Genomic DNA, 57,671 nt, shown 5'->3' on the forward strand with positions numbered 1-57,671 from the left:
GTTGACCGGCGCCATGGCGAAACCGGCCGTCCAGATGCCGTCCAGTTCCGCCGCGATGTCCCCGCCGCGCCGCCAGGACAGATCTGGCTCGGCGCCCAATCGGGGTTCGGCGGGTCGATCCGAGCTGAGGGTGTAGGGGTCGCGAAGCTGCCGCTGAGCCTGGGGGTCGCCGGCGGCGGTTCCCAGGAACTCGACCATCGAGGCGAGTGTGCCCCCGGACGCCCCACCGGAGGCTCCCCGCACCACCAGGTCGGTGTCGAGCAACTCACCGGTGTTGTCCTCCTGCGCAGCCCGATACAGGGCATACACGCTGATGTCTGAGGGTATGGAGTCGAAGCCGCAGCCATGCACGATCCGACTCCGGTTGGCGGCGGCCTGCTCGTGGTAGCGGTCGATACTCTCCCGCACGAACAGCGTCTCCCCGGTGAGGTCGACGTAATCGGTGCCCGCCGCGGCGCAGGCCGCGACCAAGGGCATTCCATAGCGGGTGTAGGGGCCGACAGTGCTGATAACGACCCGAGCGCGGGCCGCCATCGCATTCAGGGTGGCCGGCTGGCCGGCCTCGGCGACCATGATCGGCCAGTCTTGGGCAACGGCGCCGAGTTGAGCGCGGACCTCGCCCAGCCGCTCCGCGGAGCGGCCCGCCAATCCGATGCGGGCGCCGCCACCGGCGCGAGCCAGGTAATCAGCGGTCAGTTTCCCCGCAAATCCAGTGGCGCCATAAAGGATGACGTCGAGTTCACGTGAGGTGTCAGACACCCGCCCGACGCTACTCGGCGGCCCAGCCACGCTTCGATGACGACGGCGCCGGGTTGCTCGCCCGGCGCCGTCCTCCTAGAGCTGGGGTGATTGGTCAGCCGCGGCGGCCGCACACCGGCCAGGCACCGATGCCCTGGCTGCGCAGAACGTTCTCGGCAACCCGGATCTGCTCGGCACGGCTGGCGTTGTGCGGCATGCCGCTGCCACCGTTTGCCCGCCAGGTACCCGCGTTGAACTGCAGCCCGCCGTAGTAGCCGTTACCGGTGTTGATCGACCAGTTGCCGCCCGACTCGCAGGCGGCGATGGCGTCCCAGTTGACGCTGTCAGCCTTGGCGGTGGCGTCGGACAGCGCGATCGCGCCGGTGACGAGGGCGCCGGCGACCGCGGCCAAGGTGAGGGGCTTGCGGACGTTCTTCAACATCGTTCCTTTCGCAGCGCGCGCGCCGAATGCGCCCACAGCGGTGGGTCGGCATGCCTGGATTCCAGGCGGGGAATGGTCTTCGAGGCGTGCCGTCTAGGTCAGGCACGACAGCGGGGGCAGGTGTGCCCGCCGGGGATGACACCCGGCACCGCGGTGGCGTTCGAGGGGCCGCCCGCGGCCCCGCTCACACGCGGTTCCGTCGATTTACTTTGTTTGCCCGTTTTTAGGGCGAATGGAACTTACGAAACATTCATACGGCGAGTCCAACCGCATGACGCCAATATCTCGACTAGATCACGAAAACATCACGCCGCAGACGACTTTTATTTCCGCAGGTCAGCAGAGGATTTTCCGGGCCGAGCGGCGCAGAATCGGCCGCGCGCAATCGTGAGTCAGATCACCAGGTTTTTGTGGCCCAGGCCACGGTAAAGGAGCGGTCAAGAAGCCTCTTGCGCGCCGATTCCGCCGCAAATCCGTGTCTACAGGCGCCTCAGCAGCAACTTTTGCCACAGTATTCGCAGATCAGCGCGCTGAGCGCGGCGAACCCGCCCCGGAAGGGGCGGGATCTGCGGGACAACGGTCCAGCACGAGATTGGACATGAACAAACAGGGCCATAGCCGGGACCGGCTTCGGCGGCCGGGCAGAATCGAGCTCGGTATCAATCCCGTTGCACTACAAGCATTTCGAGCACCCAGCGATGGCTATCGCGTCGTGCACATTACTCGCCCCGCCAATATTCTCTGCATCTCAGGCAGATAATACGGCGATTTATTTCGGGTGGTGATACTGCCGATGAAGGCTTTACCAGAAGCCGCGAACGGTATTTGCTGCCGGGCGAATCACAGCAGGCCGTTGATATCGTCAGCCGTGTTGAGGTTGGCCAGTGGGGATGCATCGGTCAGAACGATGCGCCGGACGTCGGCGCTCTCGACCAGGGCACCCACCCGGCGTTCCCCCGCCGCCACGAGGGCATCGACAGTCGCGGCCAGCGCGGTCCGGTACACCCCCGCCAGATAGTGGTCACGTCCCGCGGCAGGCAACACGACGTCGGCCCCGGACTGGCTCGACTCCTCGCCCAACTGATCGATCAGTTCCGTTGTCAGAAAAGGCATATCGACCGCGCACACGAACGCGCGGAGGGCACCGTGGCGCGCTGCGGCGCGCAACCCCAGCCCGATGGCCGGCAAGGGGCCCAGCCCGGGGACCTCGTCACGCAGGACCTGCGCAGCAAGTGCGGGCAGCACCTGTCCCTGGGCGGCCACCACAAAGACCGGACCACAGTTCCGCGCCACCACCGCGACCAGATGTTCCACCAGGGTCAGGCCATTGAAGCGGCCCGGCACCGTCAGCGTGGCCTTATCGCGGCCCATCCGGCGCGATGCGCCGCCGGCCAGCACGACACCGGCCAGCCGACCGGTTGTCATGTCGTCAGTCGACGGTCCAAGTGTCGCGACCACGCAACAGCGACTGCAGCGCGGCGGTGTCGCTCGCGGTCGACTGCCGGGCCTCGGCGACCTGCGCGCGGGCCAGGTCGTCGTAGGTGGGCTTGGTGACCTTGCGGAAAATGCCCATCGGGAAGTGCGACAGGTCCTGCTCGGAGAGCCGCGACAGCGCGAAGGCATACGAGGAGTCGGCCTGGGTGGCGTCGTGCACCACGATCTGCTCGGGTGACACATCGGCGGTCTTGGCGACCTCGAGCCCGAAACCGGACCTGATGACGCAGTGCTCTCCCTCGGCACCGAACACGATGCGCTCCCCGTGCCGGACGTTGATGATGCGGCTGTCCGCACCGTCCTTGCGCAACAGGTCGAAGGAGCCGTCGTTGAACACCGGGCAGTCCTGCAGGATCTCCACCAGCGCCGAACCGCGGTGCTCCATCGCGCCTTGCAGGACCTCGGTGAGGCCCTTGCGGTCGGAGTCCAGGGCGCGACCGACGAACGTCGCCTCGGCGCCCAGGGCCAGCGAGATCGGGTTGAACGGGTTGTCCAGCGAACCGAAGGGCGTCGACTTGGTGATCTTGCCGGTCTCCGACGTGGGCGAGTACTGCCCCTTGGTCAGACCGTAGATCCGGTTGTTGAACAGCAGGATGGTGATGTTGACGTTGCGCCGCAGCGTGTGGATCAGGTGGTTGCCGCCGATCGAGAGGGCGTCGCCGTCACCGGTGATCAGGAACACCTTGAGGTCTTCGCGGGCGGTGGCCAGCCCCGTGGCGAACGTCGGACCGCGGCCGTGGATCGAGTGCACGCCGTAGGTGTTCATGTAGTACGGGAAACGGCTCGAGCAGCCGATACCGCTGACGAACACCACGTTCTCCCGGCGCAGGCCCAGCTCGGGAAGGAAGCCACGGATCGTGTTGAGGATGACGTAGTCACCGCACCCCGGGCACCACCGCACCTCCTGGTCGGAGGTGTAGTCCTTGGCCTTCTGCGGCTCGTCGGTGGTGGGCACCCCGGTCAACGAGGTCAGCCCCAGGTCGAGACCCACGAGCGTGTCGGCTGATTCGGTGGTGGTCATGAGTTCGCTCCCGCTGTGCCCGCAATGGTGACCGCCGCGGCCTTGGCCAGCGACGCCTTCTCGTTCTCCCGATCGGCCAGCGTGCCAGCCAGCGCGTCGTCGATGATCCCCTCGATCTCATCGGCCAGGAACGCCTGGCCGGTCACCTTCGTGACCGACTGGATGTCGACCAGGTAGCGACCCCGCAGCAGCAGCGCCAGCTGGCCCAGGTTCATCTCCGGCAGCACCACCTTGGCGTAGCGTCGCAGCACCTCGCCCAGGTTGGCCGGCAGCGGGTTGAGGTTCCGCAGGTGGGCCTGGGCGACCTTGATACCGCTGCGCCGGACCCGCCGGCAGGCCTCGGCGATCGGACCGTAGGAGCTGCCCCAGCCCAGCATCAGCAGCTCGGCGTCCCCGGACGGGTCGTCGACCACCAGGTCGGGCACCTTGATGCCGTCGACCTTGGCCTGCCGCAGCCGCACCATCAGGTCGTGGTTGGCCGGCTCGTAGGAGATCGCCCCGGAGCCGTTGGCCTTCTCCAGCCCACCGATCCGGTGCTCCAGGCCCGGGGTGCCGGGGATGGCGAACTGGCGGGCCAGCGTCTCCGGGTCGCGCGCGTAGGGCGCGAAGTCCTCGCCGGCCTTGGCCAGGTTCTGCTCGATCGGCTCCATCGAGGCCACGTCCGGGATGCGCCACGGTTCGGAACCGTTGGCGATCGCGCCGTCGGAGAGCAGCACCACCGGGGTGCGGTAGGTCACTGCGATCCGAACGGCTTCGACGGCCGCGTCGAAGCAATCCGACGGCGTGCACGGGGCCAGCACGGCAACCGGCGACTCACCATTGCGCCCGTAGAGGGCCTGCATCAGATCGGCCTGCTCGGTCTTGGTGGGCAGGCCGGTGGACGGGCCGCCGCGCTGGACATTGATCAGCAGCAGCGGCAGCTCGGTCATCACGGCCAGGCCCAGCGCCTCGGCCTTGAGAGCCAAACCGGGACCGGAGGTGCTGGTGACACCGAGCGCACCGCCGTAGGAGGCGCCGATCGCCGCACCGATACCGGCGATCTCATCTTCGGCCTGGAAGGTGAGCACGTTGAAGTTCTTGTACTTGGACAGCTCGTGCAGGATGTCCGAGGCCGGGGTGATCGGGTAAGTCCCCAGCACTACCTGGGTGTTTGCCAGCTGGCCGGCGACGATCACGCCGTAGGCCATCGCGGTGTTGCCCGAGATCTGGCGGTACTCGCCCGCTGGCAACTTGGCCGGGGCGATCTCATAGGTGGTCCCGAACGCCTCGGTGGTCTCGCCGTAGTTCCAGCCCGCCTTGAGCGCCAGCACGTTGGCGTCGGCCACGTCGGGCTTCTTGGCGAACTTCTCCTTGATGAAGCGCTCACTGCTCTCGAGCTCACGGCCGTACATCCACGACAGCAGGCCGAGGGCGAACATGTTCTTGGCCCGCGCCCCGTCCTTCTTGGTCGCGCCGATAGCCTCGACCGCACCCAGCGTCAGGGACGTCATGGCGACCGGGACCACGACGTAGTCGGAGAGTTCCTCGGTCTCGAGCGGGTTGGTGTCGTAGCCGATCTTGGCCAGGTTGCGCTTGGTGAACTCGTCGGAGTTGACGATCACCATGCCACCGCGCGGCAGGTCCCCGATGTTGGCTTTGAGCGCCGCAGGGTTCATCGCCACCAATACGTCGGGGCGGTCGCCGGCGGTGAGGATGTCGAAGTCGGCGATCTGGATCTGGAAGGACGAGACGCCCGGCAGGGTCCCCTGAGGTGCGCGGATCTCGGCAGGGTAGTTCGGCTGGGTGGCCAAGTCATTGCCGAAAAGTGCCGCTTCAGAGGTGAAGCGATCGCCGGTGAGCTGCATGCCGTCGCCGGAGTCACCAGCGAACCGGATCACGACCTTCTCGAGTTTTTGGCGCCCGGGTGCCGACCCGACTCCGTTACCACTCGGCCCCACGGCCCCGCCTTCCCTCACTGTCCGACTCGGGCCCGCACAGCACCGCTGGCGCACCCCAAAAATTTTTCTGTCACTGGCAGTACCGATTATTGCACCGCTCTTATAGACCATACGACGCCACACCGGGTCAGAAATGGGCTTACTCAGTGTTAAATGTCGATGTCACACCGGGGTTCACGGGCAAGTTGACGCCGAAATGTGGTTTTCATCACGCTTGCCCGCCGACCAAGTCTAAGAAAGCAAAGTACTGGCGAGTAACTTTGCTCGGCGCGCCGAGCGCCGTCCCGATCAGGCGCTCTTGTCGCGCCGCTCGCCCCGTGACGCCTTACGCGGCACGATGGTCGGCAGCACGTTGTCCTGCACGGTCTCCTTGGTCACCACGACCTTGGCGACGTCGTTGCGGCTGGGGATGTCATACATCACCGGCAGCAGGACTTCTTCCATGATCGCCCGCAGCCCTCGTGCACCGGTGCCGCGGTGGATGGCCTGATCTGCGATGGCCTCCAAGGCGTCCTGGCTGAACTCCAGCTCCACCCCGTCCATCTCGAACAACCGGGTGTACTGCTTGACCAGTGCGTTCTTGGGCTCAGAGAGGATCTTGACCAGCGACTCCATGTCCAGGTTGGTCACTGAGGCCACGACCGGCAGCCGCCCGATGAACTCGGGGATCAGACCGAACTTGATCAGGTCCTCGGGCATGACCTCGGCGAAGTGATCGGTGGTGTCGATCTCGGCCTTGGACCGGACCTCGGCGCCGAAGCCGAGGCCCCGCTTGCCCACCCGGTCCGAGACGATCTTCTCCAGGCCGGCGAATGCCCCAGCCACGATGAACAGCACGTTGGTGGTGTCGATCTGAATGAATTCCTGGTGGGGGTGCTTGCGGCCGCCCTGCGGGGGAACCGAGGCCTGGGTGCCCTCCAGGATCTTCAGCAGTGCCTGCTGCACACCCTCGCCGGAGACGTCGCGGGTGATGGACGGGTTTTCGCTCTTGCGGGCGATCTTGTCGACCTCGTCGATGTAGACGATGCCGGTCTCGGCGCGCTTGACGTCGTAGTCGGCCGCCTGAATCAGCTTGAGCAGAATGTTCTCGACGTCTTCGCCGACATAACCCGCTTCGGTCAGCGCGGTGGCGTCGGCGATCGCAAACGGGACGTTGAGCATTTTGGCCAGGGTCTGGGCCAGGTAGGTCTTGCCGCAGCCGGTGGGCCCGAGCATCAAGATGTTGGACTTGGTCAGCTCGACGGGCTCACCCGAGCGGGAGTCCCGGCTCTTCTCGCCGGCCTGGATGCGCTTGTAGTGGTTGTAGACCGCCACCGCCAGCGTGCGCTTGGCCGTGTCCTGGCCGATCACGTAGCCCTCAAGAAACTCCCGGATCTCGGCGGGCTTGGGCAGTTCATCGAGCTTGACGTCGTCGGCGTCAGCGAGTTCTTCTTCGATGATCTCGTTGCACAGGTCGATGCACTCGTCGCAGATGTAGACGCCCGGACCTGCGATGAGCTTCTTGACCTGCTTCTGGCTCTTGCCGCAGAACGAACATTTCAGCAAGTCCCCGCCGTCTCCAATGCGCGCCATAGTGCGTTAGGACCTACTTCCTGTTCGCCGTCTGTCGTCGGGGTGCCGGTGTTCTGCTCCGACGCTACCCGTTCATTCCGGTGCGAGGCGACCGATAAGGCCGAATCGCGTCGTTGGTATTCATCACTGGCCCTGCCTGCCTGCTCCAAGAACATATCGCCCGATGCGCCACACCCGGGGTGTGACGCGCTGGCGTGGCGTGAGCGTTTCGGGGCGTTACCCGGATGTGAGAGACACCCGAGGTCGTCCCGCCCTACAGTGGCGGCCGTGGCGTTCGCCGTGCCCGACGATACCGTGCTGGTCGCCGATGGGGGGCTGGCAACGGAGCTGGAAGCCCGTGGGGCCGATCTGTCCGACCCGCTGTGGTCGGCTCGGCTACTCATCGAGGCCCCCGAAGAGATCGAGGCTGTTCACCGCGCGTACTTCGCCGCGGGCGCGCAGATCGCCACCACCGCCAGCTATCAGGCCAGCTTCGAGGGTTTCGCGGCTCGCGGCGTCGACGCCGCCACCGCCGAGGGGCTGTTGGCCCGCAGTGTGCAGCTGGCCCGCGCCGCCACCGATGACCGCCCGCGGCGCTGGGTTGCGGCATCGATCGGACCGTACGGCGCGTCCCGCGCAGACGGCTCGGAATACCTTGGCCGATATGGGCTTTCGGTCGCGCAGTTGTCGGCGTGGCACCGGCCCAGACTGGAGGTGCTGGGCAGCGCCGGGGCCGATCTGCTCGCACTGGAGACGGTGCCCGACGTCGATGAGGCCGAAGCGCTGGTCGGTCTGGTGCGCGCCACGGGCCTACCGGCCTGGCTCAGCTACACGATCGCCGGCACCGCGACCCGCGCCGGCCAGTCACTCGATCAGGCCTTTGCGGTGGCCACCGGGGTTCCACAGATCGTCGCCGTCGGAGTGAACTGCTGCGACCCAGACGATGTCTTGCCGGCGATCGAGATCGCCCGCGCCGTCACGGGAAAGCCGGTGATCGTCTACCCCAACAGCGGTGAGCGCTGGACTTCTGGGGGTTGGAGCGGGCCCGCCCGGTTCTCCCCCGCACTGGTGCCGGCCTGGATCGCCGCCGGGGCACGCATCGTCGGTGGTTGCTGCCGGGTCGGCCCGGCCGATATCACCGCGGTGGCCGCATTACGCCGAACGTGCACTGAGCGCGAAAATCCTTGCGGAAATTCGCGCTGAGTGCACGCTCGGTGTTGCAGAGAAAGCTACGCGGTCTGCGCAGACAGCTTCCGGTACTCCAGGACGGTGTCGATGATCCCGTACTCCTTGGCCTCGGCCGCGGTGAGGATCTTGTCCCGATCGGTGTCCCGGCGGACCACCTCGGCGTCCTTGCCGGTGTGGCGGGCCAGGGTGGACTCCATCAGGGTCCGCATCCGCTCGATCTCGGCCGCCTGGATCTCCAGGTCAGAGAACTGGCCCTGGATGACTCCCGACAACGACGGCTGGTGGATCAGCACCCGGGCGTTGGGCAGCGCCATCCGCTTGCCCGGCGTTCCCGCCGCCAGCAGCACCGCCGCAGCCGACGCCGCCTGCCCCAGGCACACGGTCTGGATGTCGGCACGGACGTACTGCATGGTGTCGTAGATCGCCATCAACGAGGTGAACGAGCCACCCGGGGAGTTGATGTACATGGTGATGTCGCGGTCCGGGTCCAACGACTCCAGCACCAGCAACTGGGCCATGATGTCGTTGGCCGAAGCGTCGTCGACCTGGACACCCAGGAAGATGATCCGCTCTTCGAACAGCTTGTTGTACGGGTTGGACTCTTTGACACCCCAGCTGGAGTGCTCCACGAACGACGGCAGGATGTAACGGGCCTGCGGTGCGATGGCACGCAAGGTTTCGGGGTTCATGATGCATCTCCGTTGACGTGGGCGCGGGTGATGATGTGGTCGACGAAGCCGTACTCAAGCGCTTCGGCAGCGGTGAACCAGCGGTCGCGGTCGGAGTCGGCCTCGATCCGCTCGATGGTCTGACCGGTGAACTCGGCGTTGAGCCGGAACATCTCCTTCTTGATGACCGCGAACTGCTCGGCCTGGATGGCGATGTCGGCGGCGCTGCCGGTCACTCCGCCCAGCGGCTGGTGCATCAGGATCCGGGCGTGCGGCAGGGCGTAACGCTTGCCCTTGGTGCCCGCGGCGAGCAGGAATTCGCCCATCGAGGCCGCCATCCCCATCGCGTAGGTGGCGACGTCGCACGGCGCCAGCACCATGGTGTCGTAAATCGCCATCCCGGCGCTGATCGAGCCACCCGGAGAGTTGATGTACAGCGAGATGTCCTTGGTCGGGTCCTCGGCGGCCAAGAGCAGGATCTGAGCGCACAGCCGGTTGGCGATGTCGTCGTCCACCTGCGACCCCAGGAAGATGATGCGTTCTCGCAGTAGGCGCTCGTATACGGAGTCGACGAGATTCAGACCGGGCTGGCTCACAGTGGGGTACCTGCTTTCTCGAGATTCATATGCACCGACCCTAACCAACCGGTGCGGCTGAGGGCGGTCCGAACCGGCTTCGTTCGCTTACAGCGTCACTCGTCAGAAGATGCCTCGGCCTCAGCGGCCTCAGCGGCCTCAGCGGCTTCTTCTGCGGCGGCCAGGGCCTCGGCGGCCTCGTCTGCCTCATCGGTGTCGTCGGAGTCGGCACCGAAGAACTCAGCGGTGTCGATCTCCTTGCCCGTGGTGTCGGTGACCTCGGCAGCGCGCACCGCCGCGGCCAGCGACATGCCGCGGCGCACGTCGGCGAGGACCGCGGGCAGCTGCTTGTTCTCCTGCAGGAACTGAATCAGCTGCTGCGGCGGGACGCCGTACTGACGCGCCATCAGCACCAGGTGCTGGGTGAGGTCGTTCTGCCCCACCTTGATCTCCAGCTCGTCGGCGAGCGCGTCGAGCAGCAGCTGGGTCTTGACCGACTTCTCGGCCTCGCTGCGGGTTTCGGCGTCGAACTCGGCCCGCGACGATCCCTTCTCGGCCAGCGACTCGGCGAACTTGTTCTCGTCGTGGTCCAGGCCGTGCAGCGCGTTGTGCAGAGCGTTGTCGATGTGGGCCTGCACCACAGCCTCGGGCAGCGGCATCTCGACCAGCTCGACGAGCGTTTCCAGGGTCACCTCGCGGACCTTCTCGGCCTGCTGAATGCGCTTGGTGCGGCTCACCTGCTCGACGAGGTTCTCACGCAGCTCACCGATGGTGTCGTACTCGCTGGCCAGCTGGGCGAATTCGTCATCGGCCTCGGGCAGTTCACGCTCCTTGACCGACTGCACCACCACGGTGACCTCAGCGTCCTTGCCGGCCTGCGGGCCGGCCGCCAGCTTGGTGGTGAAGGTCTTGCTCTCGCCCGCCGACAGTCCGACGATCGCGTCATCCAGTCCTTCGATGAGCTGACCCGATCCGACCTCGTGCGAGAGGCCCTCGGTTGCCGCCCCCTCGACCGTCTCGCCGTCGATGGTGGCGTCCAGGTCGATCGAGACGAAGTCACCCTTCGCGGCCGGGCGGTCGACACCGGTCAAGGTGCCGAAGCGGGCGCGCAGCGAGTCGAGCTCGGCGTCGACCTCGGCATCGTCGACCTCGATGGGGTCCACGGTGATCTTGAGCTGCGCCAGGTCCGGCAGCGTGATCTCCGGCCGCACGTCGACCTCGGCGGTGAAGGCGATGTTCTCACCGTCTTCGAGCTTGGTGACCTCGATGTCGGGCTGACCGAGCGGCTTGAGGTCCGAGCTTGTCACCGCCTCGGTGTAGCGGCTCGGCAGCGCCTCATTGACCACCTGCTGCAACACGGCGGCACGACCGAAGCGGGCCTCGATGAGCTTGGCCGGAGCCTTGCCCGGCCGGAAGCCCGGCACCCGCACCTGCTTCGCCAACTCCTTGTAGGTCCGCTCGAAGTCCGGCTTAAGCTCGGTGAACGGCACCTCAACGTTGATGCGAACCCGGGTCGGGGTCAGCTGCTCGACGGTGCTCTTCACGGGTGTACTCCTCGATATCGTTGACGTGGTCGGTCGTGCCGGTGCGGCGCGCGCTGCTGGTCGGGGTGACAGGATTTGAACCTGCGGCCTTCCGCTCCCAAAGCGGATGCGCTACCAAGCTGCGCTACACCCCGCACTGACCAGGCGATCCTACGGCCCGGCAGATGTGCGATCACAAATGACCTACTGTCAACGCCCCACGAAGCCAAAGCGGCGGGGCAATTGGATTTCGAGTCCGCCACGCCGGTACAGTCTCGCTCTAGCTGTTCATGCGGGCGTAGCTCAATGGTAGAGCCCTAGTCTTCCAAACTAGCTACGCGGGTTCGATTCCCGTCGCCCGCTCCATCAGGACCTTCCTGGTGTCCGTCGACATGCTGTTCGGCGGACACCAGTGGAGTGTCCTAGCGTGATCAACGCCAGGTCAACCGGCGTATGCAAGCCGGGGCCTGCTGTACTCCCCCGGCACCGCGGACTTATCCTTCCAAGCAGCTACGCGGGTCCGATCGCCCCGTCGCCCCCGCGGAGGGGATTCTCCCGAGCAGGAAGGCACGCCATGGGCGGCACGCGGCACGTCCAGATCCATGGGACGTGCTCTCCACGCTTCGCGAAGGTGCGCGAGGAGTTCGAACGCAACTTCACCGAGCGCGAGGAACTCGGCGCGGCAGTCGCCGCCTATGTCGACGGCGAGCTCGTGGTCAACCTGTGGGCCGGCACCGCCGACGTCGAGGGTCAGCGCCCCTGGCAGGAGGACACGCTGAGCACCGTGCTGTCCGGCAGCAAGGGCCTGACCAGCACCTGCGTCCATCGACTGGCCGAGGCCGGGGAGCTGGATCTGCGGATTCCCGTGGCCCACTACTGGCCGGAGTTCGGCCAGGCCGGCAAGGGCGACATCTCCCTGGCGATGGTGCTGGCGCACCGCTCCGGGGCCATCGGGCCCCGCGAGCCGATGCACTGGCGCGACGTCACCGACTGGGACCTGGTCTGCGAACGCCTCGCCGCCGCCGAACCCTGGTGGCGTCCGGGCTCCGCGCAGGGCTATCACATGACGACCTACGGCTTCATCATCGGCGAGGTCGTCAAGCGGGTCACCGGCGGGACGGTGGGCGACTATCTGCGCAACGAGGTGGCCGGGCCGCTGGGCGCCGAAGTACACATCGGCGTGCCGGCAGACCAGCAGCCCTACCGCTGCGCCGATCCGGTCGGTAAGCCGACGATCCGGGAGATGCTGGCCTCTGCGGGCGCCCCGAAGCGCCCGACGTCCCTGGACGACCACTCCAAGGCCGGGCTGGCGGTGGCGATGGGTTTCGCCCCCGACGATGAGATCGCCACCAACGACCTGTCGCTCTGGCGGCAGCTGGAGTTCCCCGGCACCAACGCGCAGGTCTCCGCCCTGGGTATGGCCACGTTCTACAACGCACTGGTGCAGGAGAAGCTGCTGAGCAGGGCGGCCATGGACCGTCTGCGGGTGTTGCAGGGCGGTACCGAGACCGACCTGGTGCTGGGGCCCCGGGTCGCCGAGCACGGCTGGGGCATGGGTTACATGCTCAACGCCCAAGGCGTCAACGGGCCCAATCGGCGCATCTTCGGCCACGGCGGACTCGGCGGATCGTTCGCCTTCGCCGATCTGGAGCAGCGCATCGGTTACGGCTATGTGATGAACCGGTTCGACCACACCCAGGCCAATGCCGACCCGCGCAGTGTGGTGTTGTCCAACGAGATCTACCGGGCGCTCGGTGTGACGCTGCGGCCGCGCCGCGAGACGTTCTACGACGACTGATCCCTAGGGCGTCGACTCGCCGCCCTGGCAGGCCGGACACCAGAACACGTTGCGGCCTTCCAGTTCCGCGGTGCGCACGGCGGTCCCGCACACCCGGCATGGCTCCCCCGCCCGCCGGTAGACGTAGGTGCGGGGTTTGCCGGCCGCATACGCCGGCGCCCCGTGATCATCCTCGGGGCGGACCACCACGATGCTGCCGCGCCGCAGTCCGATCTTCATCAGCGACACCAGATCCGCCCAGATCGCCGCGAACTGCGCTTCGCCGATCGCGGTGCCGGGGCGGTACGGGTCGATGCGGTGCCGGAACAGCACCTCGCTGCGGTAGACGTTGCCCACCCCGGCCAGCACCGACTGGTCCATGAGCAGCGCGGCAATGCTTTTCCGGGACTTGGCGATGCGTCTGTACGCCGGCGCCGGGTCGGCGTCGGCTCGCAGCGGGTCGGGGCCCAGCCGCGCGATCACCTCGGCGACCTGTGCCTCATCGACCACCTCGCACGCGGCCGGCCCTCGCAGATCGGTGCCGTACTGCGCACCCACCATGCGCATCCGGACCTGGCCGACCGGTTCGGGCAGGCCATCGTCGGGCCGCGCAAACTCGGTGAAGTGGCCGTAGATCCCCAGGTGCACGTGCACGATGGGTCCGCCGGCATAGCGGTGGAACAGATGCTTGCCCCACGCCTCAGCCCGCAGCAGTGGACGCCCATCGACCACCGCGGCATCGGACTCGAAGCGCCCCTGCGGGCTGGACACCGCTACCGGCGCGCCCGCGTAGCGACGCTGATGCAGCCGGGCCAGCCGGTGCAGGATGTGCCCCTCCGGCATATCGGGCCGGCCTGAAGGCGCGTCAGGCCGGCGCGCCGGGCACCGCGGGTGCCTCGTGGTTGCGTTCGTAGGCCGCCAGGATGTCGATGCGCCGCTGGTGACGCTCGGCCTGCGACCACGGGGTGCTCAGAAACGCATCGACGATCGCGAGCGCCTCCTCGGTGGAGTGCATCCGGCCACCGATCCCGATCAGCTGGGCGTTGTTGTGTTCCCTGGCCAGCTGTGCGGTCTCGGTGCTCCAGGCCAGCGCGCAGCGCGCGCCGGGCACCTTGTTGGCGGCGATCTGCTCACCGTTGCCGGATCCGCCGATCACGATTCCGAGGCTGTCCGGGTCGGCCACCGTGCGGGCCGCCGCCGCGATGCAGAACGCGGGGTAGTCGTCCTCGGCGTCGTAGCTGAAGGCGCCACAGTCGATCGGCTCATGGCCGGCCTTCTTCAGGTGCTCGACGATCAGTTCTTTGAGTTCGTAGCCGGCGTGGTCGCAGCCGAGGTAGACGCGCATGGCGTCATTGTCTCAGACCCGGTGCACGTCCCCCGCCGGCCGTCAGCCGAACTGCGGCGCCTCATTCCGGGAACGCTTGAGCTCGAAGAAGTGCGGGTAGGACGCGAAGGTCACCGACGCGTCCCACAACGCCCCGGCCTGCTCTCCGCGCGGAATGCGCGACAACACCGGCCCGAAGAACGCCACCCCGTTGACGTGGATGGTCGGGGTCCCGACGTCTGTGCCGACGGCGTCCATCCCGGCGTGATGGCTGGCCCGCAGCGCCTCGTCGTGGGCGTCGGAGGTGGCGGCCTCGGCCATTTCGGCAGGCAGGCCCACCTCGGCCAGCGCGCCGGCAATCACATCGGGGAAGTCTTTGTTGTCCTGGTTGTGGATCCGGGTTCCCATCGCGGTGTAGAGCGGGCGCAGGATCTCGTTTCCGCGCAGCTGCTCTGCCGCGATCGCCACCCGCACCGGCCCCCACGCACTCTTCATACGCTCGCGGTACTGCTCGGGCAGGTCGTCGCGGCCCTCATTGAGCACGGCCAGGCTCATCACGTGGAAGGTGACGTCGATGTCGCGGACCTTCTCGACCTCAAGAATCCAGCGCGAGGTGATCCAGCACCACGGGCACAGCGGATCAAACCAGAATTCGGCGTGCGACTTCACGGGCATGGGCGATCCTCTCGGCCAAGGGCGGACACGTCTGAAGCGATCAACGCAGCGCCGAGCACATCTATGCCCGGTAGCGGGATCTACAGGCTCAGCGCCAGCAACACGACCGCGACCACGGGGAAGGCGCCCTGGGTGAGGGCGGCGCGGGCCTTGTCCGGTGAAGACAGCAGCAGCACCAGAGCCGCCGCCAGCATCGACCCCACTCCGGCGAAGATCAACGCGAGCCCAACGGTGTTGTGGTCCAAGGCAACCGCAGCGATGCCGACGACGGTGACAATGGCCAGGAACAGGTTGTAGAAGCCCTGGTTAAAAGCCAGCTCCTTAGTGGTTTCGGCTTCCTCTGCGGTGGTGCCGAACACCGCCCGGGTTCGCGGTGAAGTCCAGCTCAGCGACTCCATCATGAAGATATAGACGTGCAGGACAGCGGCCAACGCGGCGAAGATCAAACCAGCGACATCCATGGCCTCATTAAACCCGTCCGCAACGTCTGGCGGCTACTGTTGGCGGACGTGGCACTTCCTAACCTCACCCGCGACCAAGCCGCCGAACGGGCCGCGCTGGTCACCGTTGTCAACTATCGGATCGCACTGGACCTGACCGACGGTGCTGGAAAGCCGAGCGAGCGCACCTTCCGCTCCACCACCACCGTCACCTTCGACGCCCTGGCCGGCAGCGACACCGTCATCGACATCGCCGCCGAGACCATTCACGCCGCCACACTCAACGGCCACCCCCTGGATGTCTCGGCCTATGACGAGTCCACCGGTGTTGCGCTGACCGGCCTTGCGGAGCACAACGTGGTCGAGATCGATGCGCAGTGCTATTACTCCAACACCGGCGAGGGCCTGCACCGGTTCGTCGACCCCGTCGACGACGAGGTGTACCTGTACTCGCAGTTCGAAACCGCGGACGCCAAGCGGATGTTCGCCTGCTTCGACCAGCCCGACCTCAAAGCCACCTTCGACATCAGCGTCACCGCGCCCGCGCACTGGCAGGTGGTCTCCAACGGAGCCACGGCCTCAGCCCAAGACGGCGTGCATACCTTCGCCACCACGCCGAAGATGAGCACCTATCTGGTGGCCCTGATCGCCGGACCCTATGCGCGTTGGGACGACGTCTATCGCGACGAGCACGGCGAGATTCCGCTGGGCCTGTTCTGCCGGGCATCGCTGGCCCAGCACATGGACGCTGAGCGGCTCTTCATCGAGACCAAGCAGGGATTCGGCTTCTACCACAACAACTTCGGCGTGCCTTACGCCTTCGGCAAGTACGACCAGCTGTTCGTGCCGGAGTTCAACGCCGGCGCCATGGAGAACGCCGGAGCGGTGACGTTCCTGGAGGACTACGTCTTTCGCAGCAAGGTGACCCGGGCTTCCTACGAGCGTCGCGCCGAGACCGTGCTGCACGAGATGGCACACATGTGGTTCGGCGACCTGGTCACGATGCGCTGGTGGGACGACCTGTGGCTCAATGAGTCGTTCGCGACGTTCGCCTCGGTGCTGTGCCAAAGCGAGGCAACCGAATACACCAGCGCCTGGACCACGTTCGCGAACGCCGAGAAGTCGTGGGCCTACCGCCAGGACCAGCTGCCCTCGACCCATCCGATCGCCGCCGACATTCCCGACCTGGCCGCCGTGGAGGTCAACTTCGACGGAATCACCTATGCCAAGGGCGCATCCGTGCTCAAGCAGTTGGTGGCCTACGTCGGCCTAGACCACTTCCTGGCCGGCCTGCGCGACTACTTCGCCGCCCACGCGTTCGACAACGCCACCTTCGATGACTTGCTGGCGGCCCTGGAGAAGGCTTCTGGCCGTGACCTGTCCGACTGGGGCAGGCAGTGGCTGAAGACCACCGGCTTGAACACGCTGCGGGCCGACTTCGATGTGGACGGCGACGGCCGGTTCACCCGGTTCGCGGTGGCTCAGAGCGGCGCCGCCCCGGGCGCCGGCGAGACGCGGGTGCACCGATTGGCCATCGGCGTTTACGACGACGATCCCGCCGGCTCGGGCCGACTGGTGCGGGTGCACCGCGAGGAAGTGGACATCGACGGCGCCAGCACCCCGGTGCCCGGCCTGGTGGGGATTCCCCGCGGACAGCTGATTCTGGTCAATGACGACGACCTGACCTACTGCGCGCTTCGGCTGGACCCGCAATCGCTGGACACCGCCATACAACGCATCGCCGACATCGCCGAGTCACTGCCCCGCACTCTGGTGTGGTCGGCGGCCTGGGAGATGACTCGCGAGGCGGAGCTGCGCGCCCGGGACTTCGTCGCGCTGGTGATGCGAGGGATCGGCGCCGAGACCGAGGTCGGCGTGGCTTCGCGGCTGCTACTGCAGGCCCAGACCGCACTGGGGGCCTACGCCGACCCGGGCTGGGCAGCCGAACAGGGTTGGCCGGCTTTCGCCGACCGGCTGCTGGAGCTGGCCCGCAGCGCCGACCCCGGCTCGGATCACCAACTGGCCTATGTCAATGCGTTGTGCACCTCGGTGCTCGCCGAGCGGCACACCGCGGTGCTGGCCGACCTGCTCGACGCCGACCCGGCCGGTCAGGGGCTGGCGGGGCTGGCCGTCGACACCGACCTGCGGTGGCGGATCGTGGTGGCGCTGGCCCGCGGCGGCGCGCTGGAGTCCGACGCCATCGACGCCGAGATCCAGCGTGATCCCACCGCGGCCGGCAAGCGTCAGGGCGCCCAAGCTGCGGCGGCGCGGCCGCAACCGGCCGTCAAGGAATCGGCCTGGCAGCAGGTCATCGAGGACGACACCCTGGCCAACATCACCGGTCGAGCGATCATCGCCGGGATCGTGCAGCCCGGCCAGGGCGAGCTGCTGGCCCCGTTCACCGCGCGTTACTTCGAGTCGATCACCGGCGTGTGGGAGCGGCGCTCCAGCGAGGTGGCACAGACCGTAGTGGTGGGCCTGTACCCCGGATGGGATGTCAGTCAGGCCGGTCTGGACGCCGCCGACACCTTCCTCGCCGATCCCTCCTTGCCGCCCGCGCTGCGGCGGTTGGTCACCGAGGGCCGGGCCGGGGTGGCCAGGTCGCTGCGGGCACGCGCCTACGATACCGCCTGATCAGCGGTATCCCCCGTCGCGCAGGCCGGCTTCCTCTTCGAACCTGTTGGTGCCGCCCAGGACTCGTGATCGGGCCTCTTCGGCGAGGTAGCGCCCCGGCATCCGCATCGGCCCCAGGGCAGCCCACTGCTGGGCGTGGATCTCCTCGTGGTGCAGCAGGCTGTCCAGGTCCGGTCCGCCGTGGCCGAGGCGGCCGGATTCGATGATCTCGCGCAGGCCGCGGGCCGGTTCGGCGATGCCTCGGGTGTTCACCAGGAACAGATCGCCCCACATGGTGCCGCCGCGATGGCTGAACGATCCGTGCACGCGGTTGCCGCCCAGCACCATCAACAACCCGTTCGGGGTCGTGGCCACCGCACCCCCGGTGTTTCTGATCGCCGGGACCGCCGCGTAGCTCCAGCGATTCGCGCGCTGACGTGCCCTGATGCGCAGAACCTCAGCTCCTGTGTAGGGCGTCTCGGGAAAGTCGGTTCGGGTGCCGGACCGTCCGTAGCCGGTGCCCGCATTGAGGATGTAGGTCAGCAGCACCGCCTGGCGCGCTACATCGGCCCCAACTGTCCGTGGCATGACGAAATAGCTCTTGCCGCCAGGATCGGTGATCTGCTCCATGACATCCAACTGCCGGAAGCTGTCACGCGTGATGCATTGCGCGCGAACGATATCTGCTACCGCGCGCGGACCGGCACCACACCGGTCGATGTTGGCCAGCCAGGACTTATGTGCCGGCGACGCCGACGCCCCGAGGTCTGCGGAAGCGGCTGTACGGTCCGCCTGCCGATCCGGGCCGCTCATAGTCGCGAGCACCTGATCGTCCGGCGGTACAACCAGCGGTTAGGCCGGGGTGACGCCGACGCTGATGATCTGCACCGCACTGACCAGGCCATCGATCAGTTTGCCTTCGCGGAAGGCCGCCGCAGCGGCGGCGACGCCCTGGGGCGCGGCTGCCGGTGCGATGCGGTTCGCCACGCCGGCTCCGTAGGCCACCTCGATGGCCTTCTGATCCGGCGACACCGCGATGAGCACCGCGTCGTTGGGGGTGGGCACCTTCGCCAGAATCTCGCGGGCCCGGGCGGCGGTGTCCGCACCCAGGTCGCCGATGTAGGTGGCAAAACGCGCCCCAGTCGCCCGCGAGGCGTAAGTCAGTGCGTCATCGAGGGCTGCCAGTTCCTTGACCGGGAACGGGTAGTGCAACGAGACCTCACCGGGCTCGGTTACCCCGGAGACCCGACCGCTGTTGGTGATCACCGAGCCGTACGGCAGATCGGCCGGATCGATCGTCACGACGTCACCAGTTGCCACTGGCTCCACCCCCCACGCTGAACTCGGAATTGCCGTGGCCATGGCCATGTCCGCCGCCGATGGCTTCGCCGGTCGCCGCCCAGAGGATCGGCGGGTGTGTCCACCGATCGGACATCTGGTACGTGGCGGCACGCGGGCCCTTTTGCGTCAGGGTCCGGGCGGCCAGCAGCGCGAACATTGCCACCGGGATGCCGATGAAGATGCCGAGGGTTTCCAACAGGCTCACGCCGTAGACGGTATCCCACGGCCGTTCACGCGGTGCGAGAACCCGGCCCCATACTCCCCTCGGGCGGCCGCTTGCGCGCCGTGAACGGCCGTCGTTAGGGTGACGCCATACCTTCGCACTGGCAGTCAGCGTGAGGAAGGGCTGCCTTGGCAGCCATACGGGGCCCACGGGTCTCGTATCAGCACCAACCGCCCGTCGCCGTCGCGCGACGTCGCCCCGTCTCCTCCGGCAGCTGGGCGCGTCGAGCTGCGGCCGGGTCCTGCCAGTGGGAGTTCGATGATCGACGTCTCAGCAAACGATGGCGTGGTCGGCCGCATCCAGACCATCTTCCGGTTCCCGATCAAATCCGTGGGCGGACACACGCTCAACGAGACCTACATCGACACGCACGGCGCGGTGGGCGATCACCGCTACGCGTTCATCGATATCGAGACCGGGCACCTGTGTAACGCGAAGAATCCGCGCAAGTTCGGAGCCATGCTGGCTTGCCGCGCCCGCTACCTCGACGAGCCGCAGCCGGGCCAGGAACTGCCGACGCTCGAAGTCGTCTTCCCCGATGGCAGCGCGCATCGCAACCTCGGCAATGATCTCGACGCCGCGATGTCGGCATACCTCGGACGACCCGTACGCCTGGCCGACACCGTGCCTGCCGACGCGGCCACCGAATTGGTCTGGGAGGCCACCACCGGGCTGCCCAAGGCTGGTGTCTACAGCCACACGACCACGAATGCCGATGGCGACGAGGTCTTGACCTACGGCCCACTCCAGGCCCACCGGTTCTTCGACCTGACACCGCTGCACTTCATCACCACCGCGACGATCGCCCACCTCCGCGGGCTGGAGCCCGGGGCGAATTTCAACCCTCGCCGCTACCGGCCGACCATGGTCATCGACACACCTGCTGCCGGCCTCGTTGAAGACTCCTGGCTTGGCGGACGGCTCCGCATCGGCAGCGACTGCAAGGCCAGCGTCGACATGTGGACGCCGCGATGCGTGATGTCCACGCTGGCGCACGGCAAGGACGTGCCCCTGGACCGGGCAACCCTGCGCACGATCGCCAAACACAACAGCAAGGCCATCCCCGATCTGGGCCGGTTGGCGTGTGCCGGGGTCTACGCCAACGTCCTTGCGACCGGCCTGGTCCGGGTCGGCGACTCCGTCCGGTACGAACCCGAACCCAACCCAGCAGAGGAGAACACCGCATGATCGAGCGCCTCAACCCCGATGTCGGCAACCTGCCCTCGTCGCTGTTGGACAGCCTGGGAATCTCCCAGCTCGTGATCGCCCAGGGGATGGTCCATTGGTCCGGAATCATTGCCGCAGAATCTGATGACCAAGGCTTCCGCGTGCCCAGCACTGACATGGCCGGCCAGCTGACCTTGATCCTGGACAAGCTCGACGCCATGCTGGCCAGCGTGGGTTCGGACCGGACGCGCATCGTCGCCATGACCATCTACAGCACCGCCATCGACGATCTGTCCATGGCGCTGGCCGAGATCTACGCTCCGTGGGTCGGTGAGCATCGGCCGGCGCTGACGTCGATCGGCGTCACGCGGCTCGGCCTGCCCCAGGCATTGCTCGAAGTTCAGGGTTGCGCCCTGGTCCCGGAGCAGCCATGACGGTGGTTCTTGCCGCAGCCATCCAGTTGGGGGCCACCCTCGGCGACGTTCGCGCCAACCTGGCCGCGTGCGAACGCCTCGCCGACGAGGCGGGCCGAGCCGGCGCACGCCTGATCGCGCTGCCGGAGTTCTTCAGCACCGGAATCGGCTTCGAGCCGGCACTGGCCACCGCCGCGCTGCCACCGGACGGCGTGGCCACCACGCTGTTGACCACTCTGGCGCGCCGGCACCAGGCAGTGGTCGGCGGTTCATTCCTGTGCCGCGATCTGGACGGCCACGTGCGCAACGCCTATCTGCTGGCCGACCCCGGCGGCGTGGTGGGTCGGCACGACAAGGATCTTCCGACGATGTGGGAGAACGCGCTCTACACCGGCGGACACGACGACGGTGTGATCGCAGCGGGCGATCACACCGTCGGCGCGGCGGTCTGCTGGGAACTGATGCGCACCCAGACCGTGCGACGCCTGCGCGGCCGGGTGGATGTGGCGATGACCGGATCAGGCTGGTGGTCGATCCCCCGGTGGCGGCCGCATCGCCTCTTCGATCGACTGGAACGCCGCAACGCCGCCACCGCCAGGGGCGCGGCGGCATCGTTCGCCCGCTATATCGGCGCGCCGGTGGTGCATGCCGCCCACGCCGGCACCTTGGACTGCGCGATGCCCTGGCTACCCATGCGGTACCGCGGGCACTTCGAAGGGTCCGCTCTGATCGCGGCCGCCGACGGCACCGTGATCGCAGAACGGCATTCCTCGGCCGGCGAGGGGGTGGTGCTGGGCGAGATCACTCTGCAGCGCGGATCCGCCCTGCCCGCACCGCGCGGCTTCTGGCTGCACCCCCGCGGAGCCCTGCCCGCCGCGGTGTGGCACTACCAGCGCTGGCACGGACGGCGCTGGTATCGGCGTAATACCCTGCAGAACACCTAGAAGGAGGCATCGTCGTGGAGTGGACCGGGAGTGTGCTGGGCACCGACACGTTGGCAACCCTTATGGCGGCGGGCCTGATATTTCTGCTCGCACTGGGGCTGGGGGTGTGGAAATACCGCCAGATGGCCACCCGCCCGGAGCGGTGCGCGCACCCCTACGTCGACATCGCCCACCGCGCTGCCCTGCTGTATTCCTTCGCCACCCTGCTGGCCGCGGTCTTCGTCGAGCTGAGCGCCTGGCCGACCTGGGTGAACATGACCGCCGCGGCGGTGCTGGTGTTCTACTTCGTGGCCGCCATCGCCAGCTACATCGTGCACGGCGCCCGGCAGGACACCACCAACCAGTTCGAGCATCCCGGTGCGTCTCTGCACGTCGCGATGGTGCTGCTGATCGCCGGCGAGATGGGCGGCTTCGGGGTCCTGCTGGCCGGCTTCGTCGCCGGCTGGCTGGAGCGGGGGCAGCCGCTTTAGGCGGCTCCCTCCCCCAGATAGCGCATCCACACCGGATCGAGGTCGTTGATCACCGCCAGCAGCCGCCAGTGTTGCCCCTTGGGCGAGGTGGGCACCAACCGCAGGGTCCAGCCGATCTCGGTGAGCAGTCGGTCGGCCTTGCGATGGTTGCAGGTCGAGCAGGCCGCCACACAGTTCTCCCAGGTGTGGTCGCCGCCACGGCTGCGCGGGACCACGTGGTCGACGGTGTCGGCCTTGCCGCCGCAGTAGGCGCAGCTGTGCTGGTCACGGTGCATGAGCGCGGCGCGGGTCAACGGGATCCGCGCCCGGTAGGGCACCCGAACATAGGTCCGCAGCCGGATCACCGAGGGCACCGGAACCGACCGGGTCGCCGAGTGGATCACCGGGCCGGCCGGATCGTCGTGCACCATGTCGGCCTTGCCGCAGATCAGCATGACCACGGCTCGCCGCAGCGGAAGTGCGGTCAACGGCTCGAAGGTGGAGTTCAGCAGCAGAACCCGCCGATGGGTCCAGAGGGACGCGGCGGCATTACCGGTTCCGGAGCCGGTCGCCGATCCAGCGGCGGCGACCGAGTGCAGGCATGGAGCGCTGGCAAGCCCGCTCAGGCTCGCCGGTGGGGCACCGGGGGTGCGGTGGCCCCGACGTTTCATATCCGGTCTTGAAGCCGGTTGAGTTGTCGCACCATTGACCTCCGCCGAACAGTTCACCATGATTCGGCGCTGGTCGCACGCCTATTTGCTGTGTGTTCACCGGGCGGGCCCGGCGATGCCCCACAATGGTGGACGATGCAGCCGGTAGAAGAACCCTCGTTTTATGACGCCGTCGGCGGTGCGCAGACTTTTCACGCCATCGTCTCGCGCTTTTATCAACTGGTCGCCCAGGATCCGATCCTGCGGCCGATGTACCCCGCCGATGACATGGAAGGCGCCGAAGAGCGCTTGCGCATGTTCCTCGAGCAGTACTGGGGCGGTCCGCGCACCTACACCGAGCTCCGCGGGCATCCGCGACTGCGCATGCGCCATATCCCGTACCGGATCGGTCCCCTGCAGCGTGACGCCTGGCTGCGTTGCATGGTGACCGCCGTCGACGAGGTCGACCGTGACACCCTCGACGATGCCCACCGTGGCGAGCTACTGCGCTACCTGCAGACGGCGGCCGACTTCATGGTCAACGCGCCGATCTGATGACCGTCGACGACCGCCCCGACCACGCCCCGTGGTGGGCAGACAGTGCGTTTTACCAGGTCTATCCCCGTTCGTTCGCCGACAACAACTCCGATGGGGTCGGCGATCTCGATGGAGTGACCGCCCACCTGGACTACCTGCAATGGCTGGGTGTCGATGCACTCTGGCTCAACCCGGTGATGGTCTCGCCGATGGCCGATCACGGCTACGACGTGGCCGACCCCCGTGACATCGATCCGCTCTTCGGCGATCTGGCGGCACTGGACCGACTGGTGGCCGCCGCGCACGAGCGCGGGATCAGGCTGACCATGGATCTGGTCCCGAACCACACCAGTTCGGCGCATCCGTGGTTCGTCGAGGCGTTGGCCGCCGAACCGGGCAGCCCCGCCCGCGACCGCTATTTCTTCCGCGACGGCCGCGGCCCCAACGGTCAGCTGCCCCCCAACAACTGGGTATCGATCTTCGGCGGGCCGGCCTGGACGAGAGTCGTCGAACCCGGTGGTCCGGGTCAGTGGTATCTGCATCTGTTCGATGTGTCACAGCCCGACCTGAACTGGGACAATCCGGAGGTCTTCGCCGATTTCGAGCGGACCCTCCGGTTCTGGCTGGATCGCGGCGTGGACGGTTTCCGTATTGACGTGTCGCACGGGATGGCCAAGCCGCCGGGCCTGCCGGACATGCCGGTCACCGATGTGAAGCTGCTGGCCCATCAGGACGACGATCCCCGGTTCAATAGGCCGGGCGTCCACGCGATTCATCGAGCGATTCGCCGAGTCATCGACGACTATCCCGACGCGGTGAGCGTCGGGGAGGTGTGGGTGCACGACAACGCCGCGTTCGCCGAGTATCTGCGGCCCGACGAGCTGCACCTCGCCTTCAACTTTCGGCTGCTCCAGGCCGACTTCGATGCCGCGGAAGTTCGCAGTGCGATCGACAACTCGCTGGCCGCGGTCGCTTCGGTGGGCGCCAGTGCCACCTGGGCCTTGGAGAACCACGATGTCGAGCGGGCGGTCACCCGCTACGGCGGCGGGGCGGTCGGGTTGGACCGTGCCCATGCCATGGCCCTGGTGCTGTTGGCTCTGCCGGGCGCGGTGTTCGTCTACAACGGCCAGGAGCTGGGACTGCCCAACGTCGAGCTACCCGATTCAGCCCTTCAGGACCCGGTGTGGGAACGCTCTGGCCACACCGAGCGTGGGCGCGACGGCTGCCGAGTGCCGCTGCCGTGGTCGGGAGACACCCCGCCGTTCGGCTTCTCCGACAACCCGCACACCTGGCTGCCGATGCCGGCGGCATGGGCGGACCTGACTGTCGAGCGGCAACGCAGCGAGCCCGATTCAACCCTGTCGCTCTACCAGCGGGCGCTGGCCATCCGGCGGAGCCGAGAGGAGCTTTCGGGGCGCCGTGTCGATTGGCTGGAGACGCCGGCGGGCATGCTGGCGTTTCGGCGCGGTGGGCTGGTGTGTGTGCTCAACACCGGTGACAGCCCGGTAGACCTGCCGGAGGGCAGGCTGCTCTTGTCCAGCGCGCCGGTCGCCGGGGGCCTCCTGCCGCCCAACGCCGCGGCGTGGCTGGCCTGAGCGACAGGTCCGCTCACCGGCGACCGCTTGTTGCGCCGGCGAATTCGGCGACCAAGTCCGCGAGCCGGTCCGGCTGATCGATCATCGAATAGGTGCGTGCGCCCTCGATGAGTTCGAATCGCGCATGGGGCAGGGTCCGAGCCAGCCGCTTGCCGTCCTCGGCGGGGAAGAACAGATCGTCGGCTGACCAGGCGATGAGCGCCGGCTTGTCGAACGCGGGCAATCGCGCCCCGGCATCGAGGGAGGTCTGCTGGTTCAGCGATGCGGTCAGCAGGCGCAGATCCTCGGCAACGCCCGCGTCGCGCAGGGCGGGTTTGACCCACTGGCTCACCAGGTGATGAATGTCGCGGTGTGCCAGCTTCGCGTAGGCGTAGTGGCGAACCGCGCGCAACCGCATCGGTTGCAGCGCAACACGGAAGGTGACCGCGGTCTTCGCCGCCACGATGAACGGACGGATGATCGGCGGCGGGAAGTGCTCGAAGGCGTCGCAGCTGGTCAATACCAGCGCCCCCAGCCGGTCGGGATGGTTGACCGCGACCAGCTGACTGACCAGACCCCCGGTGTCATTGCCCACCAGGACCACATCGCGGAGGTCGAGCGCCGCCATGAACGCGTCCACCATTGCGGCGATACCGGGCATGGTCCGGTCGGCGCCGGGCCGCAACGCCGTCGGGTGGGCACCGAGCGGCCAGTTCGGGGCGATGCAGCGCAGGTTGCGCGCCGCCAGGCGTTCGCTCACCGCACCCCACATGGATGCGCCCATCGCGTAGCCGTGGACGAACAGGACCGGGCGGCCATCGCGCGGGCCCGCGGTGTCGTAGTGAAGGGTTCCGGCGCCAATGTCGACGGTGGGCATGGGGGCTCCTAACATAGTTACGTGCAACCTGCCGATAACTTACAGACAGCCTGTACGGAAATCAAGCGTCGGACCCAGGCCGAGCGTTCTGCCGCCACCCGGGCTGCGCTGACGACCGCGGCTCGTACGTTGTGGGGGGAACGCGGCTACGCGGCCGTGGGGACCCCCGAGATCGCCGAGGCCGCCGGCGTCACCCGCGGCGCGATGTATCACCAGTTCCCGGACAAGGCGGCGCTGTTCCTCGTGGTCGTGGAAGCCGTGGAGGCCGACGTCATGGCGCGACTCGCCGAGGCGGTGGCCGCCTCCGCCTCCACCACCCCCGCCGCGGCGCTACGGTCGGCGGCCGAGAGCTGGCTGGTGGTGGCCGACGACCCGGAGGTGCGCCAACTCCTTCTGCTGGATGCGCCCACGGTCTTGGGCTGGGACGGATTTCGCGACGTGGCCCAGCGCTACAGCTTGGGTATGACAGAGCAGCTGCTGAGCGCGGCCATGCAGGCGGGCCAACTAGCCCACCAGCCGGTACGCGCCCTGGCTCACGTCCTCATCGGCGCGCTCGACGAGGCGGCGATGGTGATCGCCACCGCCGAAGACCCCGAGCAGGCCCGCGCCGACGTGGGCATCGTGGTGCACCGGCTGCTCGACGCCATGCTCACCGAGGACTGATCGAGCGCGCCGACGCACTCAGCGGATGAACTTCTCCAGGTAGGCGCGGTGGTCCGCGGACAGTCGCACCAGCTTCTGCTCATCGATGCTGAAGGTGGCCAGCTGCGTCTCGGCGATCACCGCCGGCCGCGAGTCCGGGGCCGCGTGCACCGAACGCACCTCGTAGCCGATGGTGAAGTCCACCGTCCGGAGCCGGGACACCCACATGGTCACCTGCAGCGGCGAATCCGTAAGCCGCAGCTGCCCCTTGTAGGCGACTTTGACCTCGGCGATCAGCAGACCAACGCTGGTGATGTCCACGGCGAAGGCCGGCGACAGGAACGGCACCCGTGCCTCTTCGAGCATCGTCACCATGGTCGCGTGGTTCACGTGCTGGTACATGTCGATGTCCGACCACCGCACCGGAACCGCAGCCACAAAACCCACGGTCTCCCCGACCGATCCAGCAGAGTCGCTCACGATGCCGCGCCTTGTCCGCTCGCGCGGGTCATGCTGCGAATCTGACGAGCCGCCACCGATAACGTCGCCAGGTCTCGCTGATCGGATTCGTAGATCTGCGTCAGCGTGCGCTGCGCCCGCAGCACACGCGAGGCGTTGGTCGATTCCCACTCGCTGATCTTCTGCATCCCGTCCTCGTCCGGTTCCCCGACCGCCAGCACATCCACGCACAGCGACCGCACCGAATTGTAGATGTCATCACGGATCGCCAACCGCGCCAAGGCGTGCCAGCGATCATCGCGAGGCAGTTGCGCGACCGCGGTCAGCAGGCCGTCGGTGCCGAGCCGATCCATCAGCGCAAAGTAGGTGTCCGCGACCTCGTCGGCGCCGCGTTCGGTGATGTCGGCCACGTCGATGATGTCAAGCAGGCTGTAGCGGTACAGGCCGATCGCCACGTCTGCGGCCAAGTCGTGAGGCACGCCCTGCAGCTCGAACTCGCGGATGTGCTTGGCGACGATGTCGGCGTCGTCACCGCGCAGCCAGTCCGACATGCGCGGTGTCAGCCGGGCCACCTGCTCGGCGAAACGGTTGATCTCGGCTCCGACGGCCAGCGGCTGCGGGCGATAGTTCAGCAGCCAGCGGCCGGCCCGGTCGATGAGCCGCCGCAGGTCCAGTGTCATCCGGTCGGTGACCGCCACCGGAAGGCCATCGTGCTCGCCGGCGGCACGAATCCGGCGCCACAGATCACCCACCCCGAAGATGGCGTCGGTCGCCACGTAGGCACGCACGGCATCGACCGGGCCCACACCGGCGTCCTCGGTGATCCGATAGGCATAGGTGATGCCCGCGGTGTCGACCACATCGTTGATCAACATCGTCGCGACGATCTCGCGACGCAGCTGATGGGTCCGGATCTCGGCGCTGAAACGCTGCTGCAGGACGCGCGGGAAATAGTGCGGCAGCCGGCTGGCGAACACGTCCTGGTCCGGAAGATCGCTGGCCAGCACCGCCGCTTTCAGGGTCAGCTTGACGTGCGCCATCAGCGTGGCGAGCTCCGGGGAGGCCAGGCCCAGCCCCGCCTCGGCGCGCCGAGCGATCTCCTTCTCCGAAGGCAGAGCCTCCAGTTCACGATTGAGCCCGCGATCGGCGACCAGGTGCCGGATCTGCTCGGCGTGCACCGGCAGCAGGCTCGCGGCGTTGGCGCGGCTGGTGCCCATCAAGTCGTTCTGCGCGGTGTTGTCGGCCAACACCAGGGCACTGACCTCGTCGGTCATCGACGCCAGCAACTGCGGCCGGTCCGCGGTGTCGACCTTGCCGACCGTGACCAGGGCATCGATCAGGATCTTGATGTTGACCTCGTGGTCGGAGCAGTCGACGCCTGCGGAGTTGTCCAGGGCATCGGTGTTGATCCGGCCGCCGGCGAGGTCGAACTCGACCCGGCCAAGCGGGGTCACGCCCAGATTTCCGCCTTCGCCGATCACCTTGGCGCGCACCTGGTTTCCGTTGACACGCACCTGATCATTGGCGCGGTCCCCCACATCGGCGTCGGACTCTGACTCCGCCTTGACATAGGTACCGATGCCGCCGTTGAAGAGCAGGTCGACCGGTGCGCGCAGGATGGCCCGGATCAGCGCGGGCGGTGTCAGCTCGGTGACGTCCTCATCGAGCCCCAGCGCGATCGCGACCTGGGGGCTGACCGGCACCGATTTGAGGTCCCGCGGGTAGACGCCGCCACCGGCGCTGATCAGTGACGTGTCGTAGTCGTCCCAACTGGACCGCGGCAGGTCGAACATCCGCTGCCGCTCGGCGAAGGATCGAGCGGGATCCGGGTCGGGGTCGAGGAAGATGTGCCGATGGTCGAAGGCAGCCACCAGCCGAATGTGTTCGCTGCGCAGCATGCCGTTGCCGAACACATCGCCGCTCATGTCGCCCACTCCGACGACGGTGAAGTCCTGGCTCTGGGTGTCGACTCCCATCTCGCGGAAGTGCCGTTTGACCGACTCCCAGGCACCCTTGGCGGTGATGCCCATCTCCTTGTGGTCGTAGCCGACTGAGCCGCCGGAGGCGAACGCGTCGCCCAGCCAGTAGCCGTAGGAAGCGGCAACGCCGTTGGCGATGTCGGAGAAGCTGGCGGTGCCCTTGTCAGCGGCCACCACCAGGTAGGCGTCGTCACCGTCGCGGCGCACCACTTGAGGAGGCGCGCTGATGGCGCCGGTGGCGTGGTCGACATTGTCGGTCACGTCCAGCAGGCCCGAGATGAACAGCGTGTAGCAGGCCACCCCTTCCGCACGTGCCGCGTCTCGGTCTGCGACCGGGTTGCCGGTGGGTACCGGCGGTCGTTTGACCACGAACCCGCCCTTGGCTCCGGTCGGAACGATGACCGCGTTCTTGACCTCCTGGGCTTTGACCAGTCCCAGGATCTCGGTGCGGTAGTCCTCGCGCCGGTCCGACCAGCGCAGCCCACCGCGCGACACGAAACCGAACCGCAGATGCACCCCCTCGACGCGGGGTGCGTACACGAAGATCTCGAACTTGGGCCGGGGCAACGGCAGCTCGTCGATCAGGCCCGCGTCCAGCTTGAGCGCCAGAACATTGCTTGCCCGAGCTGAATCAGCCCGGGTAACAAAATAATTGGTACGCAAGGTCGCCTGGATCAGCGAGGCGAACGCCCGCAACACCCGGTCGGTGTCCAGGCTCACCACCGCGTCGATACCGGCCGCCACGTCCGCGGCCGCGGCCTGCGCGTCACGGCTGCGATGCGTGCGCGACGGGTCGAACAGCGCCTCGAACAGGGCGACCAGGGCCCGGGCGATGTCCGGATACTGGTTGAGCACCGAGGCGATGTGGTGCTCGCTGTAGGGGAAACGTGCCTGGCGAAGGTATTTGGCGTAGCCGCGCAGCACCACCACCTGCTGCCAGGTCAGTCCGGCACGCAAGACCAGTTCGTTGAATCGGTCGGGCTCGGCGCGGCCTTCCCAGATCGCGGTGACCCCTTCGGCGAACCGCTGTTGGGCGTCGCTGCGTGCGGAGCCCTCCGCCGGGACCTCAATGCTGGGATCGGCCGACACCTTGAATTTGTAGATCCACACCTGCAGGCCGTCGGCGCGCGTGACGGTGAACGGCCGCTCTTCGAGGACCGCCACCCCCATGCACTGCAGCATCGGCAGAAGCTGGCTCAGCGAGGCACCATGCCCGCCGAGGAACCAGGCCAACTGGCCCCCGTCGGCCTCGCCGTAGTCGGAGAACACCAACTTGACCGAATCATCCGCCAGTCCTTCGATGATGGCGATGTCGCCGACGGCCTCGGCCGGCGTGACGGCCTGCTTGTAGATCTCGTCGAAGGCGACCGCATAGTGTTCGGCCACCTCGGCGTCGATGGAGTCCTGTGCCGCCGTCTCCAGCAACCGGTCGCCCCAGGTGCGGGTGGCCTCGGCCAGCAGGCCCTGGATCCGGACCCGGTTGGCCTCACCGGTGTCGGCCGCACGAGCCTTGGGGTCGTCAGACATGCGGACCATGAAATGCAGCAAGGCCCAAGGTGCTTCACTGACGCGCGCGCTGTACTCCAGCCCCACGCCGCCGAACTCGCGGACCAAAATGTCCTCCATGTTCAGCCGCACCGGAGTGGTGTAGCGATCACGTGGCAGGTACACCAGGCAGGAGACGAAGCGGCCGGTGCGATCGCCGCGGAGGAACAGCAGGGTCCCGCGCCGCGAACCAAGGTCGGACACCGCCATCGCCATGTTCAGCAGTTGTTCCGGGGTGATCGCGAAAAGCTCTGAGCGCGGAACGGTTTGGATGATGTCGAGCAGAAGCTGTCCGGGGTGCCCGGGTTCCTTCTCCGCGAGCGCCAGCGCGTGGCGGACGGTGTGGGAGATGACCGGGATCTCGAAGACGTCGGCGTTCATGGCTCCGGCGGTGAACAGTCCGACGAAACGGTGCGCGACGATGCTGTCGCCGGTGTCCTCCCGGATCACCACTACGTAGGTGTGCGAGCTGAATCGCATGTAGCTGGGCACGGTGGCCTGCGCCAGGGTCAAGAGGTTGTCACCGATGAGCCTGGGACGCAGAGACTTCCGCAGCGCCAATACACCCAGTCGAGCGGCGTCCTCGACCAGCACATGTTCGTCGTGGACCACCCCGCGCTGGTACCCCAACAGGACGAAGTGTCCGTCGACCAGCCAGTGCAAAAGCGCCGCGACATCCTCACGGTCCGGGGCGGTGTAGTGGCCGTCCGCGTCCTCCTCGACGTCGGCGGCGAGCTCGATCAGCGCGTTGCGCATCGCCGGGGAGTCGATCGCCACCTGGCGAACGTCAGCCATCACATCGGGGAGCAGGCGGGCGGTCTCGGCCAGGGTGTGCCGGTTGACCGTCGGTGAGAGCTGGACGTGAATCCAGGCCTCTGCCCCGTCGGCGTGGTCGGCGGTCCTGGGCTCGACCGCGCGCAGTTCCCCGGCGGCATCGCGCTGCACCGCGAACACCGGGGTCATGATCCCGACGTAGGCCACCCCGAGCCGGTGCAGCAACACCGCCACCGAGTCCATCAGCATCCCGCCGTGCTCGGTGACCACTTGCAGGGCCGGACCGAAGCCGCAGCCGTCATCGGCCGGATAGACGGCGACCCGGGATTCGCCGGGGAGCCGGTGGCGGGCCAAGCGGGCGTGCGCGGCCTCCAGGGCCGGGGTCACGACGGCGGTGGCGGCGGCCCGGCTGGCCGGATCTGTGTCCGTCGGTTCGGCACTGTCCAGAGAGTCGCTGTGCGACCCGCGGTAAGTCTGGATGTAGGCCGACGCAACCCAAACAGGTATGCCTTGGGGTTCAAGGGGATCGGGAAATGTTGTCCACGCGGTCGATTCCTTGGTGGACTCTGTCATCCCCACCCCTCCTGACCATGTCAGTTCCGGCAGCGCCGCTACCGGACCAACCCTAGTCGCGGGTGAGTCGGCGGTGGGTCACTCGGTGCGGACGCGCCGCCTCGGCACCCAGACGTTGCACCTTGTTCTCCTCGTAGGCACCGAAGTTGCCCTCGAACCAGAACCACTTGGCCTCGTTGTCGTCGTCGCCCTCCCACGCCAGGATGTGCGTGCAGGTCCGATCCAGGAACCAGCGGTCGTGGCTGATCACCACGGCGCAGCCGGGGAACTGCTCGAGGGCGTTCTCCAGCGACCCGAGCGTCTCGACATCGAGGTCGTTGGTCGGCTCGTCCAGCAGGATCAGGTTGCCGCCCTGCTTGAGCGTCAACGCCAGGTTCAGCCGGTTGCGCTCACCGCCGGAGAGCACGCCGGCCGGCTTCTGCTGGTCGGGGCCCTTGAAGCCGAAGGCAGAGACGTAGGCCCGCGACGGAATCTCGTTCTGGCCGACCTCGATGTAGTCCAGACCGTCGGAGACCACTTCCCAGACCGTCTTCTTCGGGTCGATGCCCGCACGGTTCTGGTCGACGTAGCTCAGCTTCACCGTCTCGCCGACCTTGACGGTGCCGCTGTCCGGCTCTTCGAGACCGACGATGGTCTTGAACAGGGTGGTCTTGCCGACGCCGTTGGGGCCGATCACACCGACGATGCCGTTGCGCGGCAGGGTGAACGACAGATCCTTGATCAGCTGGCGTGAGTCGAATCCCTTGTCCAGGTGCTCCACCTCAACGACGGTGTTGCCCAACCGCGGGCCGACCGGGATCTGGATCTCCTCGAAGTCGAGCTTGCGGGTCTTCTCCGCCTCGGCAACCATCTCGTCGTAGCGCTGCAGGCGGGCCTTGTTCTTGGCTTGGCGGGCCTTGGCGCCCGAACGCACCCAGGCGAGTTCGTCCTTGAGCCGCTTCTGCAGCTTCTGGTCCTTCTTGCCCTGAACCTCGAGGCGCTCGGCCTTCTTCTCCAGATAGGTCGAGTAGTTGCCCTCGTAGGGGTAGGCCCGACCGCGGTCAAGCTCCAAGATCCACTGCGCCACGTTGTCGAGGAAGTAGCGGTCGTGGGTGACCGCGAGGATCGCACCCGGGTAGGAGGCCAGGTGCTGCTCGAGCCAGAGCACGCTCTCGGCGTCGAGGTGGTTGGTCGGCTCGTCGAGCAACAGCAGGTCGGGCTTGCTCAGCAGCAGCTTGCACAGCGCCACCCGCCGCCGCTCACCACCGGACAGGTGGGTGACGGGCTCGTCCGGCGGCGGGCAGCGCAGCGCGTCCATGGCCTGTTCGAGCTGCGAATCGATGTCCCAGGCGTCGGCGGCGTCAAGCTCCTCCTGGAGCTTGCCCATCTCCTCCATCAATTCATCGGTGTAGTCGGTGGCCATCAGCTCGGCGACCTCGTTGTACCGATTCAGTTTGCCCTTGATGGGCACGCCTTCTTCGACGTTCTCCCGGACGGTCTTGGTCTCGTCCAGGTGCGGCTCCTGCAACAGGATTCCGACACTGGCGCCGGGCGCCAGGAACGCGTCGCCGTTGTTCGCCTTGTCCAGCCCGGCCATGATCCGCAAGACGCTGGACTTGCCGGCGCCGTTCGGGCCGACCACACCGATTTTGGCGCCCGGCAGGAAATTCAGCGTGACATCGTCGAGGATGACTTTGTCGCCGTGTGCCTTGCGCACCTTCTTCATCGTGTAGATGAACTCAGCCATGCCGGGGTGTCGCCTCCTGGTCTCGCGAAATTGCTCGCTGACCATCCTAGGGGGTCACCCCGCGCCGCTGTCGGCTGCGCTCAGGGCGTCAATGCCAGGCCCGCCATCTCGTCGTCGTCGGCGTCGGAATCCGCCGGGGCGCCGTCCGGGCCGTCGACGTGATCGGCGCGAGCGGCAACCGCCGGGTTGTCCGGTCCGGCCGCGATGATCTTCTCCACCCGGGCCGCGCACCGCGCCAGGTCGGGGCCGACCGCGGTGGCACGCAGCTCCACCGATGATCGGCGGACCCCGTCCTTGTCCTCGTACTCGCTGGTGAAGACGTGCCCGATGACAATCACCGGCAACCCCTTGCTCAACGAGGCGCCCACCCCGGTGACCAGCCGGTCCCAGCAGTTAACCGTCACGAACAACGAGTTGCCCGTCTCCCAGCTGCCGTCGGCGGCCCGCTTGCGCGAGTTGCTGGCGACCCGGAATTTGATCAGCTCGTGGTCACCCACGCGGCGGCGGATCGGGTCTGACGCGATGTTTCCCACCACGGTCAATTGTGTTTCATACATTGCAGGCTTCCTTCCTGGTTGCCGGCGGGCTGACACGCCAGCCGGTGCTGCACCCATTGGGCCGGACAAGCCCGACACGGAAGCCGATTCAGCGGTCGTGAACAGCCGCCGCTGGGGACCAACCGCGCACTGGGGATAACTCCCCCACCTCGGTCAGCGGACCGGCGTCGCGATGGCGACCGGTGCGTTCCAATTCGAGAAGTTCATCTGCACGGCGTCGTCGCCGGCGGCCAGCCTCAGTGCGACCAGCTGGTGATCGGCGGCCTCCTGAATCCAGACCGTGCACGGGGTCCGCTTGGCGACACGCAGCTGCGGAACGATCCTGGTTGCCGCAGCGGCCGAGATCTCGCCGCTGATCCGCACGGTGTGCACGCCATCGACCACGTCGCGGCCGTCGACCTCGGGATCGACGAAGTCGGTCAAGATGTCCGCCAGCCCGGTGCCGGGGCTCAAGATGCCCGCCGCGTCGTAGAGATTGCCGGCCGGCCCATAGTCGATCCAGCGGCCGTTGTCCTGCGACACGAAGAAATCGCCCCCGGACACCGCAAACCGGACATACGCCGGAGCGCCGCGGTAGGCGATCTTGGCGTAGCCCCTCGCCGCAGGAGCCGGGCGCCGGGTCACGTCGGCATCGAGCGCCGTGACCGCCATGTTCTCCACGGTTCCGGTCACCGACAGAGCCAGGTGGACACTGTGGGCGTCGGCCGTGGTGACGCTGGCCTCCTTGAGGATCGCCGCCGCGTCCGGCAGAGGTTCGGTGGATCGCTTCGACGATGTGGCGGGCGCAGCAGGCACAGCGCTGCTCGACGAATGCTGCCCGGCCGCCGCCGATGGCGACCCCGAAATGCTCGGGGAAGGCGCGGATGCGCAACCGGCGGCCAGGACGGCAGCGGCGCTCACCACAAACACGACGGCGACGGGCCTGCGCATGGTCGCCAGCGTAGAGGCGGTCCGAGTGACCCGGCCAGGTTCTTCCGCGGGCCGAGACGTCGCCCGGCGGTTGGTATACGTTGCTTGCGGTGGATACCAGGGGCCGATCCGGCAGCGGTGAACACACGAGCCGCACCACATGGGCCCGCGACGATATCCGGGTCTCAGACCCGGCCGCCATGCAGCGCTCGATCGCCGGCACTGCCATCGGCAACTTCATGGAGTGGTACGACTTCGGCATCTACGGCTTCCTGGCCACCACGATCGCGCAGGTCTTCTACCCCGGCGACAGCTCCAGCGCCGTCGGCCTGATCGCCACGTTCGGAACCTTGGCGGCGGCGTTCGCGGTGCGACCATTCGGCGGGATCATCTTCGGTGCACTGGGCGATCGCATCGGCCGCAAGCGGGTTCTGATCATGACCGTCACGCTGATGGCGGTCGGCACCACGGTGACCGGACTGCTGCCGTCCTACGACGACATCGGAATCTGGGCGCCGATTCTGCTCATCGTCACCCGGATCATGCAGGGCTTCTCCACCGGCGGTGAGTATGTGGGCGCGATGACCCACATCAGCGAACACGCGCCCGATCGCAATCGCGGTGCGCTGGCCGGGTTTCTGCCGCTGGGCACGCTCGGCGGTTACGTGCTGGGCGCGGCGGTGGTGACGGCCCTCAAAACCCAACTGCCCGTTGCCGAGATGCTGCGGTGGGGATGGCGGGTGCCGTTTCTGGTGGGCGTTCCGCTGGCCGCCATCGCGCTGTACATGCGGCTCCGCATCGATGAGTCCCCGGTCTACGAGCAACTCCACAACAACCACAACGCCGCCACCGGCAACGGTAACGGCTGGGGGCAGTTCCAGCGGACCGTCACGCGGCAGCGCGCAGGCCTGCTGATCTGCATGGGTTTGGTGCTGGCGGAGAACGTCACCAACTACATGCTGACCGGCTACCTGCCCACGTATTTCAAACAGGTCGGCGGGATCAGCGGCAGTGGCGGCCTGACGATGATCGTGGTGGCGTTGCTGCTGATGCTGATCACGGTGGTGCCGCTGGCCCGGCTTTCTGACCGCATCGGCCGAAAACCGATCTTGTGGACCGGGACCGCCCTGCTCATCGTCGGGTCGGTTCCGGCCTTCGTCTTGATCGGCCAGGGCGGCAACTACGCACTGCGTCTGCTCGGTGTGCTGATCATCGCGGTGATGCTGCTGTGTTTCTACAGCACCACCCCGTCCACACTGCCGGCCCTGTTCCCGTCCGCGGTGCGCTATTTCGCGGTAGCGATCGGGTTCAACATCTCGGTCTCGATGTTCGGCGGCACGACGCCGCTGGTCGCCGAGACGCTGGTGTCGGGAACGGGCAACGTGCTGGTCCCGGCCTACCTGCTAATGGGCGCGGGTGTCGTCGGGGCCATCACGCTCTGGTTCACCCCGGAGGTGGCCGGCAAGCGATTACCGGGCTCGGGCCCCTCGGTGGCCACCGAGCAGGAGGCCGAGGCCATCGCGAAGGCCGGACTGCGCGATCCGGGGGCCTGAGGCCCACCGAACCTGATGTGGACGCCGCTTACTTGACCTCCTATGCTGACGTAAGCACTGTTAACATTCATCCGGTTCCGGCGAGATCTGACACCGCCGCCTCCACCCGAAGAAGAGGGCCATGAGCATCCCCGACCACACTCCACGCCGCCCTTACGATCTGGTGATCTTCGGCGCCACCGGCTTCACCGGCGGCCTGACCGCTGAATACCTCGCGGCCAACCTGCCCAGCGACGCCCGATGGGCCCTGGCCGGCCGCAACCAGACCAAGCTCGAAGCGGTGCGCGAGCGACTCGCCGGCATCAACCCTGCTGCGGCCAGCCTCCCCCTCCTCATCGCCGACAGCGGCGACCCGGACTCGCTACGCGCCGTCGCCGAATCGGCGCGCGTGGTGATCACCACGGTCGGCCCGTACCTGGAGCACGGCGAGCCGCTGGTGGCCGCGTGCGCTGCGGCCGGCACCAACTACGTCGACCTCACCGGTGAGCCGGAGTTCGTCGACAAGATGTACCTGGCCCACCACGCCCGGGCGGTCGCGAGCGGAGCTCGGCTGGTGCATGCCTGCGGCTTCGATTCCATCCCCCACGACCTGGGCGCCTTCTTCACTGTCACCCACCTGCCGGACGGGGTGCCGTTGACGCTGCGCGGGGTGGTCCGCACCAAGATGATGATCTCCGGCGGGACCTTGCACTCCGCCCTGGCCCAGATGTCGCGTGCACGACAGATGCGACAGGCCGCGGTCGCACGCACCAAAGCCGAGCCGCAGAACGGTGACCGCCGATCGCGCGTCCGGTCCGGCGTTCCGCATCACGACGCCACGCTCGGCCTCTGGCTGTTGCCGATGCCGACCGTCGACCCACAGGTCGTGCAGCGGTCCGCGCTCGCCCGCCCCGAGTACGGACCCGACTTCAGTTATGCGCACTACGCGGGCGTCCAGCGGGTCACCACGCTGGCGGGCCTGTTGGCCGGCATCGGCGCATTCGTCGCGGCGGCGCAGGTGCCGCGGCTGCGCCGGTTGCTCGGTCAGCGCATCCCGCAGGGCGAGGGCCCTTCGGAGTCCCGAAGGGCAAGTTCGTGGTTCACCGTCGACTTCATCGGCGAGGGCGGCGGCAAGCAGGTTCACACTCAGGTCCGCGGCGGCGATCCGGGCTACGGGGAGACCGCGAAGATGATCGCCGAGGCAGCCATGTCCCTGGCCTTTGACGACAACCCGGTGACGGCGGGTCAGGTGACGACCGTCGCGGCGATGGGCGAGAACCTGTTGCGCCGCCTCACCGACGCCGGCCTCACCTTCGAGGTCATCGCGGACAAGCCATGACCACGCCCCCAGCGGCCCCGGAGCCCTTCGTTCCGCCCGAGGCACCCGAGGCACTCGCCGGATTGACCATGCCGCTCGCCGAGGCCATGCGCACCCAGCGTGCGATCCGCCGGCTGCACCTCGATCCGGTCGACACCGATGTCCTCCGAGAGGTGCTGGCGCTGGCGCTGAAGGCGCCGACCAGTTCCAACAGCCAAGACTGGGCGTTCGTGGTGGTCAACGATCCCGCGCAGAAGCGGCGACTGGTGCGCAGCTATCAACGGGCCTTCAAGCTGTTCGGGTGGTTCGCCCGCCGCACCGCCCCCGATGAGCCGACGCGACGTCAGTTGCGGGTCTCGGAATGGCAGCGTGAGCACTACCACGAACTGCCGACTTTGGTGGTGGCCTGCTACCGGCGGACCCTCAAGCACCGGCCGGTGGGGTGGCCGCAGCTCAGGGTCTCGTCGTTCTACGGGTCGGTCTACCCCGCGGTGCAGAACCTGCTCCTGGCGTGCCGAGCCGTGGGTCTAGGCGCGTCGCTACAGACGCTGCCGCTGTGGCAGGTCCGCAACACCCGCAAGGTGCTGCAGCTGCCCCCCGAGATGGTGCCGGTGTGCATCATCCCGATCGGCTGGGCTCGGGGACGCTACGGCCCGACCCAGCGTCCGCCGATCGACGACGTGGTGCACGTCGATCGATTCGGCAACCAGCCGTGGCGATCAGGCCAGGCCGACAAGATCGGCCGAGGCAGTCCATAGCCCCTCGATCAGCTTGGGGTCGTGGGCCTGCCGATTCTCGCGACCGTTGGCGCGGTGGCGGTCGAAGTAGACACCGTTGATCTCGGGGTCGGCCCCCCGCTTGGCCAGAGCGATCAGGGGTGCGGCTCCCTGTTCCGGGGTGATCGCCGCGATGTGGCGCAGCGGTGTGCGGAAGACCAGACCGATGAACCATGAGTCCCGACCGAAGCTGGTGGCCACCGGCCCGGGGTGCACCGCGGCCGAGATGATCCCGTCGTCGGCCCAACGCTGGGCGATGCCGCGGGTGAACAGGATGTTCATCAGCTTGCTGGTCCCGTACGCCCGCGTCTCGAAAGCGCGCCGGCGTCGATAGTCCACGTCATCGAGGTCGACGTGCCCCAACAGATTGCCGCCGCTGGAGGTGTTCAGCACCAGTGCGCCCTGGGCCGCGGCCAACCGGTCCTGCAACAGATTGGTCAGCAGGAAGGGCGCGAGGTGGTTGATCCCGAAGTTGGGTTCATGCCCCTGCGCCGTACGCAGGCGCGGTGCGAACGTTCCGCCCGCGTTGTTCAGCAGGACGTCGATCGCGCCCACTTCATCGCGGATCTGTTGCGCCAGCGAGCGAACCTGCTCCAGGTCGGCAAAGTCAGCGGTCAGCGCGGTGGCACCGGTATCGGCGGCGACCGGCGCCAATTTCTGGGCCGAGCGGCCGACGACAACCAGGTTGACCTCCGGTCCGGCCAAGGCACGCGCCGCGACGGCACCGATGCCGTCACTGGCGCCGGTGATCACGATCGTTCGGGGTGAGGTCACTGCACGGTCTCCTTCGTAGAACGCCTCCGGGCGCCTTAAGTTAGCGACGCTTACACATGCGGGCTGCTAACATTAGGAACTCATGTAAGCGCCGTCAACACGGGGTAGTCACAGATGTCAGCGTCGATCAAGGCCTACCACCACGGCGACCTGCCCGGAACCCTGTTGCGCGCCGCTATGGATCTCCTTGAGGAAAATGGCGCCACGGAACTGTCGCTGCGTGCCGCCGCCCGCCGCGCCGGGGTGTCGACCGCGGCACCCTACCGGCACTTCGCCGACCGCAACGCCCTGCTGTCGGAGATCGCCGCGGTCGGCTATCACGAGCTGGCGGCCGAGTTGATCGCCGCGCATCCGTCGCCGACGACGGCCGAGGACTTCGCCGCGCTCGCGGTCGCCTACGTTCAGTTCGCCGTGAACCGCCCCGGCCTGTTCCGCGTGATGTTCACCGAGCAGTGCGATCCGGCCAACGCGGAGCGGGCGGCGGCGGTGACGGCGATCCAGGAATACCTGAACTCGATCGTGCGGCAGGTATTTCCGTCGTCCGACCCCGAGGCCATGGCCATCGCGGTGTGGGCGCTGGTGCACGGGCTGGCGTTCCTGCACCTGGACGGCAAGCTCGACGCCTCGTCGAAGCAGGCGATTGCCGAGCGGGTGCGCGCGGCCGTGCTGGCCGCCGCCGGCCGGCTGAGCTGACTCAGCGCCGCGCCGTTCCATCGCGGTGGGCCATCTGTGCCAGCATCGCGTTGTAGGCGGCAAGTTCGGCGTCGTCATCGCGGTCAGCGGCCCGGTCCAGACGCTTGGCGGTGCGCCGGTCACTTCGGTGCCACTGCACCAGCAGCGCGATCATCACCATCAGTAGCGGCAATTCACCGGCCGACCAGGTGATGCCGCCGCCCAGATGCTGGTCTCCGGCCAGATCGGTGTGCCAGGGCAGGCCCAATGCACCGTAGAACCACTCCCCGAGCACGGTGTGCATCCCCATCAGGAAGACCCCGAAGAAGCCGTGCAGGGGCAGCGACGCGAACACCACCGCCAGTTTGGCCAGCGGGGAGATGGGTCGGGGGGTGGGGTCGACACCGATCACCACCCAATAGAAGAGGTACCCGCTGAGGATGAAGTGGATGTTCATCGCCAGGTGCCCGGCATGGCTGCCGACCATCGAATCGAACAGGCTGCTGAAGTACAGCCCGTAGAAGCCGACCACGAAGATCACCGCAGCGACGATCGGATTGGTCAGAATCCGTGACACCCGGCTGTGCAGTGCGGCCAGCAGCCACTCGCGCGGCCCCGGCGGCTCGCCACGGCCGGCGACCGGCAGTGCTCGCAAGGCCAGCGTGGTCGGACCGCCCAACACCAGCAGGATCGGCACCAGCATCGACAACAGCATGTGCACCGCCATGTGCATGCTGAACATCGCGGGCATGTAGCGGCCGGTGCCCGATGAGGTGGCGAACAACAGGGTGAAACAGCCCAGCATCCAGGCGGTCGTGCGGCCCGCGGGCCAGGCGTCACCGCGGCGGCGCAGCCGCAGCACCCCCGCCAGGTACAGCCCGGCCAGCACTAGCGCGGCCGTGCCGAACACCACGTCGAAGCGCCAGTCGAACAGAATGCGCGCCACCGTCGGCGGGCCGGCGAAGTCATAGCCGATCTTGACCATCGGAACCGACGGATTGAGCACGGCCGGCGGGGGCGGCGGAGTTCGGCCCAACCCCACCGCGACGCCGAACGTGAGCGCGAAGACGACGGCTTCGGCCAGCGCCAACCGGATCAGGGGTGCCCGATTGTTCGGGTCGGCCTGTAGGGCCGCCACGCCGCGGCGGCGCTGCCCGGCGCCGAGGACGCCGAGCACGCACAGGGCGACGAACTTGGCCACCACCAAGCGCCCATATTCACTGGTCAGCAACTCCGACGGCGCCAGCCGCACCAGCGCGTTGAGCACCCCCGACAGTCCCATGGCCACGAAGCACCACAGCGCCACGGTGGAGAACCTCCGGGCCGCCAGATCGCCGTGTTCGCCGCCCCGCAGCGCATGCACCAACAGTGCGAGCAGGCCGCCGGCCCACAGACCGGCGGCGATGAGGTGGATCAGCAGGCTGTTGGTGGCCAGATCGTGTGATCCGCCGGCGGCCGAATGTCCGGTCAGTCCCAGCGGGATCAGCGTCAGCAGCGAACCGGCCAGCAACAGCGGCGTCCACGACCAGCGCAGCACCCGCGAGCTGACCAGGGTCACGATGGCGGCCAGCAGCGCGGTCCACCGCCATGCCGAGGCCGTGTCGACCAGCCCGGCAAAAGACCAGGCGGCCGCGGGGTCGAGGAACTCCGCCAAGGGATGCCCGGAGACATCGGAGATCGTCAGCGGAACCAGCAGGGCCGCGCACACCGCCCATGTTCCCGAGGCGGCCGTGCCCAAGCGCAACGCGCGATAGCCGGCGATGTCGAGCACGCCGCTGGGTTGGGGCGGCACCAGGAACGCTGCCAGCAGAAACGAGCCCACCGCCACGACGGCGGCGATCTCGCCTGCGGCCCGTACGAACGGCAGTCCCAGCGTGGTCACCGGCCCCGGGTCGGGCAGGCCGGTGGCCGTCAGGGCATCGGCCAGCGACAGCGCGCCGATCCCCGCGGCGGTACAGCCGGCCAGGATCGCCACACCGGCCAGCACCGGCGCGATGATCGCGGAGCGGCTGCGGGTCGCCGATGTCGCCGTCATGACTCCCAGCGTATGGGGCCTGTCTGCCACCCCGCATGCCAGGCGGGCGCCGCGGCTACTTGCCGATCCCGCGCCAATGCCGTCGTACCTCCATGTCGCGGGCGGCGAACGCTTCCCGGGCAATCCGGGCGATGTGGTCGGAGTCCTGCAGGATGCGGCGCAATTCGGCCCGGAACGCTGTGCGCCGCTCAGCCAGGTCCGGCGCGGAATCCAGCAGGCCCTGATCGGCGACCACCTGGCAGGCGGTCGCGAACAACAGGGTGGACACCGACTCGCTGCTGCGGACGCGGCCCTGCGCCACGTACTGGCGGCCGACTCCGAGTGCCGACTGCGTGAGTTCGTTGACGCCGATGTCGGCGGGGGCGTCGCAGAGCACGTCGGCCACTATCGCGTAGGACTCGAAGAACACCCGCAACATGACATCGGAGGTCACCGGAGTTTTCTCCGACAGAATGCCGTCGATCTCGGCGCCGCCTGCCGCGACCCGCGTCTCCCAGTCGGCGAACCAGGACATCTCCTCGGCGATGTTGTCACGGAAGGCCGCGGAGTCAGCGAAGTAGAAGTCGAATTTGAGGAGGTCGCGCAACCGCATCGCCTGGGTCCAGAAGGCATCCAGCCGGTCTCCCTCGCCGCGTCCGGCGTGGGCCAGCGCGAGCTCGACGATCGAGGTCTCCAGGAAGGCGTGGATCACCGAGTTTCGGTAGAACGACGCGGCGTGTTCGTCCTCGGGGGCGATCCGCCAGACCGACTCGCGGCCGCCGTCGACGCGGGTGACCGGATGCCCGTTGGACAAGGTGTCCACCGCGGCGCGTACCCCGTCTCGACTGCGCAGGCGCAGCGCGCTGGTGGAGATCGGAGTCTGCTTGCGTTCCAGGTAGTCCAGTCCGGCCTGCAGCGAGTGATGGATCTGCTCCAAGGTCAATGCCAGGCCGTGCGTGGTCAGCAGCAGCGCCGACACCAGTCCGGCCGCGCTGATCGGAGTGACGCGCTGAATGCGCCAGGCCACTTCGATGGCCATCTTCTGCATGGCCAGCCGTTTGGCGTCCGGGTCGGTCGCCGTGGAGCCGTCGGGGGCACCGAGGTACTGACGCATGGACACGGCCTCGGGAAACCGCACGTAGATCTTGCCGTAGTTACGCTCACCCTGGGCCTTGATGAACCGGTAGAGCCAGCGGATTCCCTCCGGGGTCTTCTCCCCTCCTCGGGCGTAGGCGGCATACTCGTCGGTCTCGTGAAGCTGGTCAAAGCTGATCGAAACACCCTGCAGCAGAACATCTTCAGTGCGGTCGTCCAGATAGGCATCCGCGACGTAGGTCATCAGGCCGAGCTTGGGCGGCAGCATCTTGCCGGTGCGGGAGCGGGTTCCCTCGATAGACCAGCTGAGGTTGAACCGCTTTTCCATCACATAGCCGACGTACTCCTTGAGCACGTATTTGTAGAGCGGGTTGTTACCGATGCTGCGCCGGATGAAGATCACCCCGGCGCGGCGCAGCAACGGCCCCATCAAACCGAACGACAAGTTGATGCCGGCGAAGACGTGTACCGGCGGGAGGCGATTCTCCTGCATCGCCACCGGCATGACCGCGCCATCGATGTAGGACCGGTGGGAGAACAGCAGCACGGCAGGATGGTTCTCCAGCGCGGTGCGCAGCGCGGCCACTTGGTATTCGTCGTAGTCGATGTCGGGGTCAAAGCCCCGGCTGAGCATGCGGGTCAACACCGCGACCAGGTCGACCGAGACCCGACTCCATCCGGTGGACAGCTCATCGAGCATCTTCCCGGCCTCGTCGATGGTCGCCCCGGGAATGGCCTCAAGCCCCTCCCGGAATCGGGTGGAGGCCAAGATCTCCGGTTTCACCAGCCGCGGAGATTTGTACTGCGGACCCAGGATCCGATTCTCGGCACGCTCCAGGGCGAGCACCGCACGGCGGGTGACGAAGTGCGCGAAGTCGCGCGGATGTTCCCCGACGGTGTGCTCACTCCATTGACTGCGCAGGTCGGCGACGCTGGCCGGTTCACCCACCACCACCCGGGCCAGCGACGACTCGGTGCGCAGAATCTGCCGCTGCTGGCGTTCGCTGGGCCGATAGGGGTTGCGCCCGGGCAACAACGCGGACACCCGTTTCAGCGCGGAGGCTTCGGCGCGTGGCATCCAGAACACCCGAACCGGAAGGATCGACCGCTTTTCGTCACGCTCGAGATGCCCCACCAGCCGAGCCATGGCGCCCGATGAGCGCTGTGACGGGTCGAGCTCCAGCAGTTCGATCCGGGCACCCGGCCGGCCGTCGCGATAGCGCTCCAGCCACTCGTGTACGAGGTCCGCCTCCACCGGAGACGACACGTAGGCCAGGACCAGCGTGTCATCGGTGGTGGACCCCGAAGCTTCGGTGGCCGGTGAAGACGTCACTGCTCCCCCTTCGGGACCGGCGGCTCATTGGCCGGAGCTTTCTTGGCCGGGGTCTTCTTGGCCGCCGCCTTTGTGACCGCAGCCTTCTTCGCGGGAACCTTCTTCGCGGCAGCCTTTTGGGCCGGAGCCTTTTGGGCCGGAGCCTTTTTCGCGGGCGCCTTCTTCTCCGGAGTGTGCGTCCGGGGCGACCAGGCCGGTAGTTCGTCGACTGGCCAGTCGGCCAACGTGTCGAGGTACAACTGGCGCACCTCGGCGATCCGTTCGGGCAGCGTGTCGAGGGTCCAATCCTCGACCGAGATCGCCGGGAACACCGCGACATCCACGGTGCCGGGGTGTGCACTGATCGAGTCCCGGGCGGCGACCACCTCGGCGTTGCGGATCACCACCGGCACGATCGGGATCCCGGCTGCCATCGCGAGCCGGAACGGCCCCTTCTTGAAGGGGCCCACTCCGGTGGTGTCCACTCGGGTCCCCTCCGGCGCGATCACCACCGACAGACCGCGCTTGGCCCGCTCCTCGACTTCCTGCAACGACTCCACGGCGGCCGCCGCGTCGTCCCGGTCGATGAACACCATCTCGGTCAGCTTGCCCAGCGGCCCGGCGATCGGGTCCTTCTCCAGTTCCCGCTTGCCGACGCTGATCCAGTTGTCGCGCACCAGCGACGCGGTGATCACCGGATCGACCTGGTTGCGGTGGTTGAAGATGAACACCGCAGGACGAACCGCGGTGAGGTTCTCTTTGCCGATCACGTTGAGCTGCACACCGTTGAGCGTCAGCAGCACCTGCGGGAACAGCGCGGTGAAGAAGTTGACGCCGCGGCGCCGGCTTCCGCTGAGCAGGCCCAAACCGATCGCCCCCGCGCCCACGGGCACTATCGAGGACAGGCCCGCCAGGTTCCGCAGTTGCCCGACGACGCCGCTGCCGCGGCTGCTGAACTGCAGGATCGGCCAGCCACGCTTGCGGGCGACCGAGGCCATCTTGCCCTCGGGATTGGTGGGTCGCGGATTGCCCACCAGATGCATCAGCGCGACGTCCTCGTCGCCGTCGGCGTAAAAGTAGCTGTCCTGCAGGTCGATGTCGTGCTCGGCGGCGAACTTCTGCACTGCGGCCGCCTTACCCGGGCCCCACAGGATCGGCTCGACGACGTCGCCGGTGAGCACGCCGTTTTCGTCGGTCACGAAGGCGTTGGTGAGGGTGTTGGTGATGCCCAGGAACCGGGCCACCGGCTCGACCTGAATGGTGAGTGCCGAGGAGCTCAGCACCACGGTGTGCCCGCGGGCCTGATGCGCTCGCACCACTTCGCGCATCTCCGGGTAGATGCGTTTGGCGATCTTCTGCACGAACAGCCGCTCCCCGATTTCGTCGAGGTCGCTGATCGAGCGGCCGCGCAAGGCGGTTGACGCGGTGGTGATGAGCTCTTCGAATTCGATGCGCCCCAGTTGGTGGTTGAGCCCGGCCTGAATCATGCCGAACAGCTCCCCCAGTCCCATGTCGCGACTGCGGACGCGTTCGCGGGTGAGGATGACGGCGGTGAAGCCGGCCACCAGGGTGCCGTCGAGGTCGAAGAAGGCGCCGATCTTGGGGCCCGGGGGGCTCGCGGCGATCTCGGCCACCGATCCGGGCAGCCGCATGTCTCGCGGCCGCGGCGTCGCGTCGTCGGTCATGACTCATCACCGGTCGTGAACGAGGCCGGCACGCAGCGCGGCGCCGGGTCACCGGCCAATGCCAGCACTTCGTCGAAGCCCTGCACCAGGCAGGCGGCGAACAGCTTCTCGTCTCGAACCGCTGCCCGGTCGTAGCGGACGGTGATGGTGCACTCGCCGCCGCGGGAGATCAGCACCACCATCATCGCGACGCCGGGCAGCGGCCCGATTCCGTAGTGGCGCAGCACCTTTGCTCCGGCGATATAGGTTTCGCCGGGATAAAACGCCACATTGCTGGCCTGCACGTCGGCGCTGACCACCGATTCACTCATCTTCTCCAGGACCGGCGCCGGAACGACGCTCAGCAGCGGTGCGATGGAACCGATCACGTCCATCGCGGGCTCCTCACGGCGCTGCGTCATCTGGGCTCGAATCCGCCTGATGCGCTCGGCCGGGTCGGCGACCCCGACCGGCGCGGCCAGGTTCACCCCGGTGAACCTGTTGCCGCCGGCCGGATCGGCATCCGCGCGCAGGTTCACCGGGATCGCCATCGGCAGGGTCGCGATCGGCACGCCCAACGCGCGGTGGTAGCGCCCCAGCGCTCCGGACACTGCCGCCAGGTAGGCGTCGTTGATCGACCCGCCACCGGCTTTGGCCGCTCGGTGCAGGTCCGATAACCGGATGTCGAGGGCTTCGGTGCGGCTGGTCAGGCTGCGCCGGCGCAGCAGCGGCGACGGCTCGGCCGCCTGGCTCATCACCCGTGTACTTGAGCGGGCATAGGTGAGGGCACCGGTGACCGCCGACAGTGGGTCACGCACGGTGCGGGTCGCCATCGACAGTGCGCCCATCAGCAGGTCGCGGGTGCCGCCGAACACCGTGAACGGTAGGTGGTTGATGCCGTCACGCATCAGGTCGTTGGCCGAGAGGTCCTGCGGCACCGGCTGCGGCGGCATCGCCCGGGCCGGTGGATCACGTTCCAGGTCGTAGATCCGGCCGAACATGGCCGCACCCCCGACACCGTCGGTGACCGCGTGACTCAGATGCATCAAGGTGGCGGCCCGGCCACCGGCCAGCCCTTCCACCAGAGTCGCTGACCACAGCGGGCGCTGAATGTCCATCGGTGACTGCAGGGCCACCTCGGCCAGATCCAGGACCTCGCGCAGGCCGCCGGGTTCGGGGACCCGGAGCCGCCGGACGTGAAAGTCGAGGTTGAAGTCGGGATCCACCACCCAGCGCGGCGCCGCCGTCGGCAGCGTCGGCACCACCACCTTCTGGCGCAGTCGCAGAACCTTCCGAGAGACGTTCTCGAACAGATTGCGGAAGCGTTCCCAGTCCGGGGTGGTGTCGAGCAGCTCTAGGCCCATGATCCCCGAGCGGGTGCGCGGGTTGGCTTCTCCGCGGTGCAGCAGGTAGTCCAGGGGGCCCAGCTCGGTGGGCAGTCCAGCGGCGTCGACCAGCTCACCCACGCCGGGCCTCCCCCGCCATCGAGCCGGCCCGCCCGGCGCGGCCCGTCGAGGTTGCCACCGCCACACATCCCTCTTGATTCACAGACGTCACGAGCACCATTCAACGCTAGTTGTTTGCCTACCGCGACGGGTGTCGATTCGGGCAGATCCGGGAACCGGGCGGCAAATCGAATTACTCTGTTGGCCGGTTGAATTGGAAACCAATGCTTGCGGCATTGCGCGGTAGCCGCAGCTATGCCGTCGTCAGCGGATAAACTGAGTCGGCATTGCCTCCGTAGCTCAGGTGGATAGAGCACATGACTTCTAATCTTGTGGTCGCAGGTTCGAGTCCTGCCGGGGGCGCTTCCGCCGCGTCTGGCGAGTTCACGTGCGCCTCGGAGTTACCGTCACTGGGTGCCGCCTCGACGTAGGTTTCCCACCGCCAAGCCGACGAGTGCGGCTCGCGTGCGCTACGCGAAGCGCCGACAACGACGGCTCGCCCGCGTGGACAATGACCTCACCGCAACCCAATGGGAGAGTCTGCTCGAGGCATGGAGTCGGTGCGCTTACTGCCAAGGCGGCGAGTCGGCCCTGCAACGCGACTGTGTCATTCCGATCTCTCGTGGTGGTCGCTACACGCTGGAGAATGTCGTTCCGGCGTGCGCCTCGTGTAATGCCAGCAAGCACAACAGCGAGGTCACCGAATGGCTTCGCCGCAAGAGGTTTGACGAGGGCACCTTTCTGCTGCGCCACGCAACCATCCTGCGGTCCCTGCGCCCCCTCGACTAGAGAGGCAGGCGCAGACCACTAGCCTGAGGTGTCCGGGATGCCGCATCCCATCACGGCGATGTCGCCGAGAAACAGCCGAACTGCTCCGAAAGGCAGGCTATGAACGAGGAACGCACGATCATGCTCTTCACCGTCTTGATGGTCGGACTGGCGGCTGCCGCCGCGGTCGTTGTCGCGTTCTTCGCCTGACAGACCTCGGCCGTAGCCTCCTGACCACCATGAGTCGTTCCGATCTCGTCCTCTACAGCGTCACGGACCGCGTGGCGCTGATCACGGTCAACGACCCGGACCGGCGTAACGCCGTCACCGGCGCGATGTCGGTGCAGCTGCGGGCCGCCGTGGCCCGGGCCGAAGCAGACCCCGGTGTGCACGCGGTGGTGGTCACCGGCGCGGGCCGGGCATTCTGCGCCGGCGCTGATCTCTCCGCTCTGGGTGTGGCCACCGAGGACGGGCTGCTGGCGCTGTACGACGGATTCATGGCCATTGCCGAGTGCACGCTGCCCACCATCGCGGCGGTCAACGGCGCCGCCGTGGGCGCGGGACTGAACCTGGCCTTGGCCGCCGACGTGCGAATCGCGGGTCCGGCGGCGTTGTTCGATGCCCGGTTCCAGAAGCTGGGTCTGCATCCCGGCGGCGGTGCCACCTGGATGCTGCACCGCGCGGTGGGACCTCAGGTGGCCCGGGCTGCGTTGTTGTTCGGCATGCGGTTCGACGCCGAGGCCGCGGTGCGTCACGGCTTGGCGCTGCAGGTCGACGACGATCCTGTTGCCGCCGCTTTCGCGCTGGCCGCGGGTCCGGCATCGGCGCCTCGACAGGTGGTCGTCGCGACCAAGGCGACGATGCGGGCCACTGCCAGCCCCGGTGCCCTCGAGGGCGAGCAGCACGAGTTCGCCAAGCGCACGGAGCTGGGACCGCAGGCGACCACCATCGAATCGCCGGACTTCGCCGCGCGCCTGGCGGCGGCCCGGCACAAGTAGCACCGACTAGAGGTCCAACAGCGCGATCTCGGGTTCTTCGATCAGTTCGCGCAGCGCACAGAGGAATTCGGCGACCTGCGCTCCGTCGGCGACACGATGGTCGAATGCACAGGTCAGCGTCAGCTGTGGTCGTACGACGACAACATCGTCGACCACAGCGGGCCGGGGTTTGAGTGAACCGATCCCCAGAATGGCCGCTTCCGGATAGTTGATCACCGGTACGCCGTCATCAAGACCGAGTGCTCCGAAGTTGGAGACCGTGAACGTCGAGCCCTGCAGCTCGGCCGGCGTGAGTGTGCCGGCCCGGGCATCGGCGATCAGTCGGGCCACCGCGTCTGCCAGTTCGCGGGTGGTCTTTCGGTGCGCGTCGACCACCACCGGCACCAGCAGGCCGCGGGGCGCGGCCACCCCGAAGCCCAGGTGCAGGGCGCGGTGGGTGCAGATCTGCGGCCCCTCGGGGGTGTCGACCCAAGCCGAGTTGAGCGCTGGATGGCGGGTCAGTGCGATCACCAACAGCCGCAGGATCAGTACGAACGGGGTGATAGTCCCGCCACCGGCGTCGGCCAGGCGGTCACGCAGGTGCAGCAGTCTGGTGCCGTCGACTTGGACGCTGCCGTGGGCGTCGGGAATCACACTGCGTGACTGCGTCATCCGCGCAGCCATGGCCGCCTGCACCGGGCTCAACCGGCGCAGCTCATCTCCGGGGCGCGCCGCGCCGGAGGCCGCCCGCACACCGTCGGCGGTGATCACGCCGCCGGGGCCAGCCGGCACCCGGCTCAAGTCGACGCCCAGCTCAGCGGCGAGCTTGCGGGCACCCGGCTTGGCCTTGGGGCGAGCAGGGCCGGATACGCAGGTGCGGCGACTGGTGTCGACGGCGTCGTCGGTGCCGTAGCCCACCAGCACCGGGGTGCGGCCGGCGGCGGCAGGCTCGGCGGCCGGACCGGTATCGATACGCACGAGCGGCGCCCCGACAGCCAGCACGTCACCGACGACGCCGCCGAGTTCGACGACCCGGCCGGCATACGGGCTGGGGATCTCCACTTCGGCTTTGGCCGTCTCGACCGAACACAGCACCTGATTGAGGGCCACCTGATCGCCGGCCGTCACGTTCCAGCAGGTCAGTGTCACCTCGGTGAGCCCTTCACCCAGGTCGGGTACGGCAAAGGTCTTGATCGGCTCGATGCTCACGGTGCCTCCATGACCCGAGCGACACAATCCAGCAGCCGATCGGGGCCCGGCAGCCACAGGCGCTCCAGCCGGGCCGGCGGGTAGGGGGTGTCGAATCCGGTGGCACGCAGGACCGGCGCCTCCAGCTCGTAGAACAGCTCCTCGGAGATGCGGGCCACTAACTCGGCGCCGTAGCCGAGGTTGCGCGGCCCCTCGTGCAGCACCACGCATCGCCCGGTGCGGCGCACCGACGCTGCCACGGTGGCGAAGTCCAGCGGCACCAGCGAACGCAGGTCGACCACCTCCAGGCTCCACCCGTGCTGTTGCGCCGCGAGGCCGGCGGCAGCCATCGCGGTGGCCACCGCGCCGCCGTAGGTCAACACCGTGACATCGGTGCCGGCCCGGCGCACGAGGGCGCGCCCAAGGCCCGGTGCCGGCTGTCCGGTGTCGACGGGCCCGCGAGCCCAGTACCGCCGCTTCGGCTCCAGGAACATCACCGGATCTGGCGCGGCGATCGCGTGGCGCAGCAGCCAGTAGGCATCCGACGCATCGGCGGGAACCACCACCTTCAGGCCGGCAGTGTGGGCCCAGTAGGTTTCGGTGGATTCCGAATGGTGTTCGGCCGCACCGATTCCACCGAATGATGGGATACGCACGGTGACCGGCATCGAGACCGCGCCGCGAGTCCGTGTCCGGTACTTGGCGAGGTGACTGACCACTTGATCCAACGCCGGATAGCTGAACCCGTCGAACTGGATCTCCGGGACCGGGACGAAGCCGCGAATCGCCATGCCGATGGCGATGCCGATTACCCCCGACTCGGCCAGCGGTGTGTCGAAGCACCGCTGCTCACCGAAGGTCTCGGCCAGGCCTTCGGTGACCCGGAACACTCCCCCCTGAACGCCGACATCCATTCCGAAGACCAGCACGTTGGGGTCGGCATTCATCGCGTCGCGCAGTGCCCGGTTGAGCGCCTGCACCATGGTCAGCTCTTCGGTACGCGTGTCGGCCTCGGACACCGCGGCCGGTGTCGTGGGCCTGGTGGGGGGTTCGAGGATCTGGGTCATCGCCGGCCCCGTCCCAGTTCGGCCTCCAGGGCGGCACACTGGCGCTGCAGCTCGGGGGTGATGTCGGCGTAGACCATGGTGAACACCTCGGCGATGTCGACATCGGCGGCCCCGACGGTGGCCTCGCGCAGTTCGGTGCGCAGGCGCTGCGCCCGGGCATCGACACGGTCCTGCAGACGCTGCGACCACACGCCGATGCCGCGCAGGTAGGTGCGATAGCGCGGGATCGGGTCGAGCGCCGCCCAGTGGTCGAGTTCGGCGCTGCTGCGATAGCGCGTCGGATCATCGGAGGTGGTGTGGGGGCCGAGTCGATAGGTGACGGCCTCGATCAGGCTGGGCCCGCCCCCGTGCCGCGCCCGCTCGACCGCTTCGGCCATCACCGCATAGCAGGCCAGCGGGTCATTGCCGTCCACCCGAACGCCGGGCATCCCGTAACCGATGGCCTTGTGAGCCAATGACGGAGCGGCCGTCTGCTTGTGCAGCGGCACGGAGATGGCCCAGTGGTTGTTCTGCACGTAGAACACGCAGGGGGCGGCGAAGACGGCGGCGAAGTTCAGTGCCTCGTGGACATCGCCCTCGCTGGTCGCACCGTCGCCGGTGAAGGCGACGGTGACCGAGTCCTCCGCCAGGCGTTGGGCAGCCATCGCCGCGCCCACCGCGTGCAGCGTCTGGGTGCCGATGGGAACCGAGATCGGCGCGCAGCATTTCGTGGTGAACTCCAGCCCGCCGTTCCACGTGCCGCGCCACGCGGCGGCGACATGCCCGGGCGGGATCCCCCGGGTCACGAAGACACCCAGCTCGCGGTACTGCGGGAACAGCCAGTCCGTTTTGCGCAGGCATGCCGCGGCACCGATCTGCGCCGCCTCCTGTCCGCGACACGAGGCGTAGAGCGCGAGCTCGCCCTGGCGTTGCAGGTTGATCAGTTCGACGTCGAGCTCGCGGGTCAGCACCATCAGCTCGTAGAGCCAGCGAAGGGTCTCATCGGGAAGATCGCGGTTGTAGCGCTTCTCCGCCGTGGGCGATCCGTCCGGGCCGATCAACTGCACCGGTTCCAGCGCGACCTGCGGACCGCTCATGCCTGGCAGCTGGCCCATGCGAGCCTCCTTGTGACGCTGATCTCATTATGCCAGCGAACATGCGGGTACCCCGTTGTTGCCGCGGGCCGACGTGCATCGTGTCGGCGACCCGGTAGCGGCTTCGGGAAAACAAGTCGCCTGGGAGCTGCCGGCACTCCTATAGTCCGGCTGTGCAGCACAGCGACGAGCCCGAGCGATTCACTCCGGTCGCCGACCCACGCCCCGCGGACACCGCGTGGCCGACGATGCTGTGGCCGGTTCCGCCTGACACGGAGCTGGTCGGCGAGACGATCGGCCTGACCGCACTGAACCCGGCCGCGGACGCTGCCGAATTGCTGCGGGCACTCGACCACGACGCGGTGTGGGCACACGTGCCCGGCCGCCCTCGTGATCTGGCCGGTTTCCGGGAAACACTGGAGCAACGGTGCGCGCTCACCGACTGGCAGTGTTGGGTGATCCGCACGCGCGGCAGTGTTGGCGGGCTGCCCGCCGGCTCCGTCGTCGGGACGACCTCCTATCTGGAGGCGCATCCGCGCGATGCCTGGCTGGAGGTCGGTTTCACGCTCTACACCCCCGCGGTGTGGGCGACATCGGTCAATCCCGAAGCCAAGCTGCTGCTGTTCGGCTATGCCTTCGACACGCTGCATGCAGGCCGGGTGCAGCTCAAGACCGATACCCGCAATCATCGTTCGCAACAGGCGATAGCTCGGCTCGGCGCCACCTATGAAGGCACCCTGCGCCGCAGCTTCCGCCGCGATGACGGCACCGTCCGCGACTCGGTGCTGTTCTCGGTGACCGCGGAGGACTGGCCGAATGTGCGACTGCGGCTCGAGCAGCGGGTCCGGCGGGCTGGACTCGTCTAGCCCGTGACGGCGAAGATTCCGTGCGCTCCGTTCTCCGCGTGGCGCATGTCGTGATCCATGAACGGGTAATGACCGGGTTCAGGGAAGGTCATTTCGACAAAGCCCCCCTGTGCCGGAGCCAGATCCAGAGCTTGGGAGCCCCCGGTGCCGCCGGTTTCGTTCGGTGATCCCAGCAGCCAGGCCCCTTCTTTGTAGACCGTGTCGAATTGTGTCCCGACGACGTGGAACGCGATCGGATCGCCAGGCCCTGCATTGACCAGCCAGACGCGCACCCGTTCGCCGGTGCGCGCCGGTAGCGGGGCGTGCATGTATTGGGCCGCAGTACCGTTGAACATCCAGCCGTCGGGCGCACCGGCGCGAATGGCACTGACCTTTCCCTCGGAATCCGTTGGGCCCGCATAGAGCTGCGCGCCGACCAGCACGTACTCGCGGTCGACCCGCGCTAGCCCGGGCGGGTCGATGATCACCGCGCCATACATCCCGTTGGCGATGTGCAACGCCATCGGCGGTGTACTGCAGTGATACAGCCATGCACCGGCCCGTTGCGCTGTGAATCGGTAGACCAACCGCTCCCCGGGGGCCAGGGTGCGCATAGGTTGGTCGGGGGCGAGCGCACCGGCGTGGAAGTCGATGCCGTGGCCCAAGTTCGTGTCATTGAGCAGGGTGACCTCGAAAACCTCTCCTACCCGCCCCCGCAGCGTGGGTGCCGGCTCGACACCACCGAAGGTCCAGCGGATCTCGCGCCGGCCGGGCGCGATCTCCAGCTCTTTCTCGATGGCTCGCAGTTTCACGCGGTGCACTCCCGGGAGTGCGGCAGCCAGCGCCGCGTCACGGGGTGCCCAGGACGGTGACGGGTCGGCGGTCAGGTCAAGGCTCGAGACCGCCGACGAGCCACCGCCACCGGGGTGTTGATGGCGCGCGGCGCCACCGGCGGCACGGATGAGCATGGTCATGCCGGCGGCGCGGTGGCCGGGGACATCGCACCACACGTCCAGATCCTGTTGCACCACACCGAGATCGAGTACCGCGGTCTGGCCCCGGCTCAGGCGTGGGGTGTGTTGACCGGTTTCCACCCGCAAGTCGTGCGGCACACCGTCGAGATTGGTGACCCGAAGCACCAGCCGGCTACCGGCCGGCACCTCGATCACGTTCGGGGAGAACCGCATGTCGGCCAGCGTGACCTCGACGGTGCGATCGGCAGCCACGGCGCCGGCAGTCGTTGAGGGTCCCGGCGCGCCCAGCCCCAGGACGAGCGCCGCAACGACAGCAGTCGCCGCGGCCAGCGCGACCGCACCAGAGGCCAGACGGGCGTGCGGCACCAGAGCATTGATGTCGAGGGGACCGCGTAGCGCCACCGGCAGGGCGAGCCGCAGGGCCAGCAGTACAAACGCGGCGACCGCGACGGCCGCCAGCACCCAGCCGATCAGCGGCAGAGGTCCCCCCCACGGCCCCGCAACCAGCGGCACAGCGATGTTGATCGCAGCCACCCGAACCTGCCACCCCTGATCCAGGTACTCGATGACAGCCTTGCGGACCGGCGGACCGTTAGCCACCAGTATCGGCAACAGCTGGCTGAACGCGCCGAGCAGGACTTGGGCGACAAAGCCGACCGCCAGCAGCGGAAGCACCGTGTTCTCCACCAACGCGGGCAACACATCCACCGACCGGCCCAGTCCGACCACCTCGACCGCAACAGCGATACCCAACCAGGTGGTGGCACCGACCAACATCCAGGCCGCGGGCCCTGTGAAGCTGCGGGCCGGCCACAGCCCGATGATGGACAGTACGACTCCGGCCCCGTAGGAACACAGACCTGCAGCGGCCAACCACCAACTGCCGGCGAGCAGGCCCACGACCAAGATGAGCAGTCCCGCCGTCAGTGTCGGCAGCGCTCGCCGGGCCATCGCGACGCTGCGCGGACTGATCTTTGCGCGAATCGTTGTCGGCCACAAGGTAAACAGCGTGCCGAGCACGGTGAGGCCGATCCACCCGTACAGCAGCAAGTGGACGTGGGAGCTCCACAGTCGCGCATACCATTGGGCGGCACCAAAGGCCATCGCAGCACCCGCCGCCGATCCGGCCAGCAGGGCCGCCACCGCCGCCAGGTAGAAGCGCACGAGATAGTCGAACCGTGCCGACAGCGCGGACCCCTTCATGTTTGCCAGATCGGCGCCGTGCGCCACGGCCACCAGGGCGACCCCGGTGCCTCCGATGCCGGCCAGTGACTCGGCAGAAAAGGCGACCCCGGCCAGGGTCGAGAGCACCGCGGCGTTGAGCACGGTCAGTTTGGCCACCAGATGCCACTGCGGCGGGTCGGGGACCCGGCACAACGTCATCGTGAAGTGGCCCGACCAGATCACGATCGCGTTAGTCGCGGCGCCGAGCAGCAGCGCGTGCACCGGCAGCCAGATCGATTGCACAACGAGCTTGTGGGCGACCAATAGGGCGATTGCTGCGGCCAGCCAGCCCAGCACCAGGATGTTGGCGCTGAGGAAAACCGGGCCGCGGGGCCCGCCCCGACGGCGAGGCCTGTCGACAGGCGCCGGTGGCCCCAACTGAATCATGAGCGCCAGGCTACGGCGACCGCGAGCCGCGCCGGAAGTGGCTTAAGACATCACCCTGCGACGAATCGCTCACGGTAGTCGCGTAGGCGATGTGCCACCGCTTCCTGGTCGAGCCCGAGGTCCTCGGACCGGTAGTCCACCGCCCCATGACGTCCGCGCGGGTGGTCGACGCAGAACCGGGCCATCGCGTCTTTGGCCCGCGCGTCGAGAGGCTGATCCGCAAGTTCATAGATGGCGGCCACGGTTCCGTCCTCGTCGGCCATGAAGTCTTCGAACCGCACGTCGACGGACTGGTCCGCCGGCAGCACGTCGCGGTCGCGCAGGCAGCCGGCGAGCAGGTCATCGGCACGGTCGAGCCAGTACTTGGCGATCTTGACCGGATCGGGATGGTCGCACGCCATCCGCGCGGCGTAGCTGATCATGGTCACCATCGAACGCGTCACCTCTACCGGATCCCGATGGGTGACAACAAAGGTGGCGTCGGGGAAGGTTGCATACAGCGCCGGGAACTGTTCCAGATGCTGTGGCGACTTGAGCACCCAGCGGGTCCCGCCGCGCAGCCACTGCAACGCCTGCAGGGTGCGCTTCATGTACGCATACGATGCGCTCTGATCGTGACTCTTGTAGTGCTGGGCGAATGTCGGCAGGTAGTAACTACATTCGAAGAGCATCCCGGAGATGTCGTTGCCCAGCAGCTGGATCTCCTCATGCGCGTGGTCGACGGTCATGTCGTGCATGCGCTTGAACTCGGGCATCGAGGTATTGACCAGATCCAGCCCGACGGCGCAGCGGTCACGCCGGGCCTGTGGATCGGGCTCACCCGGGGTGGCGACCGGCTCCATACTCTCCCAGTACGGCAGATAGCGCAGGGCCGGGTCCGCGGCAATCAGGTTGTGCAGGTGCGTGGTTCCGGTACGCGGCAATCCGCAGATGATGATCGGTCGTTCGATCTCGACGCTCTCGATCTCGGGGTGCGCCGCGATCAGATCCTCCAGCCGCAGCCGGTTCACCAGGTGGCCCACCACTTGTTCGAACGCGATCGCACGGCCAGCGCCGGACAGGTCAGCTTCGGCGACCAGGGAACCGCATAGGACCTCCAAGCGCTCACGGAATCCGTTGTCGCCCCAATTGTCCAGGCCTGTTCGTTCGGTGGCGGCATGCAGCAGCGCTTCGGGTGTCAGTTGCAGGATCGCGCCGTACCCGGCCAGTCCTTCGCGCATCGGGGCGGCGGCCTCGGGAAAGACCGGGTTGGCAAGGTCGG

Annotated in this window: 50 protein-coding genes and 3 tRNA genes (2 of these 53 cut by a window edge); 19 read left to right on the forward strand and 34 right to left on the reverse strand. The window is 67.6% G+C overall.

Going from position 1 to position 57,671, the window contains the following annotated elements:
* The 6 genes from BST15_RS02000 to clpX form a co-directional block, all read right to left on the reverse strand.
* Positions 1-759, reverse strand: partial view of a saccharopine dehydrogenase family protein gene (locus BST15_RS02000; RefSeq protein WP_046187621.1) — the 5' portion only. Its footprint begins 498 nt before the window's first position; the window shows 759 of its 1,257 coding nt (coding positions 1-759); it begins with the start codon at positions 757-759; the stop codon falls past the left edge of the window.
* 94 nt (positions 760-853) lie between these two features.
* A complete protein-coding gene (locus BST15_RS02005; protein WP_188108813.1) occupies positions 854-1,177 on the reverse strand; it encodes a transglycosylase family protein in 324 nt (107 codons plus the stop codon).
* Between the two features lie 843 nt (positions 1,178-2,020).
* On the reverse strand, positions 2,021-2,605 hold the full coding sequence (gene mobA / locus BST15_RS02010) for a molybdenum cofactor guanylyltransferase (protein WP_046187623.1): 585 nt from the start codon (positions 2,603-2,605) through the stop codon (positions 2,021-2,023).
* Positions 2,606-2,609: 4 nt separating this feature from the next.
* Positions 2,610-3,695, reverse strand: coding sequence for a 2-oxoacid:ferredoxin oxidoreductase subunit beta (locus tag BST15_RS02015; RefSeq protein WP_046187624.1), 1,086 nt, complete (start codon positions 3,693-3,695; stop codon positions 2,610-2,612).
* Positions 3,692-5,632, reverse strand: a complete 1,941-nt coding sequence (locus tag BST15_RS02020) for a 2-oxoacid:acceptor oxidoreductase subunit alpha (RefSeq protein ID WP_046187625.1) — start codon at positions 5,630-5,632, stop codon at positions 3,692-3,694. The genes BST15_RS02015 and BST15_RS02020 overlap by 4 nt, the downstream gene beginning before the upstream one ends.
* 288 nt (positions 5,633-5,920) lie before the next feature.
* A complete protein-coding gene (clpX, locus tag BST15_RS02025) occupies positions 5,921-7,204 on the reverse strand; it encodes an ATP-dependent Clp protease ATP-binding subunit ClpX (protein WP_046187626.1) in 1,284 nt (427 codons plus the stop codon).
* A 258-nt stretch (positions 7,205-7,462) separates the two neighbouring features.
* On the opposite strand from clpX, the gene mmuM reads away from it, so the two are divergent.
* The gene (gene mmuM, locus BST15_RS02030) at positions 7,463-8,386 is read left to right on the forward strand and encodes a homocysteine S-methyltransferase (RefSeq protein ID WP_083070787.1); all 924 of its coding nucleotides are present in this window, start codon (positions 7,463-7,465) and stop codon (positions 8,384-8,386) included.
* Positions 8,387-8,412: 26 nt separating this feature from the next.
* Here the strand turns inward: mmuM and clpP2 are convergent, their stop codons facing one another.
* The 4 genes from clpP2 to BST15_RS02050 form a co-directional block, all read right to left on the reverse strand.
* On the reverse strand, positions 8,413-9,060 hold the full coding sequence (clpP2, locus tag BST15_RS02035) for an ATP-dependent CLP protease proteolytic subunit ClpP2 (RefSeq protein WP_046187627.1): 648 nt from the start codon (positions 9,058-9,060) through the stop codon (positions 8,413-8,415).
* Positions 9,057-9,635 carry an ATP-dependent CLP protease proteolytic subunit ClpP1 gene (clpP1, locus tag BST15_RS02040; protein ID WP_046187628.1) on the reverse strand — a complete coding sequence of 193 codons (579 nt, stop codon included), beginning with the start codon at positions 9,633-9,635 and terminating at the stop codon, positions 9,057-9,059. Before clpP1 ends, clpP2 begins: the two co-directional genes overlap by 4 nt.
* Before the next feature lie 95 nt (positions 9,636-9,730).
* Complete coding sequence (gene tig, locus BST15_RS02045; protein ID WP_046187629.1) at positions 9,731-11,158, reverse strand: trigger factor; 1,428 nt, start codon at positions 11,156-11,158, stop codon at positions 9,731-9,733.
* A gap of 57 nt (positions 11,159-11,215) precedes the next feature.
* Positions 11,216-11,292: transfer RNA gene (locus tag BST15_RS02050), tRNA-Pro, on the reverse strand.
* A 137-nt stretch (positions 11,293-11,429) separates the two neighbouring features.
* On the opposite strand from BST15_RS02050, the gene BST15_RS02055 reads away from it, so the two are divergent.
* Together BST15_RS02055 and BST15_RS02060 are read left to right on the forward strand one after the other, a co-directional pair.
* Positions 11,430-11,503 (forward strand) — tRNA-Gly (locus BST15_RS02055).
* A gap of 208 nt (positions 11,504-11,711) precedes the next feature.
* Positions 11,712-12,935, forward strand: a complete 1,224-nt coding sequence (locus tag BST15_RS02060; RefSeq protein WP_046187630.1) for a serine hydrolase domain-containing protein — start codon at positions 11,712-11,714, stop codon at positions 12,933-12,935.
* 3 nt (positions 12,936-12,938) lie between these two features.
* On the opposite strand, the gene BST15_RS02065 is transcribed toward BST15_RS02060, so the two are convergent.
* The 4 genes from BST15_RS02065 to BST15_RS02080 all read right to left on the reverse strand — a co-directional run bounded on the left by BST15_RS02065 (position 12,939) and on the right by BST15_RS02080 (position 15,374).
* Positions 12,939-13,757, reverse strand: a complete 819-nt coding sequence (locus tag BST15_RS02065) for an Fpg/Nei family DNA glycosylase (RefSeq protein WP_046187631.1) — start codon at positions 13,755-13,757, stop codon at positions 12,939-12,941.
* Between the two features lie 22 nt (positions 13,758-13,779).
* Positions 13,780-14,259, reverse strand: coding sequence for a ribose-5-phosphate isomerase (locus tag BST15_RS02070; protein ID WP_046187632.1), 480 nt, complete (start codon positions 14,257-14,259; stop codon positions 13,780-13,782).
* Between the two features lie 42 nt (positions 14,260-14,301).
* Positions 14,302-14,913 (reverse strand): DsbA family oxidoreductase, encoded by a 612-nt coding sequence (locus BST15_RS02075; protein ID WP_046187633.1) that lies wholly within the window; start codon positions 14,911-14,913, stop codon positions 14,302-14,304.
* Positions 14,914-14,993: 80 nt separating this feature from the next.
* Positions 14,994-15,374, reverse strand: coding sequence for a DUF1304 domain-containing protein (locus tag BST15_RS02080; protein WP_046187634.1), 381 nt, complete (start codon positions 15,372-15,374; stop codon positions 14,994-14,996).
* Between the two features lie 48 nt (positions 15,375-15,422).
* Between BST15_RS02080 and pepN the strand changes: the two genes are divergently transcribed.
* Positions 15,423-17,987, forward strand: coding sequence for an aminopeptidase N (pepN, locus tag BST15_RS02085; RefSeq protein ID WP_046187686.1), 2,565 nt, complete (start codon positions 15,423-15,425; stop codon positions 17,985-17,987).
* Here pepN and BST15_RS02090 read toward each other — a convergent pair whose 3' ends face one another.
* Genes BST15_RS02090 through ctaJ form a run of 3 tightly spaced genes read right to left on the reverse strand, consistent with a single transcriptional unit; the run spans position 17,988 to position 19,503 of the window.
* Positions 17,988-18,779 carry a hypothetical protein gene (locus tag BST15_RS02090; protein WP_234708167.1) on the reverse strand — a complete coding sequence of 264 codons (792 nt, stop codon included), beginning with the start codon at positions 18,777-18,779 and terminating at the stop codon, positions 17,988-17,990. It abuts the gene before it with no gap.
* A 39-nt stretch (positions 18,780-18,818) separates the two neighbouring features.
* On the reverse strand, positions 18,819-19,286 hold the full coding sequence (locus BST15_RS02095) for a DUF5130 family protein (protein WP_046187635.1): 468 nt from the start codon (positions 19,284-19,286) through the stop codon (positions 18,819-18,821).
* A complete protein-coding gene (gene ctaJ / locus BST15_RS02100) occupies positions 19,273-19,503 on the reverse strand; it encodes an aa3-type cytochrome oxidase subunit CtaJ (RefSeq protein WP_409366547.1) in 231 nt (76 codons plus the stop codon). Before ctaJ ends, BST15_RS02095 begins: the two co-directional genes overlap by 14 nt.
* A gap of 285 nt (positions 19,504-19,788) precedes the next feature.
* Between ctaJ and BST15_RS02105 the strand changes: the two genes are divergently transcribed.
* The 4 genes from BST15_RS02105 (at position 19,789) to BST15_RS02120 (ending at position 22,524) form a co-directional block, all read left to right on the forward strand.
* Positions 19,789-20,718: an MOSC domain-containing protein gene (locus BST15_RS02105; RefSeq protein ID WP_046187637.1), complete on the forward strand. Its 930-nt coding sequence runs from the start codon at positions 19,789-19,791 to the stop codon at positions 20,716-20,718.
* Entirely contained in the window at positions 20,715-21,131 is a 417-nt protein-coding gene (locus BST15_RS02110; RefSeq protein ID WP_052751331.1) for a RidA family protein, read from the forward strand. The genes BST15_RS02105 and BST15_RS02110 overlap by 4 nt, the downstream gene beginning before the upstream one ends.
* 2 nt (positions 21,132-21,133) lie before the next feature.
* Complete coding sequence (locus tag BST15_RS02115) at positions 21,134-22,054, forward strand: carbon-nitrogen hydrolase family protein (protein WP_046187689.1); 921 nt, start codon at positions 21,134-21,136, stop codon at positions 22,052-22,054.
* 62 nt (positions 22,055-22,116) lie between these two features.
* Positions 22,117-22,524: a hypothetical protein gene (locus BST15_RS02120; RefSeq protein ID WP_046187690.1), complete on the forward strand. Its 408-nt coding sequence runs from the start codon at positions 22,117-22,119 to the stop codon at positions 22,522-22,524.
* Here BST15_RS02120 and BST15_RS02125 read toward each other — a convergent pair.
* Entirely contained in the window at positions 22,521-23,174 is a 654-nt protein-coding gene (locus tag BST15_RS02125; RefSeq protein WP_052734775.1) for an HNH endonuclease, read from the reverse strand. The genes BST15_RS02120 and BST15_RS02125 overlap by 4 nt on opposite strands.
* Positions 23,175-23,309: 135 nt before the next feature.
* On the opposite strand from BST15_RS02125, the gene BST15_RS02130 reads away from it, so the two are divergent.
* Together BST15_RS02130 and BST15_RS02135 are read left to right on the forward strand one after the other, a co-directional pair.
* Positions 23,310-23,708, forward strand: a complete 399-nt coding sequence (locus BST15_RS02130) for a globin (RefSeq protein WP_046187638.1) — start codon at positions 23,310-23,312, stop codon at positions 23,706-23,708.
* Positions 23,708-25,285 carry a glycoside hydrolase family 13 protein gene (locus tag BST15_RS02135; protein ID WP_046187639.1) on the forward strand — a complete coding sequence of 526 codons (1,578 nt, stop codon included), beginning with the start codon at positions 23,708-23,710 and terminating at the stop codon, positions 25,283-25,285. The genes BST15_RS02130 and BST15_RS02135 overlap by 1 nt, the downstream gene beginning before the upstream one ends.
* A gap of 13 nt (positions 25,286-25,298) precedes the next feature.
* On the opposite strand, the gene BST15_RS02140 is transcribed toward BST15_RS02135, so the two are convergent.
* The gene (locus BST15_RS02140; protein WP_046187640.1) at positions 25,299-26,141 is read right to left on the reverse strand and encodes an alpha/beta fold hydrolase; all 843 of its coding nucleotides are present in this window, start codon (positions 26,139-26,141) and stop codon (positions 25,299-25,301) included.
* 21 nt (positions 26,142-26,162) lie between these two features.
* On the opposite strand from BST15_RS02140, the gene BST15_RS02145 reads away from it, so the two are divergent.
* Positions 26,163-26,804 carry a TetR/AcrR family transcriptional regulator gene (locus BST15_RS02145; protein WP_046187641.1) on the forward strand — a complete coding sequence of 214 codons (642 nt, stop codon included), beginning with the start codon at positions 26,163-26,165 and terminating at the stop codon, positions 26,802-26,804.
* 18 nt (positions 26,805-26,822) lie between these two features.
* Here the strand turns inward: BST15_RS02145 and BST15_RS02150 are convergent, their stop codons facing one another.
* The 5 genes from BST15_RS02150 to BST15_RS02170 form a co-directional block, all read right to left on the reverse strand.
* On the reverse strand, positions 26,823-27,263 hold the full coding sequence (locus tag BST15_RS02150) for an acyl-CoA thioesterase (protein WP_082103904.1): 441 nt from the start codon (positions 27,261-27,263) through the stop codon (positions 26,823-26,825).
* The gene (locus BST15_RS02155; protein WP_046187642.1) at positions 27,260-32,113 is read right to left on the reverse strand and encodes an NAD-glutamate dehydrogenase; all 4,854 of its coding nucleotides are present in this window, start codon (positions 32,111-32,113) and stop codon (positions 27,260-27,262) included. Before BST15_RS02155 ends, BST15_RS02150 begins: the two co-directional genes overlap by 4 nt.
* A gap of 52 nt (positions 32,114-32,165) precedes the next feature.
* Positions 32,166-33,839, reverse strand: coding sequence for an energy-dependent translational throttle protein EttA (gene ettA, locus BST15_RS02160; protein ID WP_046187643.1), 1,674 nt, complete (start codon positions 33,837-33,839; stop codon positions 32,166-32,168).
* Positions 33,840-33,919: 80 nt separating this feature from the next.
* On the reverse strand, positions 33,920-34,396 hold the full coding sequence (locus tag BST15_RS02165; RefSeq protein ID WP_046187644.1) for a single-stranded DNA-binding protein: 477 nt from the start codon (positions 34,394-34,396) through the stop codon (positions 33,920-33,922).
* Positions 34,397-34,549: 153 nt separating this feature from the next.
* Positions 34,550-35,326 (reverse strand): LppX_LprAFG lipoprotein, encoded by a 777-nt coding sequence (locus BST15_RS02170; RefSeq protein ID WP_083070788.1) that lies wholly within the window; start codon positions 35,324-35,326, stop codon positions 34,550-34,552.
* A 179-nt stretch (positions 35,327-35,505) separates the two neighbouring features.
* Between BST15_RS02170 and BST15_RS02175 the strand changes: the two genes are divergently transcribed.
* From BST15_RS02175 to BST15_RS02185, 3 genes are all read left to right on the forward strand, one after another.
* Positions 35,506-36,858 carry an MFS transporter gene (locus tag BST15_RS02175; RefSeq protein WP_046187694.1) on the forward strand — a complete coding sequence of 451 codons (1,353 nt, stop codon included), beginning with the start codon at positions 35,506-35,508 and terminating at the stop codon, positions 36,856-36,858.
* Between the two features lie 121 nt (positions 36,859-36,979).
* Positions 36,980-38,176, forward strand: coding sequence for a saccharopine dehydrogenase family protein (locus BST15_RS02180; RefSeq protein WP_046187645.1), 1,197 nt, complete (start codon positions 36,980-36,982; stop codon positions 38,174-38,176).
* Complete coding sequence (locus tag BST15_RS02185; RefSeq protein ID WP_046187646.1) at positions 38,173-38,913, forward strand: nitroreductase family protein; 741 nt, start codon at positions 38,173-38,175, stop codon at positions 38,911-38,913. Before BST15_RS02180 ends, BST15_RS02185 begins: the two co-directional genes overlap by 4 nt.
* Here the strand turns inward: BST15_RS02185 and BST15_RS02190 are convergent.
* A complete protein-coding gene (locus BST15_RS02190) occupies positions 38,875-39,705 on the reverse strand; it encodes an SDR family NAD(P)-dependent oxidoreductase (protein WP_046187647.1) in 831 nt (276 codons plus the stop codon). The two genes, BST15_RS02185 and BST15_RS02190, sit on opposite strands and share 39 nt — an antisense overlap.
* 114 nt (positions 39,706-39,819) lie before the next feature.
* On the opposite strand from BST15_RS02190, the gene BST15_RS02195 reads away from it, so the two are divergent.
* A complete protein-coding gene (locus tag BST15_RS02195; protein WP_046187648.1) occupies positions 39,820-40,398 on the forward strand; it encodes a TetR/AcrR family transcriptional regulator in 579 nt (192 codons plus the stop codon).
* A 1-nt stretch (position 40,399) separates the two neighbouring features.
* On the opposite strand, the gene BST15_RS02200 is transcribed toward BST15_RS02195, so the two are convergent.
* From BST15_RS02200 to BST15_RS02215, 4 genes are read right to left on the reverse strand one after another with little or no spacing between them, the layout of a single operon-like run.
* Positions 40,400-42,412: a bifunctional copper resistance protein CopD/cytochrome c oxidase assembly protein gene (locus tag BST15_RS02200; RefSeq protein ID WP_046187649.1), complete on the reverse strand. Its 2,013-nt coding sequence runs from the start codon at positions 42,410-42,412 to the stop codon at positions 40,400-40,402.
* A 55-nt stretch (positions 42,413-42,467) separates the two neighbouring features.
* Entirely contained in the window at positions 42,468-44,819 is a 2,352-nt protein-coding gene (locus tag BST15_RS02205; protein ID WP_046187650.1) for a glycerol-3-phosphate 1-O-acyltransferase, read from the reverse strand.
* On the reverse strand, positions 44,816-46,483 hold the full coding sequence (locus BST15_RS02210) for an HAD-IB family hydrolase/lysophospholipid acyltransferase family protein (protein WP_046187651.1): 1,668 nt from the start codon (positions 46,481-46,483) through the stop codon (positions 44,816-44,818). The genes BST15_RS02205 and BST15_RS02210 overlap by 4 nt, the downstream gene beginning before the upstream one ends.
* Positions 46,480-47,928: a wax ester/triacylglycerol synthase family O-acyltransferase gene (locus BST15_RS02215; protein WP_046187652.1), complete on the reverse strand. Its 1,449-nt coding sequence runs from the start codon at positions 47,926-47,928 to the stop codon at positions 46,480-46,482. The genes BST15_RS02210 and BST15_RS02215 overlap by 4 nt, the downstream gene beginning before the upstream one ends.
* A 268-nt stretch (positions 47,929-48,196) precedes the next feature.
* On the opposite strand from BST15_RS02215, the gene BST15_RS02220 reads away from it, so the two are divergent.
* The 3 genes from BST15_RS02220 (at position 48,197) to BST15_RS02230 (ending at position 49,673) form a co-directional block, all read left to right on the forward strand.
* Positions 48,197-48,270, forward strand: a tRNA-Arg gene (locus BST15_RS02220).
* 51 nt (positions 48,271-48,321) lie between these two features.
* Positions 48,322-48,696, forward strand: a complete 375-nt coding sequence (locus tag BST15_RS02225; protein ID WP_046187653.1) for an HNH endonuclease — start codon at positions 48,322-48,324, stop codon at positions 48,694-48,696.
* A 218-nt stretch (positions 48,697-48,914) separates the two neighbouring features.
* Positions 48,915-49,673: an enoyl-CoA hydratase gene (locus BST15_RS02230; protein WP_046187654.1), complete on the forward strand. Its 759-nt coding sequence runs from the start codon at positions 48,915-48,917 to the stop codon at positions 49,671-49,673.
* 6 nt (positions 49,674-49,679) lie between these two features.
* Here the strand turns inward: BST15_RS02230 and BST15_RS02235 are convergent, their stop codons facing one another.
* Genes BST15_RS02235 through pdhA form a run of 3 tightly spaced genes read right to left on the reverse strand, consistent with a single transcriptional unit; the run spans position 49,680 to position 53,001 of the window.
* Positions 49,680-50,855: a dihydrolipoamide acetyltransferase family protein gene (locus tag BST15_RS02235; RefSeq protein ID WP_165757093.1), complete on the reverse strand. Its 1,176-nt coding sequence runs from the start codon at positions 50,853-50,855 to the stop codon at positions 49,680-49,682.
* Positions 50,856-50,857: 2 nt separating this feature from the next.
* Positions 50,858-51,907, reverse strand: coding sequence for an alpha-ketoacid dehydrogenase subunit beta (locus BST15_RS02240; RefSeq protein WP_046187656.1), 1,050 nt, complete (start codon positions 51,905-51,907; stop codon positions 50,858-50,860).
* A complete protein-coding gene (pdhA, locus tag BST15_RS02245; RefSeq protein ID WP_046187657.1) occupies positions 51,904-53,001 on the reverse strand; it encodes a pyruvate dehydrogenase (acetyl-transferring) E1 component subunit alpha in 1,098 nt (365 codons plus the stop codon). Before pdhA ends, BST15_RS02240 begins: the two co-directional genes overlap by 4 nt.
* A gap of 152 nt (positions 53,002-53,153) precedes the next feature.
* On the opposite strand from pdhA, the gene BST15_RS02250 reads away from it, so the two are divergent.
* Positions 53,154-53,846 carry a GNAT family N-acetyltransferase gene (locus BST15_RS02250; RefSeq protein WP_052751333.1) on the forward strand — a complete coding sequence of 231 codons (693 nt, stop codon included), beginning with the start codon at positions 53,154-53,156 and terminating at the stop codon, positions 53,844-53,846.
* Here the strand turns inward: BST15_RS02250 and BST15_RS02255 are convergent.
* On the reverse strand, positions 53,843-56,410 hold the full coding sequence (locus BST15_RS02255) for a cupredoxin domain-containing protein (RefSeq protein WP_046187658.1): 2,568 nt from the start codon (positions 56,408-56,410) through the stop codon (positions 53,843-53,845). The two genes, BST15_RS02250 and BST15_RS02255, sit on opposite strands and share 4 nt — an antisense overlap.
* A 50-nt stretch (positions 56,411-56,460) precedes the next feature.
* Positions 56,461-57,671: the 3' portion of a sulfotransferase family protein gene (locus tag BST15_RS02260; RefSeq protein ID WP_046187659.1), read on the reverse strand. Its footprint extends 37 nt past the window's final position; only the last 1,211 of its 1,248 coding nucleotides appear in the window; its start codon lies beyond the right edge, outside the window; it ends in the stop codon at positions 56,461-56,463.

It is taken from the genome of Mycolicibacter arupensis (genome assembly GCF_002086515.1).
Lineage (GTDB): Bacteria > Actinomycetota > Actinomycetes > Mycobacteriales > Mycobacteriaceae > Mycobacterium > Mycobacterium arupense.

What these genes read in the sequence shown, in the direction of transcription:
- mobA (WP_046187623.1), bottom strand. Translation starts at nt 2,605, where the DNA reads ATGACAACCGGTCGGCTGGCCGGTGTCGTGCTGGCCGGCGGCGCATCG.
- BST15_RS02230 (WP_046187654.1), top strand. Translation starts at nt 48,915, where the DNA reads ATGAGTCGTTCCGATCTCGTCCTCTACAGCGTCACGGACCGCGTGGCG.
- BST15_RS02070 (WP_046187632.1), bottom strand. Translation starts at nt 14,259, where the DNA reads ATGCGCGTCTACCTCGGCTGCGACCACGCCGGCTACGAACTCAAAGAA.
- BST15_RS02110 (WP_052751331.1), top strand. Translation starts at nt 20,715, where the DNA reads ATGATCGAGCGCCTCAACCCCGATGTCGGCAACCTGCCCTCGTCGCTG.
- BST15_RS02130 (WP_046187638.1), top strand. Translation starts at nt 23,310, where the DNA reads ATGCAGCCGGTAGAAGAACCCTCGTTTTATGACGCCGTCGGCGGTGCG.
- clpX (WP_046187626.1), bottom strand. Translation starts at nt 7,204, where the DNA reads ATGGCGCGCATTGGAGACGGCGGGGACTTGCTGAAATGTTCGTTCTGC.
- BST15_RS02240 (WP_046187656.1), bottom strand. Translation starts at nt 51,907, where the DNA reads ATGACCCAGATCCTCGAACCCCCCACCAGGCCCACGACACCGGCCGCG.
- BST15_RS02065 (WP_046187631.1), bottom strand. Translation starts at nt 13,757, where the DNA reads ATGCCGGAGGGGCACATCCTGCACCGGCTGGCCCGGCTGCATCAGCGT.
- BST15_RS02165 (WP_046187644.1), bottom strand. Translation starts at nt 34,396, where the DNA reads ATGTATGAAACACAATTGACCGTGGTGGGAAACATCGCGTCAGACCCG.
- clpP2 (WP_046187627.1), bottom strand. Translation starts at nt 9,060, where the DNA reads ATGAACCCCGAAACCTTGCGTGCCATCGCACCGCAGGCCCGTTACATC.
- BST15_RS02125 (WP_052734775.1), bottom strand. Translation starts at nt 23,174, where the DNA reads ATGAAACGTCGGGGCCACCGCACCCCCGGTGCCCCACCGGCGAGCCTG.
- BST15_RS02175 (WP_046187694.1), top strand. Translation starts at nt 35,506, where the DNA reads ATGCAGCGCTCGATCGCCGGCACTGCCATCGGCAACTTCATGGAGTGG.
- BST15_RS02105 (WP_046187637.1), top strand. Translation starts at nt 19,789, where the DNA reads ATGATCGACGTCTCAGCAAACGATGGCGTGGTCGGCCGCATCCAGACC.
- BST15_RS02135 (WP_046187639.1), top strand. Translation starts at nt 23,708, where the DNA reads ATGACCGTCGACGACCGCCCCGACCACGCCCCGTGGTGGGCAGACAGT.
- BST15_RS02060 (WP_046187630.1), top strand. Translation starts at nt 11,712, where the DNA reads ATGGGCGGCACGCGGCACGTCCAGATCCATGGGACGTGCTCTCCACGC.
- BST15_RS02170 (WP_083070788.1), bottom strand. Translation starts at nt 35,326, where the DNA reads ATGCGCAGGCCCGTCGCCGTCGTGTTTGTGGTGAGCGCCGCTGCCGTC.
- BST15_RS02180 (WP_046187645.1), top strand. Translation starts at nt 36,980, where the DNA reads ATGAGCATCCCCGACCACACTCCACGCCGCCCTTACGATCTGGTGATC.
- BST15_RS02255 (WP_046187658.1), bottom strand. Translation starts at nt 56,410, where the DNA reads ATGATTCAGTTGGGGCCACCGGCGCCTGTCGACAGGCCTCGCCGTCGG.
- BST15_RS02200 (WP_046187649.1), bottom strand. Translation starts at nt 42,412, where the DNA reads ATGACGGCGACATCGGCGACCCGCAGCCGCTCCGCGATCATCGCGCCG.
- BST15_RS02090 (WP_234708167.1), bottom strand. Translation starts at nt 18,779, where the DNA reads ATGAGCGGCCCGGATCGGCAGGCGGACCGTACAGCCGCTTCCGCAGAC.
- BST15_RS02140 (WP_046187640.1), bottom strand. Translation starts at nt 26,141, where the DNA reads ATGCCCACCGTCGACATTGGCGCCGGAACCCTTCACTACGACACCGCG.
- BST15_RS02015 (WP_046187624.1), bottom strand. Translation starts at nt 3,695, where the DNA reads ATGACCACCACCGAATCAGCCGACACGCTCGTGGGTCTCGACCTGGGG.
- BST15_RS02120 (WP_046187690.1), top strand. Translation starts at nt 22,117, where the DNA reads ATGGCGGCGGGCCTGATATTTCTGCTCGCACTGGGGCTGGGGGTGTGG.
- BST15_RS02080 (WP_046187634.1), bottom strand. Translation starts at nt 15,374, where the DNA reads ATGGATGTCGCTGGTTTGATCTTCGCCGCGTTGGCCGCTGTCCTGCAC.
- BST15_RS02185 (WP_046187646.1), top strand. Translation starts at nt 38,173, where the DNA reads ATGACCACGCCCCCAGCGGCCCCGGAGCCCTTCGTTCCGCCCGAGGCA.
- BST15_RS02155 (WP_046187642.1), bottom strand. Translation starts at nt 32,113, where the DNA reads ATGACAGAGTCCACCAAGGAATCGACCGCGTGGACAACATTTCCCGAT.
- pdhA (WP_046187657.1), bottom strand. Translation starts at nt 53,001, where the DNA reads ATGGGCCAGCTGCCAGGCATGAGCGGTCCGCAGGTCGCGCTGGAACCG.
- BST15_RS02075 (WP_046187633.1), bottom strand. Translation starts at nt 14,913, where the DNA reads ATGCCCGTGAAGTCGCACGCCGAATTCTGGTTTGATCCGCTGTGCCCG.
- BST15_RS02195 (WP_046187648.1), top strand. Translation starts at nt 39,820, where the DNA reads ATGTCAGCGTCGATCAAGGCCTACCACCACGGCGACCTGCCCGGAACC.
- ettA (WP_046187643.1), bottom strand. Translation starts at nt 33,839, where the DNA reads ATGGCTGAGTTCATCTACACGATGAAGAAGGTGCGCAAGGCACACGGC.
- BST15_RS02210 (WP_046187651.1), bottom strand. Translation starts at nt 46,483, where the DNA reads ATGACCGACGACGCGACGCCGCGGCCGCGAGACATGCGGCTGCCCGGA.